At 75.7% G+C, this 57,671-nt stretch carries 27 protein-coding genes (2 of these 27 running past the window's edge); 13 read left to right on the forward strand and 14 right to left on the reverse strand.

Annotated features, from left to right (window positions below):
* The 3 genes from AB0K17_RS15515 to AB0K17_RS15525 all read right to left on the reverse strand — a co-directional run.
* A protein-coding gene (locus AB0K17_RS15515; RefSeq protein WP_365983217.1) for an SDR family NAD(P)-dependent oxidoreductase crosses the window boundary here: on the reverse strand, positions 1-9,525 show its 5' portion. The gene continues 912 nt to the left of window position 1, outside the view; the window shows 9,525 of its 10,437 coding nt (coding positions 1-9,525); the start codon lies at positions 9,523-9,525; its stop codon lies beyond the left edge, outside the window.
* 26 nt (positions 9,526-9,551) lie between these two features.
* Positions 9,552-37,967 carry a type I polyketide synthase gene (locus tag AB0K17_RS15520; RefSeq protein ID WP_365983218.1) on the reverse strand — a complete coding sequence of 9,472 codons (28,416 nt, stop codon included), beginning with the start codon at positions 37,965-37,967 and terminating at the stop codon, positions 9,552-9,554.
* A gap of 240 nt (positions 37,968-38,207) precedes the next feature.
* Positions 38,208-39,245: a GDP-mannose 4,6-dehydratase gene (locus AB0K17_RS15525; RefSeq protein WP_365968416.1), complete on the reverse strand. Its 1,038-nt coding sequence runs from the start codon at positions 39,243-39,245 to the stop codon at positions 38,208-38,210.
* A gap of 158 nt (positions 39,246-39,403) precedes the next feature.
* On the opposite strand from AB0K17_RS15525, the gene AB0K17_RS15530 reads away from it, so the two are divergent.
* The gene (locus AB0K17_RS15530) at positions 39,404-39,853 is read left to right on the forward strand and encodes an RICIN domain-containing protein (protein WP_365968415.1); all 450 of its coding nucleotides are present in this window, start codon (positions 39,404-39,406) and stop codon (positions 39,851-39,853) included.
* 42 nt (positions 39,854-39,895) lie between these two features.
* Here the strand turns inward: AB0K17_RS15530 and AB0K17_RS15535 are convergent, their stop codons facing one another.
* A complete protein-coding gene (locus AB0K17_RS15535) occupies positions 39,896-40,660 on the reverse strand; it encodes a TetR/AcrR family transcriptional regulator (protein WP_365983219.1) in 765 nt (254 codons plus the stop codon).
* Between the two features lie 196 nt (positions 40,661-40,856).
* On the opposite strand from AB0K17_RS15535, the gene AB0K17_RS15540 reads away from it, so the two are divergent.
* Positions 40,857-41,876, forward strand: coding sequence for an alcohol dehydrogenase (locus AB0K17_RS15540; RefSeq protein WP_365968413.1), 1,020 nt, complete (start codon positions 40,857-40,859; stop codon positions 41,874-41,876).
* A gap of 4 nt (positions 41,877-41,880) precedes the next feature.
* Here the strand turns inward: AB0K17_RS15540 and AB0K17_RS15545 are convergent, their stop codons facing one another.
* Positions 41,881-42,159 carry a DUF1540 domain-containing protein gene (locus AB0K17_RS15545; RefSeq protein WP_344436207.1) on the reverse strand — a complete coding sequence of 93 codons (279 nt, stop codon included), beginning with the start codon at positions 42,157-42,159 and terminating at the stop codon, positions 41,881-41,883.
* Between the two features lie 237 nt (positions 42,160-42,396).
* On the opposite strand from AB0K17_RS15545, the gene AB0K17_RS15550 reads away from it, so the two are divergent.
* Entirely contained in the window at positions 42,397-43,095 is a 699-nt protein-coding gene (locus AB0K17_RS15550) for a triacylglycerol lipase (RefSeq protein WP_365983220.1), read from the forward strand.
* A gap of 84 nt (positions 43,096-43,179) precedes the next feature.
* Positions 43,180-43,614, forward strand: coding sequence for an SRPBCC family protein (locus AB0K17_RS15555; RefSeq protein WP_365968411.1), 435 nt, complete (start codon positions 43,180-43,182; stop codon positions 43,612-43,614).
* 32 nt (positions 43,615-43,646) lie between these two features.
* Here the strand turns inward: AB0K17_RS15555 and AB0K17_RS15560 are convergent, their stop codons facing one another.
* Entirely contained in the window at positions 43,647-44,207 is a 561-nt protein-coding gene (locus AB0K17_RS15560) for a hypothetical protein (RefSeq protein WP_365968410.1), read from the reverse strand.
* A gap of 105 nt (positions 44,208-44,312) precedes the next feature.
* Here AB0K17_RS15560 and AB0K17_RS15565 point away from each other — a divergent pair, with 105 nt between their 5' ends.
* The gene (locus AB0K17_RS15565; protein WP_365983221.1) at positions 44,313-45,464 is read left to right on the forward strand and encodes an AAA family ATPase; all 1,152 of its coding nucleotides are present in this window, start codon (positions 44,313-44,315) and stop codon (positions 45,462-45,464) included.
* 99 nt (positions 45,465-45,563) lie between these two features.
* Positions 45,564-46,511, forward strand: a complete 948-nt coding sequence (locus AB0K17_RS15570) for a PrsW family glutamic-type intramembrane protease (RefSeq protein ID WP_365983222.1) — start codon at positions 45,564-45,566, stop codon at positions 46,509-46,511.
* 16 nt (positions 46,512-46,527) lie between these two features.
* Here AB0K17_RS15570 and AB0K17_RS15575 read toward each other — a convergent pair whose 3' ends face one another.
* The gene (locus AB0K17_RS15575) at positions 46,528-48,003 is read right to left on the reverse strand and encodes an MFS transporter (RefSeq protein ID WP_365968406.1); all 1,476 of its coding nucleotides are present in this window, start codon (positions 48,001-48,003) and stop codon (positions 46,528-46,530) included.
* Positions 48,004-48,235: 232 nt separating this feature from the next.
* On the opposite strand from AB0K17_RS15575, the gene AB0K17_RS15580 reads away from it, so the two are divergent.
* The 3 genes from AB0K17_RS15580 (at position 48,236) to AB0K17_RS15590 (ending at position 49,905) form a co-directional block, all read left to right on the forward strand.
* Positions 48,236-49,330, forward strand: coding sequence for a glutamate--cysteine ligase (locus AB0K17_RS15580; RefSeq protein ID WP_365983223.1), 1,095 nt, complete (start codon positions 48,236-48,238; stop codon positions 49,328-49,330).
* A gap of 141 nt (positions 49,331-49,471) precedes the next feature.
* On the forward strand, positions 49,472-49,633 hold the full coding sequence (locus AB0K17_RS15585; RefSeq protein WP_365983224.1) for a hypothetical protein: 162 nt from the start codon (positions 49,472-49,474) through the stop codon (positions 49,631-49,633).
* Positions 49,630-49,905 carry a DUF4190 domain-containing protein gene (locus AB0K17_RS15590; protein WP_365983251.1) on the forward strand — a complete coding sequence of 92 codons (276 nt, stop codon included), beginning with the start codon at positions 49,630-49,632 and terminating at the stop codon, positions 49,903-49,905. The genes AB0K17_RS15585 and AB0K17_RS15590 overlap by 4 nt, the downstream gene beginning before the upstream one ends.
* 11 nt (positions 49,906-49,916) lie before the next feature.
* Here the strand turns inward: AB0K17_RS15590 and AB0K17_RS15595 are convergent, their stop codons facing one another.
* Positions 49,917-50,087 (reverse strand): hypothetical protein, encoded by a 171-nt coding sequence (locus AB0K17_RS15595; protein ID WP_365983225.1) that lies wholly within the window; start codon positions 50,085-50,087, stop codon positions 49,917-49,919.
* A gap of 186 nt (positions 50,088-50,273) precedes the next feature.
* On the opposite strand from AB0K17_RS15595, the gene AB0K17_RS15600 reads away from it, so the two are divergent.
* The 3 genes from AB0K17_RS15600 (at position 50,274) to AB0K17_RS15610 (ending at position 52,891) form a co-directional block, all read left to right on the forward strand.
* The gene (locus AB0K17_RS15600; protein WP_365983226.1) at positions 50,274-51,272 is read left to right on the forward strand and encodes a hypothetical protein; all 999 of its coding nucleotides are present in this window, start codon (positions 50,274-50,276) and stop codon (positions 51,270-51,272) included.
* 22 nt (positions 51,273-51,294) lie between these two features.
* Positions 51,295-52,158 carry a DMT family transporter gene (locus AB0K17_RS15605; RefSeq protein WP_365983227.1) on the forward strand — a complete coding sequence of 288 codons (864 nt, stop codon included), beginning with the start codon at positions 51,295-51,297 and terminating at the stop codon, positions 52,156-52,158.
* A 163-nt stretch (positions 52,159-52,321) separates the two neighbouring features.
* Positions 52,322-52,891: an isoprenylcysteine carboxylmethyltransferase family protein gene (locus AB0K17_RS15610; RefSeq protein ID WP_365968400.1), complete on the forward strand. Its 570-nt coding sequence runs from the start codon at positions 52,322-52,324 to the stop codon at positions 52,889-52,891.
* Between the two features lie 39 nt (positions 52,892-52,930).
* Here AB0K17_RS15610 and AB0K17_RS15615 read toward each other — a convergent pair whose 3' ends face one another.
* Positions 52,931-53,620: a GntR family transcriptional regulator gene (locus AB0K17_RS15615; protein ID WP_365983228.1), complete on the reverse strand. Its 690-nt coding sequence runs from the start codon at positions 53,618-53,620 to the stop codon at positions 52,931-52,933.
* A gap of 174 nt (positions 53,621-53,794) precedes the next feature.
* Here AB0K17_RS15615 and AB0K17_RS15620 point away from each other — a divergent pair, with 174 nt between their 5' ends.
* The gene (locus AB0K17_RS15620; RefSeq protein WP_365983229.1) at positions 53,795-54,529 is read left to right on the forward strand and encodes an AAA family ATPase; all 735 of its coding nucleotides are present in this window, start codon (positions 53,795-53,797) and stop codon (positions 54,527-54,529) included.
* 17 nt (positions 54,530-54,546) lie between these two features.
* Here AB0K17_RS15620 and pqqB read toward each other — a convergent pair whose 3' ends face one another.
* The 5 genes in view from pqqB to pqqA are tightly spaced (at most 35 nt apart) and all read right to left on the reverse strand, a layout consistent with a single transcriptional unit that may run on beyond the window.
* Positions 54,547-55,473 carry a pyrroloquinoline quinone biosynthesis protein PqqB gene (gene pqqB, locus AB0K17_RS15625; protein ID WP_365983230.1) on the reverse strand — a complete coding sequence of 309 codons (927 nt, stop codon included), beginning with the start codon at positions 55,471-55,473 and terminating at the stop codon, positions 54,547-54,549.
* Positions 55,474-55,508: 35 nt separating this feature from the next.
* Positions 55,509-56,579, reverse strand: coding sequence for a pyrroloquinoline quinone biosynthesis protein PqqE (pqqE, locus tag AB0K17_RS15630; protein WP_365983231.1), 1,071 nt, complete (start codon positions 56,577-56,579; stop codon positions 55,509-55,511).
* Positions 56,572-56,868: a pyrroloquinoline quinone biosynthesis peptide chaperone PqqD gene (gene pqqD / locus AB0K17_RS15635; protein ID WP_365968395.1), complete on the reverse strand. Its 297-nt coding sequence runs from the start codon at positions 56,866-56,868 to the stop codon at positions 56,572-56,574. The genes pqqE and pqqD overlap by 8 nt, the downstream gene beginning before the upstream one ends.
* Positions 56,865-57,596, reverse strand: coding sequence for a pyrroloquinoline-quinone synthase PqqC (pqqC, locus tag AB0K17_RS15640; protein WP_365983232.1), 732 nt, complete (start codon positions 57,594-57,596; stop codon positions 56,865-56,867). The genes pqqD and pqqC overlap by 4 nt, the downstream gene beginning before the upstream one ends.
* Positions 57,596-57,671 carry the end of a pyrroloquinoline quinone precursor peptide PqqA gene (pqqA, locus tag AB0K17_RS15645; protein WP_365983233.1) on the reverse strand. It continues 116 nt past the right edge of the window, so 76 of the gene's 192 nt are visible here — the last part of the coding sequence; its start codon lies beyond the right edge, outside the window; the stop codon is at positions 57,596-57,598. The genes pqqC and pqqA overlap by 1 nt, the downstream gene beginning before the upstream one ends.

The following is a 57,671-nucleotide window of genomic DNA, read 5'->3' on the forward strand; positions in this document are numbered from 1 at the left end:
CGCACTCCCCATGACACCGGAGATCGACGAATAGACGACGAATCCCGCCAGGTCCAGGCCCCGGGTCGCCTCATGCAGATGCCAGGCCGCATCCACCTTCGGCCGCAGCACGCTCGCCAACCGCTCAGGCGTCAGAGACGTAATGACACCGTCGTCCAACACACCCGCCGTGTGCACCACGGCCGTCAGCGGGTGCTGCTGCGGAATGGTTGCCAGCAGGCTCTCGACCGCGCGACGGTCGGCCGTGTCACAGGCCTCGACCGTGACGCGGGCGCCCAGGGCGACCAGCTCGTCCCGTAGTTCGGCCGAACCCGGCGCCTGCGGGCCGCGCCGGCTGACCAGCAGCAGATGCCGTACCCCACACTCGGCGACCAGGTGCCGCGCCAGCAGACCGCCCAGGCCACCCGTACCACCAGTGATCAACACCGTCCCGTCCGGGTCCCATGCGGGCGCAGCCGGAGGTCGGGGCGTGCAGCGGGCCAGGCGCGGGAGGTGCAGGGTGCCGTTACGCACGGCGAACTGCGTCTCGCCGGTGGCCAGCAGGCCCGGGAGGTGCGGGAGCACGGCCTCGGGCCGGCCGCTGTCGTCCAGGTCGAGCAGCACGAACCGGTCCGGGTGCTCCGACTGCGCCGAGCGCACCAGGCCCCACACCGCCGCGCCGGCCAGTCCCCCGCCGCCGGAGACGGCGCCACGGGTGACGAAGACCAGGCGCGAGGCGGCGAAGCGGTTGTCGGCGAGCCATTCCTGGACGAGGCCGAGGGCCCGGGCGGCGAGGTCGTGCACGGCGGACGGCACGGAGTCGCCCTCGGCGGTCATCGGCACGACGACGAGCTCCGCGTCGGCGGGGACGTCCGCGAGCGCCGGCGCGTCGTCCGTGCCGAGGGTGACCCAGCGCTGGTCCTCGGCGGCGGCCGGGGTCCCGGAGGCCGGGACCCAGTCCAGGCGCAGCAACGAGCCTTCCTCGGCGTCCGCTTCCGGTGCGGAGGACTGCGGGCGCAGGCGGAGCGACTCCGCCGAGAGCACCGGGGCTCCGGCGGCGTCCACCGCGACGAGCGAGAATGCGTCGCCGGGCTGCCGGGTGAGGCGTGCTCGTACGGTGGCGGCGCCCGCGGCGTGCAGGCGCACGCCGGTCCAGGACCACGGTTCGGTTGCCGTGGTGCCGTCGGCGGGTTCGGCGGCCCGGGCCAGGGTCTCCAGCAGTTCGGGGTGGATGCCGAAGTACGCGGCGTCGGCGGCCGCCTCGTCGGTGAGGGCGGCTTCGACGAAGACCTCGTCGCCGCGGGTCCAGGCCGAGCGCAGGGCGTCGAGGCCGGGGAGGAGGTCGCCGGGGTCGACGGCGGTGGCGTCGCGGGGCGGCCACTCGGACAGGCCCGGGTCGGCGGGCTCCGCGGCCTGCGGCGTCAGGACGGCGGTGGCGTGCTCGGTCCAGGGCAGGTCGGCGGGTGCGTCCTCCGGGCGGGAGAAGAAGCGTACGGTCCGCGTGCCCGCCTCGTCCGGGGCGTCGAGGCGCACCTGCAGAACGCGGGCGGTGTCGCCGGCGAGGACGAGAGGGGTGGTGACGGTGAGCTCGTCGATGCCCTCGCAGCCGGCCTCGTCCCCGGCGCGGACGGCCAGTTCGACGAAGGCGGAGGCCGGGAAGGCGCCGGTCCGCTCCGACAGCCGGCTGGTGAACACCACGCCTTGGGAGTCCGCGAGGCCCATGGCCGCGCCGAGCAGCGGGTGGCGTGCGGGGACCAGCCCCAGCGAGGCGGCGTCCGTGGCGCGGTGGGCGGGGCGGGGCCAGTAGCGCTCGTGCTGGAAGGGGTAGGTGGGCAGGTCGATGCGCCGGGCGCCCGTACCGGCGTACCAGGCGGCCCAGTCGACGTCGACGCCGGCGACGTGCAGGTGGGCGAGGGCGGTGAGCAGGGCGGCGTCCTCCGGCCGGTCCTTGCGCAGGGCGGGGACGACGACCGAGTTCTGCTCGGGGTCGAGGGTGTGCTGGGCGAGGGCGGTGAGGGTCGCGTCGGGGCCGAGCTCCAGGAAGACGGAGGTGCCTTCGGCGGCGAGCGTACGGACCCCGTCGGCGAAGCGGACGGTCTCGCGCACGTGCCGCACCCAGTAGTCCGCGGAACCGATGAGCTCCGCTGCAGCCACCTGACCCGTCACGTTGGACACCACGGGGATCCGCGGCGCCGCATACGCCAGCCCCTCGGCCACCCGCCGGAACTCCTCCAGCATCGGCTCCATCAGCGCCGAGTGGAAAGCGTGGCTGACGGACAGCCGCTGGGACTTCAGCCCCTCCGCGGCACGCAGTACTGCTGCCTCGTCACCGGAGAGCACCACCGACCGCGGCCCGTTGACCGCCGCGAGGGACACGTCCTCGGTGAGCCGTGCCCGGACCTCCTCCTCGGAGGCCTGTACGGCCACCATGGCACCACCGGACGGCAGCGCATCCATCAACCGGGCCCGCGCCGCGACGAGAACGCACGCGTCCTCCAGCGACAGCACCCCGGCCACATGGGCAGCAGCGATCTCGCCAATGGAGTGACCCGCGACGAAGTCGGGCTTGATGCCCCACGACTCCACCAGCCGGAACAGTGCCACCTCGAAGGCGAACAGCGCAGGCTGGGTGAAGCGGGTCTCGTCGATTCCCTCCGCCTCGCCGGACATCACCTCGCGCAGCGACTGCCCGAGTTCGGCGTCCAGCAGGCCGGTGACCTCGTCCAGGGCGCGGGCGAAGGCGGGGTGGCGGGCGTACAGCTCCCGGCCCATGCCCGCGCGCTGCGCGCCCTGACCGGAGAAGAGGGCGGCCACTGCGCCGGGGGCGTCCGCGGCGACGCCGCGCGCGGCCTCCCGTGCCCCCTCCTCGTCCACGAGCAGCACGGCCCGGTGGTCGAGGACCGAGCGGCCGACCGCCAGCGAGAAGCCGGCGTCCTGCCGTGCGAACCGCCCGGCGCCGGCCCATTCCAGCGCGCGGTCGATCTGTTCGGCCAGCGCCGCCTCGGACCGGGCCGACACGGCCCACGGCACCGGACCGCTCATGGTCGCCGCCTCGGCCGGCGCCCCGGCCGGCGTCTCGACCGGCTCGGGCTGCTCCAGGATGACGTGGGCGTTGGTCCCGCTGATGCCGAAGGACGAGACGCCCGCCCGCCAGGGGCGGTCCACCTCGGGCCACGGACGCTCGTCCGTCAGCAGTTCCACCGCTCCGGCCGTCCAGTCGACATGGGTGGACGGGGCGTCGACGTGCAGGGTGCGGGGCAGGACACCCTCCTGCATCGCCAGCACCATCTTGATGATGCCCGCGACGCCTGCCGCAGCCTGCGTGTGGCCGATGTTGGACTTCACCGAGCCCAGCAGCAGCGGCCGGTCGGCCGGCCGGTCCTGGCCGTACGTCGCCAGCAGCGCCTGGGCCTCGATCGGGTCGCCCAGCTTCGTGCCCGTACCGTGTGCCTCGACGGCGTCGACGTCGGCGGTGGACAGGCCGGCGGCGGCCAGGGCCTGGCGGATGACGCGCTGCTGGGACGGGCCGTTGGGGGCGGTCAGGCCGTTGGAGGCACCGTCCTGGTTGACCGCACTCCCCCGCACGACCGCCAGCACGCGGTGGCCGTTGCGGCGGGCGTCCGAGAGGCGTTCGAGCACCAGGATGCCGGCGCCCTCGGACCAGCCCGTGCCGTCGGCGGCGTCCGCGAACGCCTTGCAGTGGCCGTCGGGCGCCAGCCCGCCCTGCCGGCTGAAGCCGGCGAAGGTCATCGGCGTGCTGAGCACGGTGACGCCGCCGGCCAGGGCCAGCGCGCTCTCGCCGCTGCGCAGCGACTGGGCGGCCAGGTGCAGGGCGACCAGCGAGGACGAGCAGGCCGTGTCGACCGTCACCGCCGGGCCCTCCAGCCCGAAGGTGTAGGAGATGCGGCCGGAGAGGACGGAGGTGGCCAGGCCCGTGCTGGCATGGCCCTCGACGTCCTCGCGGGAGTTCATCACCAGCGACGCGTAGTCCTGGCCGGTCGTGCCGACGAAGACGCCGGTCCGCGTGCCCCGCAGCGCGGTCGCGTCGATGCCCGCCCGCTCGAACGCCTCCCACGACGTCTCCAGCAGCAGCCGCTGCTGGGGGTCCATGGCGAGGGCCTCGCGGGGCGAGATGCCGAAGAAGCCGGCGTCGAAGTCGCCGACGCCGTCGAGGAAGCCGCCTCGTCGGGTTGCGCTCACGCCGCGGTTGTCGGGGCCGGCGTCGAAGAGGGCCTTCAGGTCCCAGCCGCGGTCCGTGGGGAAGCCGGTGATGCCGTCGCGGCCGGCGGTGAGCATCTCCCACAGGTCGCCGGGGGTGCGGACGCCGCCGGGCATGCGGCACGCCATGCCGACGACGGCGACCGGGTCGTCGTCGGCCGCGGCGGCTGCGCGTCGGTCGTCGTGCTCCTCGCCCTGTTCGTCGAGGAGCAGCTCCACCAGGTGCGCGGCGAGCGCGGCGGGGGTGGGGTAGTCGTAGACGAGGGTGGCGGTCAGCCGCAGGCCGGTGGCGGCGGTGAGGCGGTTGCGCAGCTCGACGGCAGTCAGCGAGTCGACGCCGAGCTCGCGGAACTCGCGGTCGGTGCCGATGCCCCGCGCCGAGGCGTGGCCGAGCACCGCGGCGGCCTCGGTGCGGACGAGGTCGGTGGCGTGGCGCAGGGCGTCGTCGGGGCCGAGTTCCAGCAGGCGCCGGCTGAGGGCGACGGCGGTGGCCCGGCCGCCGACGGCGGTCGCAGCCGTACGACGGCCGCCGCGCAGGAGGCCGCGCAGCAGCGGCGGGACGATGCCGGGCGCACGGCCGCCGCGGGGCGCGGGGCCGATGGGGACGAGGTACGGCTCGTCGGAACCGATGGCCGCATCGAACAGGGCCAGGCCCTGAGCGGCGGACAGCGGAGGCACACCGGAGGCGGCAATGCGCTGCATGTCGGCAGCAGAGAGCGCGCCCGTCATGCCGTCGGCCTGCGCCCACGCGCCCCACGCCAACGACTGACCCGGCAGACCCAGGCTGCGACGGTGCTGGGCGAGAGCGTCGAGGAAGACATTGCCCGCCGCGTAATTCGCCTGACCCGCACTCCCCATGACACCGGAGATCGACGAATAGACGACGAATCCCGCCAGGTCCAGGCCCCGGGTCGCCTCATGCAGATGCCAGGCCGCATCCACCTTCGGCCGCAGCACGCTCGCCAACCGCTCAGGCGTCAGCGACGTGACCACACCGTCGTCCAACACACCCGCCGTGTGCACCACGGCCGTCAGCGGATGCTCGGCCGGGACAGCGGACAGAACGTCGTCGAGCCGGGCCCGGTCGGCCATGTCACAGGCCGCGATCGTGACGCGGGCGCCCAGTTCTTCGAGAGCGGTCTGCAGCTGCGCCGCACCCGGTGCGTCGGTGCCGCGCCGGCTGACCAGCAGCAGATGCCGTACCCCACGCTCGGCGACCAGGTGCCGCGCCAGCAGACCGCCCAGGCCACCCGTGCCACCGGTGATCAACACCGTGCCGTCCGGGTCCCATGCGGGCGCGGTCGGGCTGTCGGCGGCCGTGGTGTGCTGGAGGCGGGCGACGTGCACGCTGCCGTCGCGGACGACGAACTGCGCGTCGCCGGCGGCCAGCAGGCCCAGCAGCTGCGGCAGTGCGTCCTCGAGCCGGCCGTTGTCTTCGAGGTCGAGCAGGACGAACCGGTCGGGGTGCTCCGACTGGGCGGCTCGGACCAGGCCCCACACGGCCGCGGCCGCCAGCCCCTCGCCGGCGCCGGAGACGGCGCCACGGGTGACGAACACCAGGCGCGCGGTGGCGAACCGCTCCTCGGCCAGCCAACGCTGCACCAGGTGCAGGGTGCGGGCCGTCAGTTCGTGGACGGCCGTGGGGATCGCGTCCGGCGCGGCGGGCGGGAGGAGGACCACGACCGTGTCCGCGTCGGCGACCGCGCCGAGGTCCCAGTCGTCGTCCGGGAGCGTCACGTACCGGGCGTCGTGCTGTGCGCCGGACGCCTCGGGTGCCGGCACCCACTCGAGGGTGAGCAGCGATCCCGCGGCGTCCGGCTGCTGCTGCCCGGCGGCGTCCAGGTCGGCGCGGTCGCGGAGGGCGAGGGCGTCGGCGGAGAGGACGGGGGCGCCCTCGGCGTCGGCCACGGCGAGGGAGACGGTGGCCTCGCCGGTGCGGGTGGCGCGGATGCGGATGACGGAGGCGCCGGTGGCGTGCAGGGACACCCCGCTCCACCGGTGGATCGCGGGGGCGTCGGTGTCCTGGTGGGCGAGGGCGGCGGTGTGCGCCACGGCGTCCAGGAGGGCCGGGTGCAGTCCGTACGCGGTGGCGTCGTCGGTGCCCGCCGGGAGGACGGCCTCGGCGAAGACGGTCCCGCCGCGCGTCCAGGCCGCCTGCAGGGTGCCGGACGGCGGGGGCGTGACGGCGGTGGCGTCCTGGGGCGGCCAAGTGGTGGCGCCGAAGTCGGTGACGCGCTCGCCCGTGGTCAGGACGCCGGTGGCGTGCTGCGTCCAGTTCTGGTCGGGGGCGTCGGCCTGCTGGGTGTGGACGGTGACCGGGCGGGCGCCGGTGGCGTCGGCGGCGCCGACCCACACCTGCAGCAGGACCGAGCCGTCGGCGGGGAGGTGCAGGGGGGCGTCGTGGCGGAGCTCGGTGACGCGGTCGCAGCCGACCTGGTCGCCGGCGCGCAGGACCAGTTCGAGGAACGCGGATTCGGGCAGGATGCCGCCGCCCACGAGCTGGGGGTGGGTGAGAGCGGACAGGCGGCTGGTGCACAGCACGCCGTCGAGGCCGGCGACGGCGACCGCGGCGCCGAGCAGCGGGTGCCCGGCGGGCGTGAGGCCGGCGGCGGAGACGTCGCCCACCTGCGGGGTGGGCCTGGGCCAGTACCGCTCGTGCTGGAAGGGGTAGGTGGGGACGTCCACGCGGCGGGCGCCGGTGCCGTCGAACCACGCGGCCCAGTCGACGGCGACGCCGGTGACGTGCAGCCGGGCGAGCGCGGTGAGCAGGGAGCGTTCCTCGGCGCGGTGCCTGCGCAGGGCGGGGACGCACAGTGCAGTGCGGTCGAGGGCGTCGAGGTTCTGCTGGGCCATGGCGGTCAGAACGCCGTCGGGGCCGAGTTCGAGGAAGACGCCGGCGCCTTCGGCGGCGAGGGTACGGATGCCGTCGGCGAAGCGGACGGTCTCGCGCACGTGCCGTACCCAGTAGTCCGCGGAGCCGATGAGCTCCGCCGGGGCGAGCTCACCCGTCACGTTGGACACCACGGGAATCCGCGGCGCCGCATACGCCAGCCCCTCGGCCACCCGCCGGAACTCCTCCAGCATCGGCTCCATCAACACCGAGTGGAAAGCGTGGCTCACCGCGAGCCGCTGGGTGCGCCGGCCCTGTGCGGCGAAGTGTTCGGCGATGCGCGGTACGGCCGTCTCGTCGCCGGCAACGACGACGGCGTCCGGCCCGTTGACGGCGGCGAGGCAGGCGCCCTCGGTGAGCCGTGCCCGGACCTCCTCCTCGGAGGCCTGCACGGCCACCATCGCACCACCGGACGGCAGCGCATCCATCAACCGGGCCCGCGCCGCGACGAGAACGCACGCGTCCTCCAGCGACAGCACCCCCGCCACATGGGCAGCGGCGATCTCGCCCACCGAATGACCGGCCACGAAATCAGGGGTCACACCCCACGACTCCACCAGCCGGAACAGCGCCACCTCGAAGGCGAACAACGCGGGCTGGGCGTAGCCGGTGCGGTCGAGCAGGGCCGCGTCGCCGTCGGCCGCGAACATCACCTCGCGCAGGGGGCGGTCGAGCCGGGCGTCGAGCAGGCCGGTGATCTCGTCCAGGGCCCGGGCGAAGGCGGGGTGACGGACGTACAGCTCCCGGCCCATGCCTGCGCGCTGCGCGCCCTGACCGGTGAACAGCACGGCCAGCGGGCCGACGGGCGAGGCCGCGCGGGCCCGGGCGGCCTCCGACAGGCCTCCGTCGGGGCCCGCGAGCAGGACGGCACGGTGGTCGAGGAGCGACCGGCCGGAGGCGAGCGAGTGGCCGACGTCGAGGGGCCGGGCCTGGCCGTCCGCGAGCGCGGTGACGCGCTCGACCTGGGCGTCGAGGGCCTGTTCCGTCTTGGCGGAGAGGATCCAGGGCACGATGCCGGGGGCGAGGGCGGGCGGTTCCGGCTCCGGGGCGGGCTCGGCCTGTTCCAGGACGACGTGGGCGTTGGTGCCGCTGATGCCGAAGGACGAGACGCCCGCCCGGCGGGGGCGACCGGCCTCGGGCCACGGCGTGGACTCGGTCAGCAGTTCCACCGCTCCCCCGGTCCAGTCCACGTGCGTGGACGGGCGCTCCGCGTGCAGCGTGCGCGGCAGGACGCCGTGCCGCATCGCCATGACCATCTTGATGACCCCGGCGACGCCGGCGGCGGCCTGCGTGTGGCCGATGTTGGACTTGATCGAGCCGAGCAGCAGCGGCCGGCCGGCCTCGCGGCCCTGCCCGTAGGTGGCCAGCAGGGCCCGGGCCTCGATGGGGTCGCCGAGCGGGGTGCCGGTGCCGTGGCCCTCGACGGCGTCGACGTCGGCGGGCGCCAGGCCGGCGTTGTGCAGGGCGCGCCGGATGACGCGCTGCTGGGCGGGGCCGCTGGGGGCGGTGAAGCCGTTGGAGGCGCCGTCCTGCCCCACGGCCGAGCCGCGGACGACGGCGAGGACGGGGTGGCCGTTGCGGCGGGCGTCGGAGAGGCGTTCGACGAGGAGGACGCCGACGCCCTCGGCCCAGCCGGTGCCGTCGGCGTCGTCGGCGTAGGCCTTGCAGCGGCCGTCGGCCGCGAGCCCGCCCTGGCGGCTGAACTCCATGAGGGAGCCCGGCGAGGACATGACGTTGACGCCGCCGACGAGGGCCAGGGAGCACTCGCCGGCCCGCAGGGCCTGCACGGCCGAGTGCAGGGCCACCAGCGAGGAGGAGCAGGCGGTGTCGACGGTGACGGCCGGGCCCTCCAGGCCCAGGGTGTAGGACAGGCGGCCGGAGGTGGCGCTGGCGGCGATGCCGGTGCCGATGTCGCCGGTGGCGTCGGCCAGGGAGCGCACGAGCAGGTAGGCGTAGTCCTGGCCGTTGGTGCCGACGAAGACGCCGGTCTGGCTGCCGCGCAGGCCCGCCGGGTCGATGCCGGCGCGTTCGATGGCCTCCCAGGAGGTCTCCAGCAGCAGGCGCTGCTGGGGGTCCATGGTGACGGCCTCGCGCGGGGAGATGCCGAAGAACGCGGCGTCGAAGCCGGCGGCGTCGTCCAGGAAGCCGCCTTCCTGGCTGACGCTGTTGCCGCGCTTGTCGACCCCGGCCTCCTTCAGGGCGGCCAGGTCCCAGCCGCGGTCGGTGGGGAAGCCGGAGATGGCGTCGGTGCCGGTGGCGACGAGGTCCCACAGGTCCTCGGGCGAGTCGACGCCGCCGGGGTAGCGGCAGCTCATGCCGATGACGGCGACGGGCTCGGTGGCGGCGGCGACGAGCGTGCGGTTCTGCCGGCGCAGGTGCTCGGCCTCTTTGAGCGAGGCACGGAGAGCTTCGACAACTTTTTCGCTGGGCGTGGTCATGGTCCGCTCTTTCGACTCTCGCTCCGTCAGTCCCGCGTCTCGGTGGTGGTGCCGTCCATGGCCGCGCGCACCAGGGCGTCGACGTCCATGGCGTCGATCGATTCCTCGTAGGCGCCGGTGGTGCTCTGCTCCGTGGTGTCCTCGCCGGAGGCCGCCATGTCGGCGGCGAGCTTCATCAGGGGTTCGAGGACGCCCGCCTCCCTCAGCCGGGCGAGGGGGACGGAGGCGAGCAGGGCGCGCAGGCCGGCCTGGTCGAGGTCGGCGTCGCCGGCCGTCGTCGCCGTGTCCTCGCCGTCGTCGGGGAGGACGAGCCGCAGGACGTGTTCGGCCAGGTCCACCGGGGTGGGGTGGTCGAAGACGAGCGTGGCGGCCAGCTCCAGGCCGGTGGCGGCGCCGAGCTGGTTGCGCAGCTCGACCGCGGCGAGGGAGTCGAAGCCCAGGTCGCGGAAGGCCCGGTCGGCCCCGACGGCGTCGGCGCCGGGGTGGCCGAGGACGGCCGCGGCCCGTTCACGTACCAGCTGCAGGACGGTCTCGCGGCGGCGGGCGGCGGGCAGGTCCGCCAGGTGCCGGCGCAGGTCGTCGCCGCCGGCGGCGCCGGCTGCTGCGTCCGCCGGCTCCGGGGTGGCCGGGGCGAGGTCGGCGAGCAGCGGGCTGGGCCGTACGGAGGTGAAGGCGGCGGCGAACCGGGTGGGTTCGACGTCGGCGACGACCTGGACCGGCCGGGTGTCGGCGACCGCGTGGCGCAGGGCCTGCGCCGCGAGGGCGGGGTCCAGGGGCCGGACGCCGGTGCGGCGGGCCGCGGCGGCGGCCCGGGGGTCGGCGGCCATGCCGCCGCCGTCCCAGGCGCCCCAGGCGATGGCGGTGGCGGCCAGGCCGTGGGCGCGGCGGTGCTCGGCGAGCGCCTCCAGGACGGCGTTGGCGGCGGCGTAGCCGCCCTGGCCGGGGTTGCCGACGGTGGCGGAGGCCGACGAGAACAGGACGAAGGCCTGCAGGTCGTGCTCGCGCGTCAGGTCGTGCAGGGCGAGGGCGGAGGCGGCCTTGGCCCGGTGGACGGCGTCCAGGCGCTCGGGGGTCAGGCCGTCGACGACGCCGTCGTCGACGATGCCGGCGCTGTGCACGACGGCGGTCAGGGGTGCGTCGGCGGGGATGCCGGCCAGGAGGGCGGCGAGCGCCTCGCGGTCGGTGACGTCGCAGGCGGCGACGGTCACCTTGGCGCCGAGCTCCAGGAGTTCGGCGCGCAGGGCCTCGGCGCCGGGCGCGTCGGGGCCGCGGCGGCTGACGAGGAGCAGGTGCGCGGCGCCGGCCCGGGCCAGGTCGCGGGCCACGTGGGCGCCGAGGGCGCCGGTGCCGCCGGTGACCAGGACGGTGCCGGTGGGCTGCCAAGCGGGGGCGTCGTCGCCGGCGGGCAGGGGGGTCAGCCGCCTGCCGTGGGCGCCGGTGGGCCGGACGGCGATCTGGTCCTCGCCCGCGGGGTCGGCCAGGACGCCGCCGAAGCGGGCGGCGGTGCGCTCGTCGAGGACGGCGGGCAGGTCGATCAGACCGCCCCAGCGCCGGGGGTGTTCGAGGGCGGTGACCCGGCCCAGGCCCCAGACGGCGGCCTGGGCGGTGCCGGGGACGTCCTCGGTCGGGGTGACGGCGACCGCGCCGCGGGTGACGCACCACAGCGGCGCGTCGATCGCGGCGTCGCCCAGGGCCTGGACGAGGACGGCGGTCAGGGCCAGGCCCGCGGGGGCGGCGCCGTCGGCCACCGGGCGGTCGGCGAGGGCGAGCAGCGAGACGACGCCGGTGAACGTGCCGTGGGCGGCGGCGTGGTCGCGCAGGGCCGCGGCGAGTTCGGCGCGTCCGGTGCCGGCGGCCACGCCCAGGCGTACGGCCGCGGCGCCCAGGGGGCGCAGGGCGTCGGCGGCCCAGGGGTCCTCGGCGTGGTCGGCCGGGAGGACGGCGAGCCAGGTGCCGGCCGGGCGGGCGGGCCCGGCCGCCGGGAGCGGCTTCCAGGTGATCTGCTGCCGCCAGCCGTCGATCGTGGCCCGGTCGCTGCTGCGGCGGCGCCAGTCGGCGAGGGCGGGCAGGACCTTGGCGAGGGCCTCGCCGTCGACGTCGAGGGTGGATTCGAGGGCGGTGAGGTCCTGGTCGCGTACGGCGGTCCAGAAGCCCTCGTCCCGGCCGCCCGTGGCGGCGGGGGTGGGGGCCGGCCGGTGGTCGGGCCAGAACCGCTGGTGCTGGAAGGGGTAGGTGGGCAGGTCCACGCGGCGGGCGGCGGGGCCGGCCAGGGCCTCCCAGCGCAGCGGGGCGCCGTCGACGTGGAGCCGGGCCAGGGCGGTCATCAGGGACGTCTGCTCGTCGCGGTCCTTGCGCAGGACGGGGATCGCCGGTGCCGTCGAGCCGTCGGCGTCGAGGGTCTCCCGGGCGAGGGCGCACAGCACCCCGTCGGGGCCGAGTTCGGCGAACGCACTCACGCCGCGGCCGGCGAGGGCGGCGATGCCGGCGCCGAAGCGTACGGCCTCGCGCACGTGGCGCACCCAGTACTCGGGGCTGCGCAGCTCGTCCTCGCTCGCCACGTCGCCGGTGACGTTGGACACGACGGGGATCGTGGGGGCGGCGTAGGTCACGCTGCCGGCCACGCGCCGGAAGTCCTCGAGAATGGCGTCCATGTGCAGCGAGTGAAATGCATGGCTGACCCGCAAACGCCTAGTCTTGCGGCCGTCCGCGGCGAACGCCGCGGCGAGGGCGAGGACGGCGTCCTCGTCGCCGGAGACGACCACGGACTGCGGGCCGTTGACGGCCGCGATGTCCACGCCCTCGGTGAGGGCGGCGAGGACCTCGGCCTCGGTGGCCTGCAGGGCGGCCATGGCACCGCCGGCGGGCAGCGCCCGCATCAGCCGGGCCCGGGCGGCGACGAGGCGGCAGGCGTCCTCCAGGGACAGCACGCCGGCGACGTGGGCGGCCGCGATCTCGCCGATCGAGTGGCCGGCGACGAAGTCCGGGCGCAGCCCGGCGGATTCGGCGAGGCGGAAGAGGGCCACTTCGAGGGCGAACAGCGCGGGCTGGGTGTACCCGGTGTCGTCCAGCAGCGTCCCGGCGTCCGCACTGTCGTCGAACATCACCTCGCGCAGCGGTCGTTCCAGCTCCGCGTCGAAGTGCGCGGTCACCGCGTCGAGTGCCTCGGCGAAGACCGGCTGGCGGGCGTACAGCTGCCGTCCCGTGCCGGGGCGTTGCGAGCCCTGACCGGAGAAGAGGAACGCCAGCTTCCCGCCGCGTGCGGCGGCCGTGCCCCGGACGACGTGGGGCGTGCTGCGCCCGTCGGCGAGCGCCTCGAGACCCTGCAGGAGCTCGGCGCGGTCGCAGGTGACGACGGCTGCGCGGTGCTCGAAGGCCGAGCGGGTGGTGGCCAGCGACAGGGCGAGGTCGGCGGTGGTCAGTTCGGGGCGGGCGGCCGCGTGGGCGTACAGGCGGGCGGCCTGGGCGCGCAGGGCCTGCGGCGTGGCGGCCGACAGCGGTACGGGGACGGTCACCGGCTCGGCGGGAGCCTGCGATGCGGGCTGCTCGACGGGGCGTTCGCCGGTGTCGGGCTGTTCGATGATGACGTGGGCGTTGGTGCCGCTGGCGCCGAAGGCGGAGATGCCGGCCCGGCGCGGGCGGTCGGTCGCGGGCCACTCAGTGCGCTCGGTGAGCAGGCGCACGGCGCCGGCCGTCCAGTCGACGTGCTGCGAGGGCCGGTCGGCGTGCAGCGTACGGGGCAGGACGCCGTGCCGCATCGCCTGGACCATCTTGATGACGCCCGCGACGCCGGCGGCGGCCTGCGTGTGGCCGATGTTGGACTTCAGCGAGCCGAGCAGCAGGGGCCGTTCGGCGGGCCGGTCCTGGCCGTAGGTGGCCAGCAGGGCCTGCGCCTCGATCGGGTCGCCCAGTGTCGTACCGGTGCCGTGCGCCTCGACGGCGTCGACGTCCGCGGCACTCAGGCCGGCGGTGGCCAGGGCCCGGCGGATGACGCGGCGCTGGGAGGGGCCGTTGGGGGCGGTCAGGCCGTTGGAGGCACCGTCCTGGTTGACGGCGGAGCCGCGCAGGACGGCGAGGACCTCATGGCCGTTGCGGCGGGCGTCGGAGAGGCGTTCGAGGACGAGCATGCCCACGCCCTCCGACCAGCCGGTGCCGTCGGCGGCGTCGGAGAACGCCTTGCAGCGGCCGTCCGGGGACAGGGCGCCCATCTCGCCGAACTCCACGAAGTTCACCGGCGTGGACATCACCGTCACTCCGCCCGCGAGGGCGAGGGAGCACTCCCCCGCCCGCAGGGCCTGGGCGGCCAGGTGCAGTGCCACCAGCGAGGAGGAGCAGGCGGTGTCGACGCTGACGGAGGGGCCTTCGAGGCCGAAGGTGTAGGACAGGCGGCCGGAGAGGAGGCTGGCCGACTGGGCGGTCTGGGCGTGGCCGAGCTGGCCGGCCTCCGTCCGGTAGTCGCCGGTGCCGCCGCCGACGAAGACGCCGGTGTCGCCGCCGCGCAGGGCGGCCGGGTCGACGCCGGTGCGCTCCAGCGCCTCCCAGGCGGCCTCCAGGACCAGGCGCTGCTGCGGGTCCATCACCATGGCCTCGCGCGGGGAGATCCCGAAGAAGCCGGGGTCGAAGTCGGCGACGTCGTAGAGGAAGCCGCCCTCCCCGGTGACGCTGCGGCCGCGGCCGTCGCGGTCGCCGCTGCGCAGCCGTGCGAGGTCCCAGCCGCGGTCGGCGGGGAAGGCGCCGATGGCGTCGGTCCCGGCCGTCACCAGCTCCCACAGGTCCTCGGGCGAGCGGACGCCGCCCGGGTAGCGGCAGCTCATGCCGACGATGACGACGGGGTCGTCCGAGGCGGCCGCGGCGTACGGGACGGGGGCGGCGTGCTCGGGGCCGGTGTCGCCGAGGAGTTCGGCCCGCAGGTGGGCGGCGAGGCCCTCGGCCGTGGGGTAGTCGAACACCAGGGTGGCCGGCAGGGTCAGGCCGGTGGCGGTGCCGAGCCGGTTGCGCAGGTCGACGGCGGTCAGCGAGTCGAAGCCGAGGTCGCGGAAGGCCAGGTGCGCGGGCACGGCGTGGGCGTCGGGGAAACCGAGGACGCCGGCCGCCTCGGTGCGGACGATCTCCAGCAGGGCCTCAGCCTGCCCGGCGGCCGCCAGCGGCCGCAGGCGCTCGCGCAGGGCCGCGGCCGTGCCGGCCGTGGCCTCGCCGCCCTCCGGGGCGTCGGCGAGGGCCCGGTGGGCCTCGGGCAGTTCGGCGAACAGCCGGCTGGGACGGGTACGGGTGAAGGCCGGTGCGAAGCGGTCCCACACGACGTCGGCCACGGTCACCGCGGCCTCACCGGTGTCCAGGGACCGGGCGAGGGCGGCGAGCGCCCGCTCGGCGTCCAGCGGCGGCAGGCCGTTGGCCCGCAGGTGGGTGGTCAGGCCGTCGGGGGCGGTGTCCGCCCAGGCGGCCCACGCCACGCTCAGGGCGGGCGTGCCCGCGGCGCGGCGCTGCAGTGCGTGGGCGTCCAGCCAGGCGCCCGCGGCGGCCCCGGCGCCCTGGCCGCTGACGCCCCAGACGGCGGCGATGGAGGAGAACAGGACGTACGCCTGCAGGGTGTGCCCCTCGCCCAGGGCCGCGAGCAGCGCGGCGTCCAGGGCCTCGACGTCCTCGCGAACGGCAACCGGGTCGTGTGCGGCGGTGTTCTCACCGGTGTGCAGCACTGCGGTCAGCGGCAGGTCGGCAGGGAGCGCCGCGAGGGCGGCGACAAGGGGCTCGCGGTCGGTGAGGGGGCAGGTGAGCAGGGTGAGTTCGGTGCCGAGTGCGGCGAGGTCCGTCCGCAGGGCGGCCGCCTCCGGCGCGGTGGCGCCGGTCAGCAGGACGTGCCCGGCCCCGTTGCGGGCGAGCCAGCGGGCGACGTGGCCGGCGAAGCCGGTGACGGCGCCGGTGACGAGCACGGTGCCGGTGGGCTGCCAGGGCGCGGCCTGTGCGTCGGCGGTGGCCCGCACGAGGCGGCGGGCGAAGGCGCCGGAGGGGCGCAGCGCCACCTGGTCCTCGCCGGTGGTGCCGGCCAGGACCGCGCGGAGCCGGTCGGCGGTGCGCCGGTCCACGGTGGCGGGTGCGTCGATCAGGCCGCCCCAGCGGTCGGGGTGTTCGAGGGCGGTGACGCGGCCCAGGCCCCAGACGGCGGCCTGGGTGGCGTCGGTGACCGGTTCGCTGCGGCCGGTGGAGACACCGCCGCGGGTCAGGCACCACAGGGGCGCGTCGATGCCGGCGTCGGCCAGGGCGCGGACGGCGACGTCGGGGCGGGCCGGGCCGTCGAGGGTGCCGCCGGTGGCGAGCAGGGACAGCACGCCGGCGAAGCCGCCGTGGTCCGCGGCGAGAGCCGTCAGGCGTCCGGCGAGGGCCGCCGTGTCGGCGGGGTCGGTCTCGACGAGCACGGCGTCGGTGCCGAGGGCCCCGGTGACCGCGGCCGTCCACGGGTCGTCGGCGGTGCCGGCGGGGAGCAGGGCCAGCCAGGTGCCGGCCGGTGCGGCGGCGGGCGCGGCGGTCAGCGGCTTCCAGGTGACGGTGTAGCGCAGGTGGTCGGCCTCGGCCTGGGCGGTGCGCCGGCGGCGCCAGGCGGACAGGGCGGGGACGAGTGCGGACAGGGAGGTGTCGTCGAGGCCGAGGGCGTCGGCCAGGGCGGGGGTGTCCGCGCGCTCGACCGCGGCCCAGAACTCCGCGTCGGCGGGGTCGGTGCCGGCAGGTGCGGCGGGGGCCTTCTCCGGCCAGTACCACTGGCGCTGGAAGGGGTAGGTGGGCAGGTCGACGCGCCGGGCACCCGTACCGGCGTACCAGGCGGCCCAGTCGACGTCGACGCCGGCGACGTGCAGGTGGGCGAGGGCGATGAGCAGGGCGGTGTCCTCGTCGCGGTCCTTGCGCAGTGCGGGGACGGCGACCGGCTGCTGCTCGGGGTCGAGGGTGAGCTGGGCGAGGGCGGTGAGGGTGCCGTCGGGGCCCAGTTCGAGGAAGGCGGTGGCGCCTTCCGCGGCGAGGGTGCGGATGCCGTCGGCGAAGCGGACGGTCTCGCGCACGTGCCGCACCCAGTACTCGGGCGAGCAGACCAGGCCGGCGTCGGCGAGGCCGCCGGTGACGTTGGAGACCAGCGGGATCCGCGGGGCGGCGTACGTCAGCTGCTCGGCCACCTGCCGGAAGCCGTCGAGCATCGGTTCCATCAGCGCCGAGTGGAAGGCGTGACTGACCTTCAGGCGCCGGGACTTCAGCCCCTCGGCGGCCCGCAGGACGGCGGACTCCTCGCCGGAGATCACCACGGAGGCCGGGCCGTTGACGGCTGCGATGCAGACGCCCTCGGCGAGGCGGGCGGTCATCTCCTCCTCGGTCGCCTGGACGGCGACCATGGCACCGCCGGCGGGCAGCGCGTCCATCAGCCGTGCCCGGGCGGCGACCAGCCGGCAGGCGTCCTCCAGGGACAGCACTCCGGCGACGTGGGCCGCGGCGATCTCACCGACCGAGTGGCCGGCCACGAAGCCGGGGGTGACGCCCCAGGACTCGATCAGCCGGAACAGGGCCACTTCGAGGGCGAACAGGGCGGGCTGGGTGAAGCCCGTCTCGTCGAGGCCGTCCGCCTCGCCGTTCATCACCTGCCGCAGGGGCCGGGTCAGTTCGGGGTCGAGGTGGGCCGTGACCTCGTCCAGGGCCGCGGCGAAGACCGGGTGCCGCTCGTACAGCTCCCGGCCCGCGCCGGCGCGCTGTGCGCCCTGGCCGGAGAAGAGCACCGCCGGTCCGCCGGGGATCTCCCGGGCGATGCCGCGGGCGAGTTCGGTGATCCGCTCGCCGTCGGCGAGCAGGACGGCGCGGTGGGCGAAGGCCGCCCGGCCCGTGGCCAGGGAGTGGCCCACGTCCAGCGGGGACACGCCGGTGAGCGCGGTGATCCGCTCGGCCTGGGCGGCCAGCGCGGCCTCGGTCCGGGCGGAGACGACCCACGGCACGGCGGCCGGTGCGGGGCGCGAGGCGCCCGGTGCCTCGGGCGCGTCGGGGGCCTGTTCGACGATGACGTGGGCGTTGGTGCCGCTCACGCCGAACGCGGAGACGCCCGCCCGGCGCGGGCGGTCGGCCGCCGGCCAGGACCGCTCCTCGGTGACGAGCGCGACACTGCCCGCCGACCAGTCGACGTGCGAGGACGGCGTCCCGGCGTGCAGGGTGCGCGGCACGACGCCCCGGCGCATGGCCAGGATCATCTTGATGACGCCGGCGACACCGGCGGCGGCCTGCGTGTGGCCGAGGTTGGACTTCACCGCGCCGAGCAGCAGCGGCCGCCCGGCCTCGCGGCCTTGCCCGTAGGCGGCCATCAGGGCGTGCGCCTCGATGGGGTCGCCCAGGGTGGTGCCGGTGCCGTGCGCCTCGACGGCGTCGACGTCGGCGGGCCGCAGCCGGCCGTCGGCCAGGGCCTGGCGGATGACCCGCTGCTGGGCGCGCCCGTTGGGCGCGGTCAGGCCGTTGGAGGCGCCGTCCTGGTTGACGGCCGAGCCGCGGATCACCGCGAGGACCTCGTGGCCGTTGCGGCGCGCGTCGGACAGGCGCTCCAGGACGAGCACGCCCACGCCCTCCGACCAGCTGGTGCCGTCGGCGGTGTCCGAGAAGGCCTTGCAGCGGCCGTCGGGGGCCAGGCCGCCCTGCGCCGTGAACTCGGCGAAGGCGTCCGGGCTGGACATGACGGACACGCCGCCGGCGAGCGCGAGCGAGCACTCGCCGGAGCGCAGGGAGGCGGCCGCCATGTGCAGGGCCACCAGGGAGGAGGAACAGGCGGTGTCGACGGTCACCGCGGGGCCCTCCAGGCCCAGGGTGTACGACAGGCGGCCCGACATGACGCTGGCGGTGGTGCCGGTGGCGACGTGGCCGCGCACATCGGCGGTGCCGGTGCGCAGCACGGTGGCGTAGTCCTGGCCGTTGGTGCCGACGAAGACGCCGGTGCGGGAGCCGCGCAGCGAGGTCGGGTCGATGCCGGCGCGCTCGAAGACCTCCCACGTGGTCTCCAGCAGCAGGCGCTGCTGCGGGTCCATGGCCAGGGCCTCGCGCGGCGAGATGCCGAAGAACGTGGCGTCGAAAAGGCCGACGCCGTCGAGGAAGCCGCCTTCGAGGGTGGCCGATCCGCCGCGGGCGAGGTGCTCCAGGTCCCAGCCGCGGTCGGCGGGGAAGGCGCCGATGGCGTCCTCGCCGCGGGCGAGCAGCTGCCAGAGGTCCTCGGGGGAGGCGATGCCGCCGGGGAAGCGGCAGCTCATGCCGACCACGACGACGGGGTCGTCGGCGGTGCCGGTCGCGGCGGCCGGGGCGGGGGCGGCCGCCTCGGGCAGCGTGCCCAGCAGTTCGGCGAGCAGGAAGTCGGCGAGGGCGAGCGGGGTGGGGTAGTCGTAGACGAGGGTCGCCGGCAGGCGCAGGCCGGTGGTGGCGGTGAGGCTGTTGCGCAGTTCGACGATGGTCAGCGAGTCGAAGCCGAGGTCGGTGAAGGGCTGGTCGGCGCCGACGGTCTCGCCGCCGGAGTGGCCGAGGACGGCGGCGACGTGGCCGCGCAGCAGGTCCAGGACGAAGCGGGGCCGGGCGGACTCGGCGAGGCCGGCGAGCTGCGCGCGCAGCGCCCCGGCCGCGTCGCCGGACTGCGGGGCGTGCGCGGTGGCGGCCTGCGGTGCGGCGGGCCGGCGCAGTTCGGGCAGGTCGGCGATCAGCGGGTTCGGGCGGGAGCGGGCGAAGACGCCGGCGTACCGCTCCCAGTCGACGTCCGCGACGGTCACGGCGGTGTCGTCGTGCTCGAGGGCGTGCCGCAGTGCGGTCAGGGCGGTGGCGGGGGCCATGGGCGTGAAGCCGCCGCGCCGTACGCGGGTGTCGACCCCGGCCGCCCCGGCCATGCCGGCCTCGGCCCAGGGGCCCCACGCGAGCGCGGTGGCGGGCAGGCCGAGGGCGCGGCGGTGGGCGGCGAAGGCGTCGAGGAAGGCGTTGGCGGCGGCGTAGTTGCCCTGGCCGGGCGCGCCGAGGGTGCCGGCGGTGGAGGAGAACAGGACGAACGCGGCCAGGTCGTGGTCGTGCGTCAGCTCGTGCAGGACGCGCGTGGCGGTGACCTTGGCGCGCAGGACGGCCGTGAACTTCTGCGGCGTCAGGGCGTCGACGACGCCGTCGTCGACGGTGCCGGCGGTGTGGAAGACGGCGGTGAGCGGGCGGTCTTCGGGCACGGCGGCCAGGACGGCGGCGAGCGCGTCGCGGTCGGCGACGTCGCAGGCGGCGAGGGTCGCCTCGGTGCCGAGCGCGGCCAGTTCGGCGCGCAGTTCGCCGGCTCCGGGGGCGTCGGGGCCGCTGCGGCTGACGAGCAGCAGGTGCTCGGCCCCGTGCTCGGCGAGCCAGCGGGCCACGTGGCCGCCCAGGGCGCCGGTGCCGCCGGTGACCAGCACGGTGCCGGTGGGCGTGTACGGGCGGGCCGGGCGCGCCGGTACGGGGTGGTGGGCCAGGCGTCGGGCGTAGACGGCGGTGCCGCGCAGCGCCAGCTGGTTCTCCTCCCCCGCCCCGGCCAGGACGCCGGTGAAGCGGCGCAGGGTGGCGGCGTCGGGGTCGGCGGGCAGGTCGACGAGCCCGCCGAAGCGCTCGGGGTGTTCGAGGCCGACGACGCGGCCCAGCCCCCAGACGGCGGCCTGGAGCGGCGAGGCGCCGGCCTCGGCGCGCCCGACGGACACGGCGGCACGGGTGGCGCACCACAGCGGCGCGTCGATCCCGGCATCGCCGAGGGCCTGGACGGCGGCGAGGGTGAGGAGCAGCCCGGAGGGCAGGTCGGTGTCCCCGTCGGCGGAGGGTTCCGCGGTGTCGGAGGCGGTCCGGGCGGCGGGCACGCCGTCGGGCAGGTCCGTGGCGCGGATCGGGGTCTCGTCCAGTGCCAGCAGGGACAGCACGCCGCTGATGCCGGCCGGCACCTCGCGCAGGCGGGCCGTGAGCTGCTCGCGGTCGTGTGCGGTGACCTCGATGCGTACCGTTTCGGTGCCCAGGGCGCCGGTGACCGTCTCCGCCCAGGCCCGGTCGGATCCGGTGAGGCCGGCGGGGGTGAGCACCAGCCAGGTGCCGGTCGCGGTGGCGGCGGGCAGGCCGGTCAGCGGCTTCCACGTGATGCGGTAGCGCCAGTCGGCCGCGGCGGTCTCCGTGCGGCGCCGGCGGCGCCAGGAGGACAGGGCGGGCACGACGGTGGTGAGCGTGGCGTCGTCGAGGTCCAGGGAGGCGCCCAGGGCGGGCAGGTCCCGGCGTTCGACGGCGGACCAGAACTCGGCGTCGGCGGCGTCGACCGGGGCCGGGGCCGCCGGGGCGCCGGCCGGGGCCTCGGGCCAGTAGCGGCGGCGCTGGAAGGGGTAGGTGGGCAGGTCGACGCGGCGGGTGCCGGTGCCGGCGAAGACGGCCGCCCAGTCGGGGCGTACGCCGCCGTGGACGTACAGCCGGGCCAGGGCCGCCATGGCGGCCTGCGCCTCGGGCTGGTCGCGGCGCTGGACGGGGACGGCGACGACGGTCGCCGTGTCCTCGCCGGCGCTCTCGGGGACGGTGCCGGTCAGCACGGCGTCGGGGCCGAGTTCGAGGAAGGCGGTCACGCCGTGGTCGGCGAGGTGGCGTACGGCGTCGGCGAAGCGCACGGTGGCGCGGACCTGGCGGGTCCAGTAGGCGGGCGTGGTGAGTTCGCCGGTGACGGCGAGGGTGCCGGTGACGGTGGAGACGATGGGGACGACGGGCTCGCGGTAGGTGACGCCGGCGGCGACGCGGGCGAAGTCGTCGAGCATGGCGTCCATGCGGGGCGAGTGGAAGGCATGGCTGACCGTCAGGCGCCGGGTGCGCCGGCCCTGGTCGGCGAAGTGCGCGGCGACGGCGAGGACGGTGTCCTCGTCACCGGCGATCACGACGGAGCCGGGGGCGTTGACGGCGGCGATGCCGGCCTCTGCCTGCCGCCCGTCGAGCAGGGGCAGGACCTCCTCCTCGGTCGCCTGGACGGCGACCATGGCCCCGCCGCGCGGGAGGGCGGCCATGAGGCGGCCGCGGGCGGCGACGAGGGTGCAGGCGTCCTCCAGGGAGAGCACGCCGGCGACATGGGCTGCGGCGTATTCGCCGATGGAGTGCCCGGCGAGGTAGTCGGGCTTCAGGCCCCACGATGCGGCGAGCCGGTAGAGGGCCACCTCGTGGGCGAAGAGGGCGGGCTGGGTGTAGGCGGTGTCGTCCAGCAGCTCCCCGCCGTCGGCCATGACCTCGCGCAGGGGGCGGTCGAGGTCGAGGTCGAAGCGGGCGAGGACGGCGTCGAGGGCCTCGGCGTAGACCGGGTAGCGCTCGTAGAGCTCCCGGCCCATGCCCGGGCGCTGGCTGCCCTGGCCGGTGAAGAGGAAGGCCAGGCGGCCGCCGGCGGGGCGGCCGGTGAGCAGCGCGGCGTCGGGGGTGCCGGTGTGCAGGGCCGTCAGCGCCCGCAGGAGGGTGTCGTGGTCGGCGGTGACGACGGCGGCGCGGTGGTCGAGGGCCGCACGGGTGGTGGCCAGGGAGCGGGCCAGGTCGGCGGCCGGCAGGGCGGGGTGCTGCCGTACGAGGTCCAGCAGCCGGGCCGCCTGCTCGCGCAGGGCGTCCTCGGTGCGGGCGGACAGCACGAGCGGCACGGCGGCGGGCGGCTGCCCGGTGGCCTCGGTGGTCGCGCTCTCCTCGGCGGGGGCCGGGAGTTCGAGGACGGTGTGGACGTTGGTGCCGCTCAGGCCGAAGGAGGACACGCCGGCGCGGCGCGGGCGGCCGGTCTCGGGCCAGGGCTGTTCCTCGGTCAGCAGCCGGATGGCGCCGGAGGCCCAGTCGACGTGGCTGGAGGGCCGGTCGACGTGCAGGGTGCGCGGGACGGTGCCGTGGCGCATGGCCATGACCATCTTGATGACGCTGGCGACGCCGGAGGCCATCTGGGTGTGGCCGATGTTGGACTTCACCGAGCCGAGCAGCAGGGGCCGTTCGGCGTCCCGGTCCTGGCCGTAGGTGGCCAGCAGGGCCTGGGCCTCGATGGGGTCGCCGAGCTTCGTACCGGTGCCGTGGCCGTCGACGACGTCCACGTCGGCGGCGGTGACGCCCGCGTTGGCCAGTGCCTGGCGGATGACGCGCTGCTGGGAGGGGCCGTTGGGGGCGGTGAGCCCGTTGGAGGCGCCGTCCTGGTTGACGGCCGAGCCGCGCACGACGGCGAGGACCTGGTGGCCGTTACGACGCGCGTCGGAGAGGCGCTCCAGCAGGACAAGGCCGACGCCTTCGGCCAGGCTCATGCCGTCGGCGGCCTCGGCGTACGCCTTGCAGCGGCCGTCGGCGGCCATGGCGCGCTGGCGGCTGAAGCCGACGAAGGCGCTGGGGGTGGCCATGACGGACACGCCGCCGGCGAGGGCGAGGGCGGATTCGCCGTTGCGCAGGGACTGGCAGGCCAGGTGCAGGGCGACCAGGGAGGAGGAGCAGGCGGTGTCGAGGGTGACGGCGGGGCCTTCGAAGCCGAAGGTGTAGGACAGGCGGCCGGACAGGACGCTGGAGATGGTGCCGGTGATCAGGTGGCCCTCGTTGCCCTCGGGGGTGGCGGGGCCGGTGGAGTAGTCCTGGTAGCTGGCGCCGATGAAGGTGCCGGTGCGGCTGCCGCGCAGGGCGGCGGGGTCGATGCCGGCGCGTTCCATCGCCTCCCAGGCGGTCTCCAGCAGCAGACGCTGCTGGGGGTCCATGGCGAGGGCCTCGCGCGGGGAGATGCCGAAGAAGGCGGCGTCGAAGTCGGCGACGTCGTGCAGGAATCCGCCGCGGGTGGAGTAGGTGCGGCCGGGGGCATCGGGGTCGGGGTCGTACAGGCCCTCGGTGTCCCAGCCGCGGTCGGCGGGGAATTCGCCGATGGCGTCGCCGCCTGCGGCGACGAGGTCCCACAGCTGCTCGGGGGAGCCGATGCCGCCGGGGTAGCGGCAGCTCATGCCGACGATGGCGATGGGGTCGTCGTCGGATGCGGCACGGGTGTGGGCGGTGGGGGCGTCGGCATCGGTGCCGGCGATCAGTTCGCGCAGGAAGGCGACGAGGGCGAGCGGGTTGGGGTAGTCGAAGACCATGGTGCTCGGCAGGGCGAGCCCGGTGACGTTCGACAGGCGGTTGCGCAGGTCGACGGCGGTCAGGGAGTCGAAGCCGACCTCGCGGAAGGCGCGCTGCCCGGCGAGGACGTCGGGCGAGGCGTGGCCGAGGACGGCGGCGGCCTCGCCGCGGACGAGGTCGAGCAGGACGCGTTCCTGCTCGACGGCGGGCAGGGCGGCGAGGCGGTTGGCGAACTCGCTGTCGGAGCCGGTGGCGGTGGCGCTCTCCTGCTCCAGGCGGGCGACGTCGGGGACGTCCTCGAAGAGGCGGGTGGGGCGCCCGGAGGTGAAGACGGGGTGGTAGCGCTCCCAGTCGACGTCGGCGACCGAGAGCACGGCCTCCTGGTCGTCGAGGGCCTGGCGCAGGCCGGTCAGGGCGGCCTGCGGGTCCATGAAGACCAGGCCGCTGCGGCGGATGGCGCCGGGGTCGACGCGGCCGAGCTTCAGGTCGTCCGCCCAGATGCCCCAGGAGACGGAGGTGGCGCGGGCGCCGCGGGCACGGCGGTGCTCGGCGAGCGCGTTGAGGTAGGCGTTGCCGGCGACGTAGGCGGCGTGGCGGCCGCTGCCCCACATGCCGGCGGTGGAGGAGTAGAGGACGAAGGCGTCGAGCTCGTCCTCGTCCAGGAGTTCGTCGAGCAGTTCGTCCAGGTGGCGGGCGCCGGTGACCTTGGCGTCCACGACCTTGGCGAAGGCCTCCAGGCTCGTCTCCTCCAGGGTGGCGAGCTCGATGACGGCGGCGGTGTGCACGACGGTGCGCAGCATGTGCCCGTCGGCCTTCAGGCCGGTCAGCAGGGCGGCGAGGGCGTCGCGGTCGGTCAGGTCGCAGGCGGCGTGGACGGCGGTGCAGCCGAGCTCGGCGAGTTCGCCGACGAGGTCGCCGGCGCCGGGGGCGTCGGCGCCGCGGCGGCTGACGAGCACGATGTGCTGCGCTCCCTGCCGGGCGAGCCAGCGGGCCAGGTGCGGGGCGAGGGTGCCGGTGCCGCCGGTGATGAGCGTGGTGCCGCGCGGGGTCCAGGTGCCGGCGGAACCGGTGCGGGCGGCCGCGGCACGCACGATACGGCGGGCGAGGACGCCGGAGGGGCGCACGGCGAGCTGGTCCTCGCCGGTGGCGCCGGTCAAGGCGGCGGCCAGGCGTTCGCCGGCCCGGCGGTCGAGATGTTCGGGCAGGTCGACGACGCCGCCGACACGGTGGGGGTGTTCGAGGGCGGCGGTCCAGGTCAGGCCGTGGAGCTGGGCCTGGCCGGGGCGGGTGGGCCGGTCGGCGCGCCCGGTGGAGACGGCGCCGCGGGTCAGCGCCCACAGGGGTGCGTCGGTGCCGGTGTCGCCGAGGGCCTGGATCAGGGCGACGCTCAGGGCGAGGCCGCGGGTCAGGGCCGGGTGGCTCGCGCAGGTGCTCTCGTCGTCGGCGAGCAGGGAGACCACGCCCGCGGGGGCGTCGTCGAGGGCGAGGGCCGTCAGGCGCTCGGCGAGGACGGCGCGGTCCAGGCAGGCGTCGTCGAGGACGAGGGGGTGGACGTGGGCGCCGTGGGCGGTCAGGGCCTCGGTGACGTCGCCGGCGTCGGTGGCCTCGGTGGTGACGAGCAGCCAGGTGCCGGTCAGGGTCGCGGCGGGCAGGCCGGTCAGGGGCTTCCAGGTGGCGCGGTAGCGCCAGGAGTCGACGGCGGACTCCTCGCGGCGGCGCTTGCGCCACTGCGACAGGGCGGGCAGGACGGGGGCCAGGGCGGCGCCGTCGAGGTGCAGCCGGGAGGCGAGGGCGTCGACGTCCTCGTCCTCGACGGCGGCCCAGAAGTCGCCGTCGGCCGCCTCGCCGTCGGCGGTCGCGGTGCGCTGGGCGGGGACGGCCCACAGGTGTTCGCGCTGGAAGGGGTAGGTGGGCAGCGCGACGGGGCGGGCGCCGGTGCCGTCGAGGAGGCGGGCGAGGCCGGTGCGCACGCCGCGGACGAAGGCCTCGGCGAGGGAGGCGAGGAAGCGGTCGGTGCCGTCCTGTTCGCGGCGCAGGGTGCCGAGGGCGACGGCGGGGGTGCCGGCGGCCTCGGCGGTCTCCTGGACGGCCATGGTCAGCACCGGGTGGGAGCTGACCTCGACGAACGCGCGGTGCCCGCTGGCGAGCAGGGTGCGCACGGCCGGCTCGAACTCCACGGTCCGGCGCAGGTTGCGGTACCAGTAGGCGGCATCCAGCGGGGTGTCGTCGTCGAGGAGTTCGCCGGTGACGGTGGACAGGAAGGGCACCTGGGCCGGGCGCGGGTCGAGGGGGGCGAGGTCGGCGAGGAGCTCGTCGTGCAGCAGCTCGACCTGGGCGGAGTGGGAGCCGTAGTCGACGGGGATGCGCTTGGCCCGCACGTCCTGGGCGACGAGTGCGGCCTGGAGGGCGTCCAGCGGCGCCACGGGCCCGGAGACGACGACGGAGCGGGGGCCGTTGACGGCGGCGACGGCCAGGCCCTCGCCGTGGGCGGCCAGGCGCTCGCGCACCTCGGCGACGGGCAGGGGCACGGAGAGCATGCCGCCGGAGCCGGCCAGGACACGGCCGATGGCCCGACTGCGCAGGGCCACGACGCGGGCGCCGTCCTGCAGGGACAGCGCGCCGGCGACGACGGCCGCGGCGATCTCGCCCTGGGAGTGGCCGACGACGGCGTCGGGGGTGACGCCGTGGGCGCGCCACAGGGCGGCGAGGGAGACCATGACGGCCCAGGAGGCGGGCTGGACGACGTCGACGCGCTCCAGGCCGGGCGCCCCCTCGCTCTGCCGCAGGACGTCGGTCAGGGACCAGTCGACGTACGGGGCGAGGGCGGCGGCGCACTCGGCGATGCGCTCGGCGAAGACGGGCGACTCGGCGAGCAGCCGGGCGCCCATGCCGGCCCACTGGGAGCCCTGGCCGGGGAAGACGAAGACGGTCCTGCCGTCGATGTCGGCGGTGCCCTGGACGAGGCCGGGCGCGGAGCGGCCCTCGGCGAGGGCGGCCAGGCCCTCGGGGTGCGGCTCGTCGCCGGTGACGAGGACGACGGCGCGGTGGTCGAAGAGGGTGCGGGCGGTGATCAGGGTGTGGGCGACGTCGAGGGCACGGACCTCGCCGACGGTCTTCAGGTGGTCGGCCAGCCCTGCGGCCCGGGCCCGCAGGGCGCCGGGCGTACGGGCGGAGAGCACCCACGGCACGGTGGCCGGGGGCGCCACGGCGGGGGCCGGGGCCGGCCCGGGGCGGGGGGCCTCCTCCAGGACGGCGTGGGCGTTGGTGCCGCTGATGCCGAAGGAGGAGACGGCGCAGCGGCGGGGCCGCTCGCCGGGGGCCCAGTCGGTGTCCTCGTGCAGCAGGGCGACGGTGCCGGGGCTCCAGTCGACGTGCGAGGAGGGGGTGGCGGCGTGCAGGGTGCGCGGCAGGGTGCCGTGGCGCAGGGCCATGACCATCTTGATGACGCCGGCGACGCCGGCGGCCGACTGGGTGTGGCCGATGTTGGACTTCACGGAGCCGAGCAGCAGGGGTCGCCCGGGGTCGCGGTCCTTGCCGTAGGTGGCGTGCAGGGCCTGGGCCTCGATGGGGTCGCCGAGGGCGGTGCCGGTGCCGTGGGCCTCGACGGCGTCGACGTCGGCCGGCTGGAGGCCGGCGTTGGCGAGGGCCTGGCGGATGACGCGCTGCTGGGCGGGGCCGTTGGGGGCGGTCAGGCCGTTGGAGGCGCCGTCCTGGTTGATGGCGGAGCCGCGGACGACGGCGAGGATCTGGTGGCCGTTGCGGCGGGCGTCGGAGAGGCGTTCGAGGACGAGGATGCCGACGCCCTCGGCGAGGGTCATGCCGTCGGCGCCGTCGGAGAAGGCCTTGCAGCGGCCGTCGCCGGCCAGGGCGCGCTGCTTGCTGAAGGCGATGAAGGGCGCGGGGGTGGTCATGACGGTGGCGCCGCCGGCGAGGGCGAGGGCGGATTCGCCGTTGCGCAGGGACTGGCAGGCCAGGTGCAGGGCGACCAGGGAGGAGGAGCAGGCGGTGTCGACGGTGACGGCCGGGCCCTGCAGGCCGAAGAGGTAGGCCAGGCGGCCGGACAGGACGCTGGGGCTGGTGCCGGTGACGGCGTGGCCGGCGGCGGTGCCGTCGTCGAGGCCGAGTCCGTACTCCTGGTAGGTGGAGCCGATGAAGGTGCCCGTGGCGCTGCCGTGGACGGTCGCCGGGTCGATGCCGGCCTGTTCGAACGCCTCCCAGGTGGTCTCCAGCAGCAGGCGCTGCTGGGGGTCCATGGACAGGGCCTCGCGCGGGGAGATGCCGAAGAAGCCGGCGTCGAACTCGCCCGCGTCGTGCAGGAATCCGCCCTGGGTGGAGTAGCTGGTCCCGGGGTGGTCGGGGTCGGGGTGGTAGAGGCCCTCGGTGTCCCAGCCGCGGCTGGTGGGGAAGTCGCTGATGGCATCCGTGCCGTCGGCGACCATCTGCCAGAACTGCTCGGCGGAGCGCACCCCGCCGGGGAAGCGGCAGCTCATGCCGACGATGGCGATGGGCTCGTCGAAGCCGACCGCCGCGGCCGCGGCGGGGGCGGCGGGGCCGTCGGCGGCGCCGAGGAGTTCGGCGCGCAGGAACCGGGCCAGGGCGACGGGGGTGGGGTAGTCGAAGACCATCGTGGCGGGCAGCGGCAGGCCGGTGAGGTCGGCCAGGCGGCCCCGCAGCTCGACGGCGGTCAGCGAGTCGAAGCCGGCCTCGCGGAAGGCCCGCCGCTCGGCGACGCCCTCGGCGGAGGCGTGGCCGAGGACGACGGCGGCCTCGGCGCGCACGAGGTCGGTCAGCAGGCGCTCCTGCTCGGCGTCGTCCAGGCCGCGCAGCCGGCCGGCGAACTCCGGTGCGGCGCCGCCGGCGGCGTCCCGACCGGCGGCGAGGGCCGCCACGTCGGGGAGTTCGTCGAAGAAGGCGGTGGGCCGTACGGAGGTGAAGACGGGGTGGTAGCGCTCCCAGTCGACGTCGACGACGGTGACGGTCACGTCCTGCTGGACGACGGCGCGGCGCAGTTCGGCCAGGGCGCTGCCGGGGGCGAGGAAGCGCAGGCCGCCGGCCCGGAGCCGGTCGGCGACGGCCTCGTGGGTGGCCATGCCGGCCTCGGCCCAGGGGCCCCAGGCCAGCGAGGTGGCGGCCAGGCCGCGGGCGCGGCGGTGCTCCGCCAGGGCGTCGAGGTAGGCGTTGGCGGCGCCGTAGGCGCTCTGTCCGGCGCTGCCCCACACGCCGGCAATGGAGGAGAACAGGACGAAGAAGTCCAGGTCGCGCTCGCCCAGGAGGGCGTCGAGGTGGGCGGCGCCGAGCAGTTTGGCGCTCATGGTGGCGGCCGCCTCGGCCGGGGTGGTGGCGGCCAGCGGCGCGGCCTGGCCGACGCCGGCGGCGTGGACGACGCCGGTGAGGTCGTCGATGCCGGCCAGCAGGGCGGTGAGGGCCTCGCGGTCGGCGATGTCGCAGGCGGCGAGGGTGACGCGGGCGCCGAGGGCCTCGAGTTCGGTGACGAGGTCGGCGGCGCCGGGGGTGTCGGGGCCGCGGCGGCCGGCGAGGACGAGGTGGGCGGCTCCGCTGCGGGCGAGCCAGCGGGCCACGTCGGCGCCGAGGGCGCCGGTGCCGCCGGTGATCAGGACGGTGCCGGAGGCGGTGAAGGCGCCGGCCGGGGGCAGGTCGGCGAGCGGGTGGCGTACCAGGCGGCGGGCGAGGGCTCCGCCGGGGCGCAGGGCGAGCTGGTCCTCGCCGCCGTCGGCGGCGAGCGCGCTCGCGAGCTGCTGGGTGGCGGGGGCGGTGAGGGCCTGCGGCAGGTCGATCAGGCCGCCGCGGCGGTGCGGGGATTCGAGGGCGGCCACCCGGCCCAGGCCCCAGGCGGCGGCCTGCAGCGGGGCGGTGAGCGGGTCGGCGGGGCCGGTGGTGACGGCGCCGCGGGTCAGCGTCCACAGCGGGGCGGCAAGGCCCGCGTCGTCGAGGGCCTGGTGCAGCAGGATGCTCGCGGTGAGCCCGGTGGGCAGGGCGTCGCCGGGCTCGTGGCCGGGCCGGTCGGCGAGCGGGAGCAGGGAGACGATGCCGGCGGCGTGCGGGAACTGTGCGAGCTGTTCGGCGAGTGCCGCGCGGTCGGTGCCGTCGACGAGGAGCTGTGCGAACCGGGCGCCGTGGCCGCGGAGGGCGTCGAGGATCTCCTCGGTCTCCTGAGCGAGGTCCTCGGTGGTGACGAGGAGCCAGGTGCCCTCCAGGACGGGTGCGGCGGTGGCGCGGGCGGGCTGCCAGCGCACGCGGTAGCGGGTGGAGTCCAGCAGGGCCTTCTCCTGCCGCTGCTGGCGCCAGGAGGACAGGGCCGGCAGCAGGGCGTAGAGGGAGGCGTGCTGTTCGTCGCGCAGGCCGAGGAGGCCGGCGAGCTCGCCGGCGTCGCCGCGTTCGACCGCGCCCCACAGAGCGGCGTCGGCCGGATCGGCGACGGGCGCGGTGGCGTGGTCGGGGGCGGTGTCGGGCCAGTAGCGCTCGTGCTGGAACGCGTACGTCGGAAGGTCTGTGGTACGGGCGCCGGTGGGCGCGAAGTAGGCGGCCCAGTCCACGGGCGTGCCGCGCACGTGCAGGCGGGCGAGGGCGGTAGTCACGGCCCGTTCCTCGTCGCGGTCGGTGCGCAGCAGCGGCACGAGGTCGGTGCCGGGCTCGTCGGCCAGGGTGTCCTGGGCGAGGGCGGTGAGGGTGCCGTCGGGGCCGAGTTCGGCGAAGGCGGCCGCGGTGGCGCGGGCGGTGCGCACGGCGTCGGCGAAGCGGACGGTGCCGCGGGCGTGGGCGACCCAGTAGGCGGCGGTGCGCAGGTCGTCGCCGGTGGCGGTGCGGCCGGTGAGGGTGGAGACGACGGGGACGGTCAAGGGCGCGTAGGTGAGGGTCTCGGCGACGCGGCGGAACTCCTCGAGCATGGGGTCCATGAGCGGGGAGTGGAAGGCGTGGCTGACGCGCAGGCGGCGGGTCTTGCGGCCCTGTGCGGCGAAGGCGGCGGCGATCTCCTCGGTGGCGGCCTCCTCGCCGGCGATGACGACGGCGGTGGGGCCGTTGACGGCGGCGAGGGAGACCTCGTGCTCACGGCCGGCGAGGAGGGGGGCGACCTCGTCCTCGGTGGCCTGCAGGGAGATCATGGCGCCGCCGGAGGGCAGGGCCTGCATCAGGTGGGCGCGGGCGGCGACGAGTCGGGCGGCGTCGGGCAGGGAGAGCACGCCGGCGACGTGGGCGGCGGCGATCTCGCCGACGGAGTGGCCGAGCAGGACGGCCGGGCGCAGGCCCCAGGAGGCCAGCAGCCGGTGGAGGGCGACTTCGAGGGCGAAGAGGGCGGGCTGGGTGAGGCCGGTGTGCTGCAGCAGCTCCGCCTCGGGGCTGTCGCCGTCGGCGAACAGCACGTCCTTCAGCGGCCGGCCGAGCAGCGGGTCGAGGACGGCGGTGACCTCGTCGAGGGCCTCGGCGAAGGCGGGGAAGCGGGCGTACAGGTCGCGGCCGGCGCCGGGGCGCTGGGAGCCCTGGCCGGCGAACATCAGGGCGAGAGCGGTACCGGTGCCGCTCTCGCCCTCCACCAGTGCGGCGTCGGGCCGGTCGGTGGCGAGGGCGGTCAGGGCGCGCAGCAGCTCCTCGCGGTCGCCCACGACGACGGCGCGCTGGTCGAAGGCCGAGCGGGTGGTGGCCAGGGCGAGACCGGCGTCGGCCGCGTCGAGCGCGGGGCGGGCGGTGGCGAAGGCGTGCAGGCGTGCGGCCTGGTCGCGCAGGGCGGAGCGGCTCTTGGCGGAGAGGACCCACGGCACGACGGCGGGCCGCTGCGTGGCCGCGGCGGCCGGCTCGGCGGTGGCCGGGGGTTCTTCCAGGATGAGGTGGGCGTTGGTGCCGGAGATGCCGAAGGAGGACACGCCGGCGCGGCGCGGGCGGCCCGCCCGCGGCCAGGGGGTCTCCTCGGTGAGCAGGCGGACGGCCCCGGCCTCCCAGTCGACGTGCTGGGAGGGCCGACCGGCGTGCAGCGTGGGCGGCAGGGCCTCGTGCTGCATCGCCATGACCATCTTGATGACACCCGCGACACCGGCGGCGGCCTGGGTGTGGCCGATGTTGGACTTCACCGAGCCGAGCAGCAGCGGCCGTTCGGCGTCCCGGTCCTGACCGTAGGTGGCGAGCAGGGCCTGGGCCTCGATCGGGTCGCCCAGGGTGGTGCCCGTGCCGTGGCCCTCGACGGCGTCGACATCGGCCGTGGTCAGGCCGGCACCGGCCAGGGCCTGGCGGATCACCCGCTGCTGGGACGGGCCGTTGGGCGCGGTCAGCCCGTTGGAGGCACCGTCCTGGTTGACCGCCGAGCCACGGACCACGGCGAGGACGCGGTGGCCGTTGCGGCGGGCGTCGGAGAGCCGTTCGAGAACGAGCATGCCCACGCCCTCACCCCAGCCGACGCCGTCGGCGGAGTCTGCGAACGCCTTGCACCGGCCGTCCGGGGACAGGCCGCGCTGGCGGGAGAACTCGATCAGGGAGGTCGGGGTCGACATCACCGTCACGCCGCCGGCGAGGGCCAGCGTGCACTCCCCCGACCGCAGGGCGTGCATCGCCCAGTGCAGGGCGACCAGCGAGGAGGAGCAGGCGGTGTCGACGGTGACGGCCGGACCCTCCAGGCCCAGGGTGTAGGCGACGCGGCCGGAGGCGATGCTGGGCGAGGTGCCGCTGCCCTGGTGGCCCTCGAAGCGGCCGCCGGTGAGAGTGGCCGCGTAGTCGTTGTACATCACGCCGGCGAACACGCCGGTCTGGCTGCCGCGCAGGGACACCGGGTCGATGCCGGCGCGCTCGATCGCCTCCCAGGACGCCTCCAGCAGCAGGCGCTGCTGGGCGTCGGTGGCCAGGGCCTCGCGGGGGCTCATGCCGAAGAAGGCGGGGTCGAACTCGGCGGCGTCGTGCAGGAATCCGCCGAAGCGGGTGTAGGTGGTGCCCAGGTGGTCGGGGTCGGGGTGGTAGAGGTTCTCCAGGTCCCAGCCGCGGTCGGCGGGCAGGCCGGTGATGGCGTCGGTGCCCTCGGCCACCAGGCGCCACAGGTCCTCGGGGGAGGCGACGCCGCCGGGGTAGCGGCAGCTCATGCCGACGATGACGACGGGGTCCCGGTCGTCGGCGGCGGCGCGCGGGGCGGGGGCCGGCCCGTCGGCCCCGTCGCCCGTGAGCTCCGCGAGGAGGTGGGTGGCCAGGGCGGTGACGTTGGGGTGGTCGAAGACGAGGGTGGCCGGGGTGCGCAGGCCGGTGACGGTGCCGATGCGGTTGCGCATCTCGACGGCGGTCAGCGAGTCGAAGCCCAGGTCCTGGAAGGGGCGGGCCGGGTCGATCTCGCCGGGGTCGGTGTGGCCGAGGACGGCGGCGACCTGGGCGCGGACGAGGTCGGTCACGAAGCGCAGGCGCTCGGGCGCCTCCAGGCGGGCCAGGCGCTGGGCGAGGTCCACGGCGGTCTCGGTGCCGGAGACGGCGCTGCGGCGCACCGGGGTACGGATCAGGCCGCGCAGCAGCGGGGGCACCTCGCCCTGCAGGCGCAGGACGGACAGGTCCAGGCGCACGGGCAGCAGGACGGGGGTGCGGGCGGCGAGGGCGGCGTCGAAGAGGGCGAGGCCCTGCTCCTCGGTGAGGGCGGGCGTGCCCCGGCGGGCCAGGCGCTCGAGCGCGTCGTCGCCCATGGCGCCGGTCATGCCGGCGCCGGCGGGCGCCCAGGGGCCCCAGCCGAGGGAGAGGGCGGGCAGGCCGGCGGCGTGCCGGTGGGCGGCGAGGGCGTCGAGGAAGGCGTTGGCGGCGGCGTAGTTGCCCTGGCCGGGGGCGCCGACGGTGCCGGAGAAGGAGGACAGGACGACGAAGGCGGCGAGGCCGGCCTCGCGGGTGGCCTGGTGCAGGTGCCAGACGGCGTCGGCCTTGGGCCGCAGGACGGCGGCGAGCCGGTCGGGAGTCAGGGCCTCCACGACGCCGTCATCGAGGACGCCGGCGGCGTGCACAACGGCGGTGAGCGGGTGGGCTGCGGGCACGGCGGCCAGGAGCCGGTCGACGGCGGTGCGGTCGGCGAGGTCGCAGGCCTCGACGGTGACCTGGGCGCCGAGCTCCAGGAGTTCGGTGCGCAGGGCGTCGGCGCCGGGCGCATCGGCGCCCCGGCGGCCGGCCAGCAGCAGGTGGCGTACGCCGTGCCCGGCGACCAGGTGCCGGGCCAGGGCGCGGCCGAGCTGGCCGGTGCCGCCGGTGAGCAGGACGGTGCCGTCGGGGTTCCAGGCGGGGGCGTCGGCGGCGAGCGGGGTGGTGGCGCGGGCCAGGCGGGCGGCGAGCAGGGTGGTGCCGCGGACGGCACTCTGCGGCTCGTCGGTGGTCAGCGCCGCCGCGGGCGGGGCCGTGGTGGGGTCGGCGGGGTCGAGGTCCAGCAGCCGGAAGCGGCCGGGGTGTTCGCTCTGTGCCGAGCGCACCAGGCCCCACACGGCGGCGGCCGCCGGGTCGGTCGCGCTGCGGCCGCCGGCGGTGACGGCGCCGCGGGTGACGAACACGAGCCGGGCGTCGGCGGGGCGTTCCCGGCCGAGCCAGGCCTGCAGGTGGGCGAGGGCGCCGGTGGTCAGGGCGCGGGCCGAGGCGGCGGCGTCGTCGCCGTCGGCGGCGGCGAGCGGTACGAGGACGAGGTCGGGGGTGTCGCCGTCGAGGGTGGCGAGGGTGGGTGCCCCGAGGGCGGCGGCGAGGTCGAGGGTGTCGGGGCCGAGGACGGCGACGTCGGCGGGCCGGGTGCGGGAGGTGCTCTCGCGCGCGGGGGTCCAGCGCAGTTCGAACAGCGCGTCGCGTACGAGCGGGTCGCCGGCGGTCGCGGTGCCGGGCAGGGCGCGCAGCACGAGGGTGCCGACGGAGGCGACGGGGGCGCCGGTGGTGTCGGCGACGGCCAGGGAGAGCGCGTCGTCGCCGGTGCGGGTGAGTTCGATGCGGACGGTGGTGGCGCCGGTGGCGTGCAGGGAGACGTCCTGCCAGGCGAAGGGCACGCCGGCGATGCCCAGCAGGGCGCAGGGGTGCAGGGCGGCGTCGAGGAGGGCGGGGTGGATGCCGAAGGCACCGGCGTCGGCGCCGGCCTCCTGGGGCAGGGTCACCTCGGCGAGGAGGGTGTCCTCGCCGGTGCGCCAGGCGCCGCGCAGGCCCCGGAAGAGGGGCCCGTAGGCGTATCCGGCGGCGGCGAGGCGCTCGTAGAAGCCGTCGAGGTCCAGGGCTTGCGCGCCGGCGGGCGGCCAGGCGGTGGGGTCGGCGGTGGCGCCGGGGGCGGCGCGGTGCTCGCCGGGGGCGAGGGTGCCGGTGGCGTGCTGGGTCCAGGGCAGTTCCTCGTCGCCCTCGGGGCGGGAGTGCAGGCTCACTTCGCGGCGGCCGGTGCCGTCGGGGCTGCCGACCCACACCTGCACCTGGACGCCGCCCTGCTCGGGCAGGACGAGGGGGGCGGCGAGGGTGAGGTCCTCGATGCGGTCGCAGCCGGCCTCGTCGCCGGCGCGCACGGCCAGTTCGACGAAGGCGGTGCCGGGCAGCAGGACGGTGCCGTCGACGGTGTGCTCGGCGAGCCAGGGGTGGGTGCGGCGGGAGAGGCGGCCGGTGAGCAGCAGGCCGTCGGAGTTGGCGATGGACACGGCCGCGGCCAGCAGGGGGTGGCCGGCCGCGCCGAGCCCGGCGGCGCGCACGTCACCGCCGTGGGTGATGCCCTTGGGCCAGTAGTGGCGCCGCTGGAAGGGGTACGTGGGCAGGGCGGCCGGGTCGCAGGGGCGCACGCCGGTGCCGGCGAAGTACGGCTGCCACTGCACGGGCACGCCGCGCACGTACAGCTGGGCCAGGGCGGCGGTGGCGCTGTCCTCCTCGGGGCGGCCGGGGCGCAGCAGGGGGACGGCGGCGAGGTCGGCGGCGTCCTCCAGGCAGGTGCGGGTCAGGGCGCTGAGGACGGCGTCGGGGCCGAGTTCGAGGAAGGTGGTGGTGCCGTGGCCGGCGAGCCAGGCGAGGGCGTCGGCGAAGCGGACGGCGTGGCGGGCGTGGTCGGCCCAGTAGCCGGCGGAGGTGAGCTGCTCGACGGTGGCGAGGGTGCCGGTGAGGGTGGAGACGAGGGGGATGGCGGGTGCCTGGGCGTCGAGGCCGGCGACGACGGCGCGGAACTCCTCCAGCACGGGGTCCATGAGCGGGGAGTGGAAGGCGTGGGAGACCTGCAGCCGGCTGGTGCGGCGGCCGTCGGCCGCGAAGCGGTCGGCGAGCGCCACGACGGCGTCCTCGGCGCCGGAGAGCACAACCGCCGTGGGGCCGTTGACGGCTGCGAGGGAGACGTCCTCGGTCAGGTGCGGCAGGACCTCGGCCTCGGTCGCCTCGACGGCGACCATCGCGCCGCCGGCGGGCAGCGCCTGCATCAGCCGGGCGCGGGCGAGGACGAGGGTGGCGGCGTCGGCGAGGGAGAACACGCCGGCGGCGTGGGCGGCGGCGATCTCGCCGACGGAGTGGCCGGCGAGGTGGTCGGGCTTGACGCCCCAGGAGGTCACGAGGCGGAACAGCGCCACTTCCAGGGCGAAGAGCGCGGGCTGGGCGTATCCGGTCTGCTGCAGCAGGGCCGCCTCGGGCGCGTCCTCATCGGCGAGGAGCACGTCCTTCAGCGGCGTGTCGAGGCCGGGGTCGAGGTGGGCTGCGGCCTCGTCGAAGGCCTGGGCGAAGACGGGGAAGCGGGCGTACAGCTCGCGGCCGGCGGCGGCGCGCTGGGAGCCCTGGCCGGCGAAGAGCAGGGCCAGCCGGGTGCGGCCGGCGGCGCTGCCGTGGACGTACGCGCCGGGCTCGCCGGCGGCCAGGGCGCGCAGCGCCGCGGCGGCCTCGGCGGTGCCGGCGGCGGTGATCACGGCGCGGTGTTCGAGGCCGGAGCGGGTGGTGGCCAGGCCGTGGGCGATGCCGGCGGCGTCGGCCGGGTGGGCGTCGAGGTGGTCGGCCAGGCGGGCGGCCTGGGCGCGCAGGGCCTCGCGGGTGCGGCCGGACAGCGGCCAGGGCAGGACGCCTGCGGGCACCGCCGCGCCGGACACCTTCTCCTCGAGCACCGTCTCGGCGGCGGGCGCGGGCGGGGCCTCCTCGATGATGGTGTGGGCGTTGGTGCCGCTCAGGCCGAAGGAGGACACGCCGGCCCGGCGGGGCCGCTCGCCCTGTGGCCAGGGCTGCTCCTCGGTGAGCAGGCGCACCGCTCCGGAGGACCAGTCGACGTGGGTGGAGGGGGCGTCGACGTGCAGGGTGCGCGGCAGCACCTGGTGCTGCAGGGCGAGCACCATCTTGATGACGCCGGCCATGCCGGCGGCGGCCTGGGTGTGGCTGATGTTGGACTTCACCGAGCCGAGCAGCAGCGGCCGGTCCTCGGCGCGGGCCCGGCCGTAGGTGGCCAGCAGGGCCTGCGCCTCGACGGGGTCGCCGAGGGTGGTGCCGGTGCCGTGGGCCTCGACGACGTCGATCTCGTCGGCGGACAGGCGGGCGTTGACCAGGGCCTGTTCGATGACGCGCTGCTGGGAGGGGCCGTTGGGGGCGGTCAGGCCGTTGGAGGCGCCGTCCTGGTTGACGGCGGAGCCGCGGACGACGGCGAGGATCTGGTGGCCGTTGCGCCGGGCGTCGGACAGCCGCTCCAGGACGAGCACGCCGACGCCCTCCGACCAGCCGGTGCCGGCGGCGGAGTCGGCGAAGGAGCGGCAGCGCCCGTCGGCGGCGAGCCCGCCCTGGCGGGCGAACTCGATGAAGGTGGTGGGGCTGGACATCACCGTCACGCCCGCCGCCAGCGCCAGCGAGCACTCGCCCTGGCGCAGCGCGTGGGCGGCCAGGTGGAGGGCGACCAGGGAGGAGGAGCAGGCGGTGTCGACGGTGACGGCGGGGCCGACGGCGCCGTAGAAGTAGGACAGGCGGCCGGAGAGGATGCTGGTGGCGTTGCCGGTCAGGGTGAAGCCCTGGACGTCGTCGTCGGGGCCGATGCGGTAGTCCTGCGGCATGGCGCCGACGAAGACGCCGGTCCTGCTGCCGCGTACGCCGGCCGGATCGATGCCGGCCCGCTCGAACGCCTCCCAGGAGGTCTCCAGCAGCACGCGCTGCTGGGGGTCCATGGCCAGGGCCTCGCGCGGGGAGATACCGAAGAAGCCGGCGTCGAACCGTGCGGCGTCGTGCAGGAATCCGCCGGCGAACTCCTCGCCGTCGGTGAGCTGTTCCCAGCCGCGGTCGGCGGGGAAACCCGTGATGCCGTCCCGGCCTTCGGAGAGCAGGGTCCAGAGCTCTTCGGGGCTGTTGGCGCCCCCGGGGAAGCGGCAGCTCATGCCCACGATCGCGATGGGCTCGCGGGCGGCCGCCTCCAGTTCGCTCACCTTCTGCCGCGAGCGCTTGAGGTCGGCACTGGCCCGCTTGAGGTAGTCCCGGAGCTTCTGTTCCTTGTCCATTGTCAACTCAACCCATCTCAAGACCGGCGGACAGCAGAGGATTCGGTGTGGACATCCGGCACTCGGGAGGGCTGATCCACAGCGACTCGACGTCATCCGGGCGCCCCGCCCGGGGCACGGCCCGGCTTCCCGCACGCCACGCGCCCAGTGTCGGCGGGCACGGCTCGAAAAATCCCTAGAGTCGGGCATCGCCGCAGGCGGGGCGCGGGCGGGCGGGCGAGGACGCCCTGATGGCAGGGGCTACCAGATGGCGGCGGCGAGCAACTCGCCGTGGTCGCGCTCGCGGGTGGCCTGGCGCAGGTCGGACTCGACCATCATCTGCATCAGTTCGGGGAAGCCGACCTCCGGCTCCCAGCCCAGCGCCTCGCGGGCGCAGGTGTAGTCGGCGCACAGCGTCTCGACCTCGGCGGGGCGCACGAGGGCGGGGTCGACGACGACGTGCTCCTCCCAGTCCAGGCCGACGCACTCGAAGGCCAGGCGCGCGGCCTCCCGTACGGAGTGCATCTGCCCGGTGCCCACCACATATTCGCCGGGCTCGTCCTGCTGCAGCATCAGGTGCATGGCGCGGACGTAGTCGCCGGCGAAGCCCCAGTCGCGCACGGCGTCGAGGTTGCCGAGGGAGAGCTTGTCCTGCAGGCCCAGCTTGATCTGGGCCACGGCCAGGGAGATCTTGCGGGTGACGAACTCGGCGCCGCGGCGGGGTGATTCGTGGTTGAAGAGGATCCCGGAGACCCCGTACATCCCGAAGGACTCGCGGTAGTTGCGGGTGATGTAGTGCCCGTAGGTCTTGGCGACGCCGTAGGGGCTGCGGGGGTGGAAGGAGGTCTGCTCGTTCTGCGGGGTCTCGACGACCTTGCCGAACATCTCCGAGGAGGAGGCCTGGTAGAAGCGGATCTGCCCGGAGCCGTGCCCGCTGCCGGAGGACCTGCCCAGGCCGCTGACCATGCGGATGGCCTCCAGCATGCGCAGCACACCGGTGCCGTTGACCTCGGTGACGAGCTCGGCCTGTTCCCAGGACATGGGGACGAAGGAGATGGCTCCGAGGTTGTAGACCTCGTCGGGCTGGACGAGGTCGACGGCGGCGACCAGGCTGGCCTGGTCCATCAGGTCGCCGTTGACGAACGACAGCTCCGGTATGAGCCGGCCCACCCGCTCCTTGCGGGGGTTGGCCTGGCCCCGGGTCAGGCCCCATACCTGGTAGCCCTCGGCGAGGAGGTGCTCGGCCAGGTAGGAGCCGTCCTGTCCGGTGATTCCGGTGATCAGCGCGCGCTTGGACATCAGTCCCCTTTCGCAGTGCTCGGCGAGCTCACCGAATCACGCAAGGGGCTAAGGAATTTCCGAGACTTCGTGCCGCGGCGGGCGCCCGGCCCGTGGCACAGAGGTCAGTACAATCAGGTGTTCGCAGAGCGCGTGACGAGCGGGTGAGGAGCGGGAACGTGAGCGGCTGGCACGGGCTGTACCGGGTGCGCAACGTCCACAGCGGGCTGCTGCTGGAGGTGGCGGACGGCCGCAAGGGCAGCGGTGCCAACGTGCGGCAGGGCAAGGAGGACGGCTCGCCGGCCCAGTCGTGGCAGGTGAGCCCGGTGCACGAGGGCAGCGCCGAGTACCACTTCGTCAACGCGGGCAGCGGCAAGCGCCTGGACGTCACCGGTGCCTCCGTGGAGAACGGCGCCAACGTCCAGCAGTGGAAGGCCAACAACTACGGCGCCCAGGAGTGGCTCGTCGAGCGCCACCTGGACGACGCGGGGACGGTCAGCCTGATCAACCACGTCAGCGGCCTGCTGCTGGAGGTGGCCGACGCGGGCACCTCCCCCGGCGACAACGTCCAGCAGTGGGAGGACAGGGACCACCCGGCGCAGTGGTGGCGCCTGGAGCCGGTGGACTGACCCGGCGACTCGATCCGGCGGCTTGTCCGGCCGCCTGATCCTTCAGCCGGCCGGGCCGTCGGTGATACGGCGCAGCCAGTCGCGCAGCAGCAGCGTCTCGTGGGCGGTCAGTCCGGGCGCCCGGTCGCCGGTCAGCGCGGCGGCCAGGGTGGCCGCGGCCGCGTGCGGGTCGGCTCCGGGGTGCTCCGGCCGGCCGACCTCCTCGTCGGCGGCCTCGGTGGCGGCTTCGTCGGTGGCTTCGGCGGCGGCTCCGGCGGCAGCTCCGGTGGTGATCGCGTCGACGACCGCGTCCCGGGTGCGCCGGCAGACCTGCTCGGCCTCCTCCCCGGGGTCGGCGATCAGGGCGAGGGTGACGCCGCTGTTGGCGGCCAGGACCATGCGCGCGGCGAGCTCGGGGGCGGTGCGCAGCCGCCCGGCCAGCGCGATGCGGCGGCACAGTTCCAGCAGCGCGCCGTGGGCCTCACGGGCGGCGGCCGGCGGGGGGCCGGTGCGCGGGGTGCCGTACATCAGGGCGTAGAAGGCCGGGTGCGTACGGCCGAACTCCACGTGGGCGTCCCAGCCGCGGCGCAGGTCCTCCACGGGGTCGCCGGTGGAGCCGGCGGCCTTCTTGCCGGCCAGGTACTGCTCGAAGCCGTGGGCGACGACCGCGTCGAGGAGCCCCTGTTTGTCGCCGAAGTGGTGGTAGAGCGTCGGTGCTCCCACACCGGCGGCCTCGCAGACCGCCCGGGTGGAGACGGGGGCGCCGCCGGATGCGGCGAGCAGGCGGGCGGCGGCCTGGAGGATGCGGTCCCGGGGGCTGGCGGTCATGTAGCAACGATATAGGGCTCGGGGCCGTACCGATAAAGAAACCCGCGTGGCGATATAGCAGCGATACATTCCTGGGTGTATCGTCGATAGCGAGGCGCCTTCGGCCGGCCTGCGGCCCCGGCGCCCGGTGGCGCCCGGCCCGCCCGCGGCGGACCCGCCCCGCACCCCCGCTCCCCCGACGAAAGAGACCCGTGTCATGACGTCCATGCGTGTTGCCCAGGTGGCCTCCCCCGGAGGGGACCTCGAGATCGTCGAGCGCGAGCTCCCCGAGCCCGGCCCCGGCCACGTCCGCATCGCCGTCGAGGCGTGCGGCATCTGCCACACCGACGCCGCCTTCGTGCACAACGCCTTCCCCGACGTCCGCTTCCCGCTGGTCACCGGCCACGAGGTGGCCGGCCGCATCGACGCCCTCGGCGAGGGCGTGACCGGCTGGCAGGCCGGCGACCGGGTGGCGGTGGGCTGGTTCGGCGGGCACTGCGGCCACTGCCGCCCCTGCCGCGAGGGCGACTTCATCCACTGCACCTCCCTGCAGGTGCCCGGCTGGGCCTACCCCGGCGGCTTCGCCGAGGCCATGGTCGCGCCCGTCGGCGCGCTGGCCCGCATCCCCGAGGAGCTCTCCGCCGCCGAGGCGGCGCCGCTCGGCTGCGCCGGCGTGACCACCTTCAACGCCCTGCGGCACAGCGGCGCCGGCCCCGGCGACCTGGTCGCCGTCCTGGGCCTGGGCGGCCTGGGCCACCTCGGCGTGCAGTACGCGGCGGCCCTCGGGTTCGACACCGTCGCCATTGCGCGCGGCGCCGAGAAGAAGGACCTCGCCCACAAGCTCGGCGCCCGCCGCTACATCGACAGCACGGCCACCGACGTGGCCGCGGCGCTGCAGGACCTCGGCGGCGCCAAGGTCGTACTCGCCACGGCGGCGAACTCCGACGCGATGAGCGCCACCGTCGACGGCCTCGCCCACCGCGGCAAGCTGGTGGTGCTCGGCGCCACCCCGGAGCCCCTCACCGTCTCCCCGCTGCAGCTGATCATGGGTGGCCGCACCGTGCACGGCCACCCCTCCGGCACCGCGCAGGACGTCGAGGAGACCATGGCGTTCAGTGCCCGCAACGGCATCCGCCCGATGGTGGAGACCGTGCCGCTGGAGGAGGCGGGCGCCGCGTTCGCACGCATGCTCTCCGGCGAGGCGCGCTTCCGGATGGTCCTGACGACCGGCCGCTAGACGGTCAGCGGGACGTGTAGGTCAGGCAGTCGGCCGCGTCCTGCAGCGCGGCCACCGTGATGCCGGGGGCCTGGCACTCCAGTCCCACGTTGTGCAGGCACCCGGACATCTTGCACGCGCCCACCCGGCCCGTGGCGGCCAGGTCGCCGCCCTTGGTGGAGTGCACGAAGAAGGTGTCGCAGCGGGCGTGCGTCGAGTCGCCCACGGTGATGGCCAGGGCATGGCAGGCGCTGTCCTGGTTGTACGCGCAGTCGGCGACCTGGCACACGGCCACCTGAGGCATCTCCACGGCGCTCTCCTCGCACGGCGGTACCGGGTTCGCACGATGCCTTCCTCGCCCGCCGCGCCACGACACCGGCGGGCGGGCCCGTTCACCCGGAAGCCGGTTCGAGCCGGTGCGAAACCGGTTCGAAGCAGGTTCGAAGCAGGTGCACAGCCGATTCGAAAACGGTTTGAGCAGCACGGCGACAGCCGAGAATCCTTGCGTCCCGAACCACGCGAGTGCCTCGGAGGTCGCTCCATGCGCCGCAGTGTCGCAGCCGTCCTGACAGCCCTGCTCTCCACTGCGGCCCTGGCCGCATCACCCGGCGGCGCCGCGCAGGCGCACGGGCCGGCCGCCGCCCGTCCGGTGGTCTTCCTGCACGGCCGCAACGCCGACTCGAGCGCATGGGACACCATGATCGCCCGTTTCAGAGCGGCGGGCACACCCGGGGACCGGCTGTTCGCCTGGACCTACGACACCACCCGGTCGACGAACGAGGTGACCGCCGGCCTCCTGGCGCAGTACGTCGACGCGGTGCTGCGGCAAACCGGCGCCTCCCAGGTGGACATCGTCTCCCACAGCCTGGGCAGCCTCCCGAGCCGCTGGTACGTGAAGTTCGGCGGGGGGCGGGCCACGGTCCGCCACTGGGTCTCCCTGGCCGGCCCCAACCACGGCACGGGCATCGCCGCGCTGTGCGCCCTGTGGGACCAGGGCTGCAAGGACATGACGCCCGGGTCGTACGTGCTGACGCACCTCAACTCCGGGGACGAGTCCCCCGGTCCGGTCGACTACACGGTCCTGTGGTCGCCCTGCGACGAGACGATGCTGCCGCAGAACAGCCCGCAGCTGCAGGGCGCGCGCAACGTGCGCACCACCTGCCTGAAGCACAACGACCTGCTGACGGACGCCGCGGTGGCCGCGAAGGTGCGCGCGACCCTGGAGGCCGCGCGCATGTGACGCGCCTCACCGGCGGCGGCGTCACACTTTCGCCGCGCGCACGGTCTACCCGGTGAACCCGCTTCCCACAGGAAGGTGATCACCATGGAGACCGTGTCGGTACGCCGCGTCATCGCCGCGCCGATCGCCGAGGTGTTCGACTGGTGCGCCACGACCACCAACTACACCCGCAGCCCCTTCGTCCTGCGGGCGCGACTGGCCCGGCCGGGCACGGACGCGCCCTACGGGGTGGGCGCCGTACGGCTGCACACCTGGCTGATCGGCTGGTTCCGCGAGCGGATCACCGCGTACAACGCGCCGTACGGCTTCGACTACACCGTCGACCGCAGCTTCCCGCCGGCCCGGCACGAGCTGGGCCGTATGACCTTCACCGAGGTCGAGGGCGGCACCCTGGTGGAGTGGACGACGAGCTTCCAGGCCCCGCTCGGCGCCCGGGCGACCCGCCTGCTGGCGCCCGTCGTCGCCCATGTCTTCGGCCGGATCCTCGACGCGGCGGACACGGCCCTCGCCCGGGGGTGAGGGCCGTGCACCGGATGCGCGAGCGCCGGCGGTCAGCGGACCGTCACGTCCCCGTCGGGCAGGTCCTCGACGCTCACCTTGCCCTGCGGCACGCCGAGGCCGCGCGCCACGGCGGCGGCGATGCCCGCGGGGTCGGGCTGCGTGGGGTAGGGCACCTGCTCGTCGGGGCCGTAGGCCTCGACGGCCTTGGTGAAGTAGCCGGGGTGCCAGGCGCCGACGGCGCCCTTGACCTCCACCGACGCAACGCGCCGCGCCCCGGCGGCCCGGCGCAGGGCGGGCAGGATCGCATCCGAGCGGTACTCGCCCGGCACCTGGAACAGGCTGGCGTGGGCGCCCGCCTTGCCCCCGCCCGCCAGACGGACGGTCACCGTCAGGCAGCTGGTCACCGAGGGGTAGAGGATGGCCTGTCCGGGCGCGGCCTCGCGCACCTGACCCTCCGTGATGCGCACCGGCTCGGTCGCCTTCGCGCCCGCGGGGGCGGCGGCCGCGGCGTGGGCGTACGAGGGGGCGGGCGCGGCGGCGGCCGCGGGCGCCGTCAGTCCGGCGAGCAGGGCGACGGCGGCGAGGGTCTGCGGTATGGCGGCTGCGGGCACGGGGGTTCCTTCACGTCTCGGTCGGTGGTCGGGCGCGCGGGCCGGTGATGTCGTACCCCCTTGGCACACTCGGTGGCAGCTCCACCTCCTGCACCGAAGGACGCCATGCTCACCACCCTCGCAGTCGAAAACTACCGTTCCCTGCGGCGCCTGATCGTCCCGCTGGAGCGGCTCACCGTGGTCTCGGGCGCCAACGGCACGGGCAAGTCCAGCCTGTACCGGGCGCTGCGGCTGCTGGCCGACGCCGCCGACGGCGGAGCGGTCGCGGCCCTCGCGCGAGAGGGCGGGCTGCCGTCGGCCCTGTGGGCGGGCGACCGGCGCGGCAGCGGCCGCTCCCCGGTGGTGAGCCTGCGACTGGGCTTCGCGGGCGACGAGTTCGGCTACGCGGTCGACTTCGGTCATCCGATCGGCGCGGGGGCGCCGTCCATGTTCGGCCGCGACCCCGAGATCAAGCGGGAGTGCACCTGGGCCGGTCCCGTGCTGCGCCCCGCAGCCCTGCTGTCGGACCGCTCCGGCCCGTCCGTGCGCACCCGCACCGCCGACGGCACCTGGCACCGGTCGGTGAGCGCCCTGCGCCCCTACGACAGCATGCTCGGCGAGCTCGCCGACCCCCGCCTGGCCCCCGATCTGCTGCGGCTGCGCGAGCACATGCGCTCCTGGCGGTTCTACGACCACGTGCGCACCGACGCCCACGCGCCCGCCCGTGCCGCCCGGGTCGGCACCCGCACCCCGGTGCTCGGCCACGACGGCGCCGACCTCGCGGCGGCGCTGCAGACGATCCGGGAGACCGGCGACCACGAGGCCCTGGCCGCGGCCGTGGACGCCGCGTTCCCGGGCAGCAGCGTGGAGATCACCGACCAGGGCGGGCGCTTCGAGCTGCTGCTGCACCAGCGCGGGATGCTGCGCCCGCTGGGCGCGGCCGAGCTCTCGGACGGCACCCTGCGCTATCTGCTGTGGACGGCGGCGCTGCTCACTCCGCGCCCGCCGGCGCTGCTCGTGCTCAACGAGCCCGAGTCGAGCCTGCACCCCGATCTGCTGCCCCCGCTGGCCGACCTGATCCTCACGGCGGCCCGGGACACCCAGATCGTGGTGGTCACCCACGCCCAGGAGCTGGCCGCGGCCCTCGCCCGCGGCGCCCGCAGCCACTGCATCGACACGGCCTCGATCACCCTGGTCAAGGACGCCTCCGGCCGTACGGAGGTCGCCGGGCGCGAGGGCCCGCTGGACGAGCCGCTGTGGCACTGGCCGAAGCGCTGACACCGCGGCCGGCGCGGGCGCATACCGGCGGCCCTACGGGGTACCCGGTTCCACCGTAGGTGTGCGCTTGAGGACCGACAAAGCGGACCGGGAGCACGCATGACGATGTGGCAGGCGCCTGCGGCGCCGGGCCCCGGCCGCCGGCGGCCCTGGCTGCGGATCTTCTTCTCGGGGCTGGTGCTGTGGCTGCTGACGGTGGCGGTCACCTTTGTGACCGGCAACCCCAACCTCGTCCCGACCCTGGTGCTGCTGGGCAGTTTTCTGGTGCCGGTCACCTTTGTGGCCTGGGCCTTCGAGCGCAGGGACACCGGTGAGCTGACGCCCACTCTGGTGTTCGGCACGTTCCTGACGGGCGGGGTGCTGGGGGTGCTGGCCGCGTCGCTGCTGGAGACGTACCTGCTGCACCCCTCGCCGTGGCTGTTCGCCGGGGTCGGGCTGATCGAGGAAGCGGTCAAGCTGTGCACCCTGGCGTTCCTCACCCGGCGCCTGGCCACCAAGACCGTCCGCGACGGCATGGTGCTGGGCGCGGCGGTCGGCTTCGGCTTCGCCGCACTGGAATCGGCCGGGTACGCCTTCACGGCCCTGTTCACCGTCCGCGGGCTGTCGCTGATGCAGCTGGTGCAGACCGAGATCCTGCGCGGGCTGCTGTCCCCCGTCGGGCACGGGCTGTGGACCGCGATCCTGGGCGGTGTGCTGTTCTCCGCCAGCACCCGGGACCACTTCGTCGTCACCGGGCGCCTGGTCCTGGCCTACCTGGGCGTGTCGGCGCTGCACGCCCTGTGGGACTCGATGCACGACATCGCCCTGATCGTGACCCTGCTGCTGACCGGCACACCCGGCCAGTACGAGCTGCTGCGCAACGGCTGGCTGCCCCGGCCCACCCAGGAGCAGGTCGACGTGTTCACCGTGCTCTCCTGGGGCGGCCTGGCGCTCGTCGGCGCCGTGGGCGTGGCCTGGCTGCTGGCCGAGGCCCGTGCCGCCCGCCGGGCCCCGGCCGGCAGGGCGGGGCCCGGCGGGTGGCGCATCCCCGTCCGGCCGGGGCCGTGAGCCGCGGGGGCCGGTGTCAGCCATTGCCGGGAGCCGTGGCCGAGAGCGGGGCGGCGATGTCCTCCAGGGAGCGGCGTTCGGCGGGCATGGCGAGGAAGGCCGCGACGAGGCCCGCGGCCGTCATCAGGGCGGCACCGATGCAGAAGGCGAGCACCGTGTCGCCGACCGCGCCCGTGCCGGTCAGCCGGGAGAACAGCAGCGGCCCGGTGATCCCACCGGCGGCCGTGCCGACGGCGTAGAAGAAGGCGATGGCCAGGGCGCGGGTCTCCATGGGGAAGACCTCGCTGACCGTCAGGTACGCGCTGCTGGCGCCGGCGGAGGCGAAGAAGAGCACCACGCACCAGCAGGCCGTCAGGCCGGCGGCGTTCAGGGTGCCGCGGCCGAAGAGCCAGGCGGTGGCGAACAGCAGCAGTCCGCTGACGACGTACGTCCCGGTGATCATCGGGCGGCGGCCGAGGGTGTCGAAGAGCCGGCCCAGCAGCAGCGGCCCGAGGAAGTTGCCGAAGGCGATGACGGCGAAGTAGTAGCCGGTGTGCCCGGAGGGCACCGCGAAGAATCGGGTGAGGATCGCCCCGAACCCGAAGGTGATGGAGTTGTACAGGAACGCCTGGCCGATGAACAGGGCGAGGCCCAGCGTGGCCCGGCGCGGGTAGGAGCGGAAGACGGTGCGGGCGACGGTGCCGAAGCCGGTGGCGCCGCGCTGGTGGACGGTGATGCTGCCCTGCGCGGGCGGGAGGGGGCGTCCGGTGTCGTCGGCGACGCGCCGCTCGATGGACGCCACGAGTTCCTCGGCCTCCTCGCCGCGGCCGTGGATGAACAGCCAGCGCGGTGACTCGGGGACGTGCCGGCGTACCAGCAGGATCACCAGCCCCAGGACGAGGCCGAGGCCGAAGGTGAGCCGCCAGCCGAGGTCGGCGGGCAGGACGTCGGTGTCCAGCATGACGATCGACAGCAGCGATCCGCCGACCGCGCCGATCCAGAAGCTGCCGTTGATCAGCAGGTCGACGCGGCCGCGGTGGGCGGCCGGGATCAGCTCGTCCACCGCGGAGTTGATGGCCGCGTACTCGCCGCCGATGCCACAGCCCGTCAGGAACCGGAAGAGGAAGAACCACCAGGACTGGAAGGACAGTCCGGTCAGTGCGGTGGCCGCCAGGTACAGGGCCAGGGTGAGCAGGAAGAGTTTCTTGCGGCCGTGACGGTCGGTCAGCCAGCCGAAGAACAGCGCCCCGGTGCAGGCGCCGGCCACGTACAGGGCCGCGGCGAGGCCGGTGACCTCGGCGCTGGTGATCGGCAGTCCACTGCCGGGTTCCGCCAGGCGGGAGGCGATGTTGCCGACGACGGTGACCTCCAGCCCGTCGAGTATCCACACCGTCCCGAGCCCGATCACCACCGTCCAGTGCCAGCGGGACCAGGGCAGCCGGTCCAGGCGCGCCGGGATCGACGTCGTGAGCGTCCCGTCCCGGCGGCCGGACCGCTGATCGGCCATTGCCATGAGCACCCCCTTCTGCCTGGCTCCTCGCCTTCCCCGGGGTGCGGGGAGCATGCCCTCGCCGGACGGCCGGGGCCGTCACCGGCCCGGCGAGGGACCGGACAGCGGCCGGGAGAGCGACCGGGACAGCGGCCGGGCGAGCGATCGGGAAGCGGCCGGACAGCGGCCGGGAGAGTAAAATGCCCCATGTGCGAGCCATGCGCGGTGCATCCCGCGAAGGGATGCGTGCAGCTTCGTGATCACGCTGGGCGTCGAGGAGGAATACCTCCTGCTGGACCCGGACCGAGCACTGCCGGTGCCCCTGTCCGAGCAGGTCCAGGAGATCGCCGGCTTCGGGACCGTCGCGGAGGAGGGCGAGCTTCGCCCCGAGCTGCTGCAGGCACAGCTGGAGGTCGCCACCCCCGTCTGCCGGGAGCTCTCCGAGCTCGGCGGGCACCTGCTGCGACTGCGGCACGCCGCCGGGGCCGCGGCCGAGCGGGCCGGCTGCCGGGCCATCGCCTCGGGGGCCGCGCCGCTGTGCGACAGCCTCGCCCCCGAGGTCACCCCCAAGCCGCGCTACCTGCGCCTGCGCGACCTCGCCGCGCGCCTGGTCGACGAGCAGCTCGTCAACGGCATGCATGTGCACGTGTCCGTGACGGACCGCGCCCGGGGCGTCTCCGCCCTGAACCGGCTGCGCCCCTGGCTGCCCCTGCTGGTGGCGATGAGTGCCAACTCCCCCTTGTGGCAGGGGCAGGACACCGGGTTCGCGAGCTGGCGCACCGTCGTCTTCGGGCGCTGGCCCGTGTCCGGGCCGCCGCCCCGGTTCGCCGGCCGCACCGACTACAACCGGCGGGTGGCGGCGCTGGTCGCGGCGGGAGCCATCGCCGACACCGGGCAGGTCTACTGGCAGGCGCGCCTGTCCGACCGCTACCCCACGCTGGAGGTCCGCTGCTTCGACGTCCAGCTCACGGCGGACGAGGCCGTGATGTTCGCCGGTCTCGTGCGCGCCCTGGTGGCCACCGGCCTGCGCCTGGAACGCGAGGGCGCGCCCGTACCGCCGTGCGCCCACGAGATGCTGTGCGCCGCGAACTGGCACGCCGCCCGGTACGGCCTGCAGGGCAGGCTCATCGACGCGCAGGGCCGGCAGCGTCCCGCCGGTGACCTCGTGTGCGAGCTCGTCGAGCACGTCACGCCCGCCCTCGACGAGTACGGCGACACGCGTGAGGTCACCTCGCTCCTGCACCGCTTCCTGCAGAGGGGCAACCCCGCCGGCCGGCAGCGGCAGGCCCTGGCGGAGGGCGGCTTCCCGGCCCTGCTCGACCTCATCACCCTCGAAGGCAGCGCCGGTTGAGGCGCATGTGAGCCCGGACACCTCGCGGGTGCATCCCGCGTGGGCGCCGGGGCCCGGGGCACACGTCCGGTCGGACGACCTCGCCGCAAGGCGATGCAAGAGGAAGTAACAAGAGGAAGGAGAAAAGGAGGATGGAACGTCATGCTGTTCCTCGTCGTGGCTCTCTTCCTGCTCGGTCTGCTGTGCGGCACCGCCGCGCACGTACCGCTACCGGTCACGCTCGCGTCCGCGGCGGTGATCTGCGCGTGGATCGCGCTGTTCGTCCTGCGGGAGCGCCGCAGGACGCACCGGCACAAGAGCTGACGGCACAAAAGCCCACAGCTCGAAAGGTGTCGGCGCGCCGGGACGCCGACCTTATGGCCGTGTGGTCGTTCCTCACCGGCCTGGTCGGGCTCCTGGTGTTCAACGTCGTCCTGGGCCCGTGCGCCCTGGTTCTGGGCGGGACCGCGCTGGCGCGCGGCACCGCGCGGCGCTTCCGTGCCGTGCTGGGCATGGCCCTGGGCGCGGCCGGGCTGCTGGTGTTCGTCGTGCTGTCCGTCGTGCAGGGCACGCCCAGCTGGTTCATGGAGGGCTGAGGGCCCCGCGGTCACCGGTTCGGGCTGTTGCCCTCGTTCTCCTCCCGTTCGCCCTCGGCCTGCGACGGCGTGGTGCGCGTGGTCATGGGGTGCGTCTCGTGCAGGGGCTTGCCGTGCGCGTCCTCCATGTCCTCCTCGTCACGCTCGCCCTCGGCCTGCGACGGCGTCGTGTACTCGCTCATCACGTACTCCTTGAGGTCCTGACATGGTGGGGGCTCATGCACACTCGTAGCCGGAAGGGGCCCGCTCCAAAGAGGTCGGCAGGCGCGTTCACCCGTTCGGCTCAACACGGAGGGAAGTCCGCTTGCGGCGCGCGGCGGGCGGGAACCGCACGAGAGTCCCCCGCCGCGCGCAGCGAAAGGTCCCCCATGGCCCTCCCCGAGCCCATCGAGCCCGGCGACGTCGTCCTGACCCGAGCAACCGGATGGGTCTCGCGGGCGATCTGCCTCGTGGACGACAGCGAGGTCAGCCACGCCGCGCTCGCCCTGGACGCCGACACCCTTGCCGAGGCCGTCGGCTCGGGCCTGCGCACGGTCACCTTCGAGCAGGCCCTGGACGAGCACGACCTGGCCGTCGGGCGCACTCTGACCACGCCGGCCGACATGTCCCCGGTCCTTCAGGTGGCCCGCGACTACCTCGCCCGTCCGGTCTCCTACGCCCATCAGCAGATCGTGCTGCTCGCGGTCCTGTGCACGACCCGGCGGGTGCCGCTGCCCCCGGGCGGGCGCCGCATGGTGCGCACGGTTCTCGACCAGGCCGCCTGCGCCGTCAACGCCATGGCCGAGCGCGGCCGGCAGCCCATGATCTGCTCCGAGTTCGTCGCCCGCTGCCACAGCGAGGCCCGGCCCTGCGAGCCGTACGTGCTGAAGATCGGCGACGACGAGGCCGCGGCCGAGGGGCGCACGCTCCTGGAGTGGGCGCACTCCCACCCGGGGCTGCCCCACCTGCCCGTGCCGGAGGCCGCCGCCGGTGCCTTCGACCCGGCCGGGGCGGAGAAGGCGCTCGCTCCCCTGGTCTCCGCCTACGCCACCGCCGTCGGCCGCACCGACTTCCTGCCGCTCGGGCACGCCCTGCCGGTTTCGGCTCCCCCGGCCGAGCCGGGCGAGAGCGAGCTCCTGGCCTCCATGACGGCCTTCGGCAACGCCCTGCACCGCGCCACGCGACCGCAGGAGCACCGCGGGCCCGTCCCGCCCGACGAGGCGCTGGAGCAGATCCGGGCCATGGCGGCCGCGCCGGACTTCGTCACCCCCGGCGACCTGCTGCGCACCGCCTCGCTGACCGAGCACTTCCGGCTGGCCGTGCCCGTGCCCGGCAGGGCCGCGGGCACGCCCGGTACGCCGCTGGGCAGCCTGCTGCGCCGCCGCTGACCTGCGCACCGGGGCCCGGGCCGTGTCCGAGCCGGCGCTGGCCGTGCTCTTCGCCCTCCTGGCGGCGGTGAGCAACGCACTGGCGACAGTGCTGCAGCGCAAGGCCGCGCAGAACGTGCCGCAGGCCCACGCCTTCAGCTTCCGGCTGATGCTCGACCTGCTGCACACCCCGGTGTGGCTGGGCGGCATCGCGGCGGTGATCTGCGCCGCCGCCTGCCAGGCCCTCGCGCTGACCTTCGGCAGCCTCGCGCTCGTGCAGCCCCTCTTCGTCAGTGAACTGCCCTTCGCCCTGGTCATCGCCTCTTTCGTGCTGCACCGCCGGCTGCCCGGGTACGGCTGGGCCGCCGTGGTCATGGTCGCCGCCGGCCTGGCGCTGGCGCTGGCGGCGGCCGCCCCGCACGGCGGCCGGGCGCAGGTCCCCGCGGACGTGTGGGCGTACACCCTGATCGCCGCCACCGGGGTGACCGCCGGGTGTGTGGGGGTGGCCCTGCGCCGTCCCGGCGGCCGGGCGCGGGCCGCGCTCTTCGGTGCGGCGGCGGCCATCGGATACGCGGTCACGGCGGCGTTGATGAAGGCGGCGGCCATCACGTTCGAGCAGGAGGGCACCGCGGCGTTCTTCACCGACTGGCAGACGTACGGTTTCTTCGCGACCGGTGCCTGTGCGCTGTTCCTGCTGTCGAACGCGATGCAGTCGGGCCCGCTCGTCGCCTCCCAGCCCGCGCTCACCCTCGGCGACGCGACCGTCAGTCTGATCCTGGGCATGCTCGTCTTTCACGAGCACATCCGCACCGGCTGGTGGCTGCTGCCCGAGGCCGTGGGCGTGCTGCTGATCGTGATCGGTACGACGATCCTGCCCCGCGTGCCGTACGCGCAGACGCTCCGGTGAGCGGTGGCGCGTCGGGAGGGCGGGTGCGTTGCGGTGGCGCTCGGGAGTGCGCCGGGGGGTGCGGAGGCGGGCATGCCGCCTGGCGCGGCCGGCCGCGGGCGGGGAGCATGCGCAGCAGACGCTGCGGTGAGTCGCCCCGCAGGCCCGGGCGAAAGGACACCCGATGGCGCTTCCCAACCTGCTGGTCGTTCTCGCCGTGCTGCTGTGGGCGGCCTACGAGCTGATCCTGCGCCGCCGGGAGGAGGCCGGTACGGCCAGCTGGCAGGCCGGGGCCGGCGACCGCGGCAGCACCCGGCTGCTGCTCGGCTCCTACCTGGTGTCCGTGCTCGTCGTTGCCGGGCTGTCGGCCGCGTCGGTCGCCCAACTGCCGGTGAGGTGGCGGTGGGCGGGCGTGGTGCTGGCGGTGGCGGGCCTCGCCGTCCGGGCCTGGGGCATGCGGACGCTGGGCCGGTACTACACGCGGACCCTGCGCACGGACGAGGGCCAGCGCCTGGTCCAGGAGGGCCCGTACCGCCTGGTCCGGCATCCCGGCTACTGCGGCAGCCTGCTGGTGTGGGCGGGCTACGCGCTGACGGTCGGCGGCTGGCTCGCCTTCGTCCTGGTCACGGGCCTGCTGCTGGTGGCGTACGGCTGGCGGATCCGCGCGGAGGAGGAGCTGCTGCTGGCCTCGTTCGGCGAGGAGTACGCCGATTACCGGCGCCGCACCAAACGGCTGGTGCCGTACGTGTACTGACCGGCCGTACGGACCGGCCGGTACGACGGGCGGCGGCCCTCAGGCGTGCCGCTGGTCGGGCACCGCCGCCTCGGCCGCCCACAGGGACCTTATTTTGCCCAGGTGCCGGGTCATGCACGCCTCCGAGCCGTCGGCGTCGCCGGCCAGCATCAGGTCGAGCAGCTCCAGGTGCTCCTCGGCCGAGGGCAGCAGCTCGCCGCGCTCGTCCAGGCCCGTCAGCCCGTACAGGCGGGAGCGCTTGCGCAGGTCGCCGACGGTCTCGACGAGGCGCTCGTTGCCGGCCAGGCCCAGCAGGGTGAGGTGGAAGCGGCGGTCGGCCTCCAGGTAGCCGATGAGGTCGTGGGCGCGGGCGGCCTCGACGATCTCCACCGCCACCGGGCGCAGGGCCTCCAGCTCCTCGCGGGCCGCCGTGCCGACGAGGCCGCGGACGGTGGGCACCTCGATGAGGAGGCGGATCTCGGTGTACTGGTCGAGGTCGCGCTCGTTGACCTCGGTGACGCGGAAGCCCTTGTTGCGCACGGGCTCGACGAGCCCCTCGCGGGCCATGTCCAGCATGGCCTCGCGCACGGGTGTGGCGGAGATGCCGAAGTCGGCCGCGAGGCCGGGCGCGGAGTAGACCTCGCCGGGGCGCAGTTCGCCGGAGATGAGGGCGGCGCGCAGGGCGTTGGCCACCTGGTCGCGCAGCCGCTCGCGCGCGGTGACGAGGTTGCGCTGCTTCAGGTGCCCCATGCTGTCCATCCTCCGTACTGCTGCGGGTACCCAGCGTACAATGTCACGTTGCTCCATCTGACGGTAGGTCCGGTCCAATCCGCGAGAACACTGCCGAGAACCGGCCGGCCTGCACGGACGTCTCCTTGGCTGTCCGCTCCTTCGGCGGGCGACCGGTTCGAGCAGGGGACGACAGTGGACGACATACGCAGCCCGGCCGCGACGAGTGCGGCCGGGATGCCGCAGGCCAGCGCCCTGCGACCGCGGGGACTGGTGGACCTGCGGGGGCTGCGCGGCGAGCCGTTCGTCCTGTCCTATCCGGCCGGTGCCGTGGTCGTCGTCTCGGGCCTGCCCGGAAGCGGCAAGAGCACCCTGCTGCACCGCCTGTCCGCGGCGGCTCCGGCCGTCGACCCGAGAACGGTGCACGTGGCCTGCGAGGCGGTGATGCCCGCCTGGCTGCCGTACGCGGTCTACCGTCCCTGGGCGCGCATCGAGCACGTCCGATGGCTGCGGGCCCAGGTGCGCGCCGGCGGCCCGTTCCTGGTGCACGACTGCGGCAGCCGGCCGTGGCTGCGCCGGTGGCTGTCCCGCGCGGCCGGGCGTCAGGGGCGCGCACTGCACCTGGTGCTGCTGGACGTCACGCCGGACGAGGCGCTGGCCGGGCAGCGGGCGCGCGGGCGCCGGGCGTCCCGGCGGGTCTTCCTGAGGCACCGCCAGGGGCTGGAGCGCCTGCTGGGCCGGCTGCCGGCGCCGGGCGCCGTACCCGAGGGGCGGGCGGTGCCCTCGCCGGTGGCGGAGGCGGCCTCGGTGGTGCTGCTGGACGGTGTCTCCCGGGAGCGCGTGGTGACCGCCGCGTTCGGCGACGACGGGGCGCGGGCGGTGGCCCGGCCGCCGGCCGGGCCGGTGCGCCGGTGGCTCAGCGGCCGCTGACGCCCGCACCGCACGGCTCAGGCCCCCGGCAGGACGATCTCCGTCCCGTCCTCGGCGACCTCCACGCCCTCCGCGGCCAGCAGCGCCCGCTCGGGCGAGGCCGGATCCGCCACGGGATTGGTGTTGTTCAGGTGGGTGTACAGGCGCCGGACGGCGGGGTGGCGGCGCAGGTGCGCGAGCGTACCGGCGGGGCCGCCGATGGGCAGGTGGCCCATGCCGCGGGCCGTGGCGGCCCGGCCGGCCGCCGGCGTCCGCTCCCCCATCTCGTCCTCGCCGAAGAAGGTGCCGTCCAGGATCAGGCAGTCCGCGCCGGCCACCGCCTCGTCGAGGGCGTCCGGCCAGTGGGCGAGGGAGGGCGCATAGACGACCGAGGCGCCGGTCGCGGGCTCGTCGAAGCGGTAGGCCACCACCCAGGGGCCCGGCCGGGCCGGACCGGCCGCGTACCGCGGGCGTTTGTCGCCGACGGGCACGGCCGTCACCCGCAGCCGGCCGCCGTCGAGCGTCCACCGGCGCCCGGTGGCGGGGACGTCGAGGGCATGCCAGCGGGCCGCCCCGTAGGGGGCGAGTAGCGTACGCAGCGGGAACTGCTCGTCCAGCGCCGCCGCCACGGCCGCCGGGGCGTACACGTCCAGGGCGGCGCCCTCGCGCAGGGCCAGCAGGCCGGCGGTGTGGTCGAGTTCCCCGTCGGTCAGCAGGACGCCCCGCAGCGGGGTGTCGCGGGTGCCGTCGGGCGGGGTGAGGCCGGGGGCGGCCAGGATCTGGGTGCGCAGGTCGGGCGAGGCGTTGACCAGGTGCCAGACGCGCGGCGAGACGCTGAGTGCCAGGCACTCCTGGGTGCGCCGGGCGCGGTGCCCGGCGGTGCGCGCCCGTGCGCAGCCGGGGCAGGCGCAGTTCCACTGCGGCAGTCCGCCGCCGGCCGCCGTGCCCAGGATGCGCAGCCGCATGCGGAGTCCCTTCCGTCCCGGTGGCGTGGCGGGGATCAGCGGCGGTACGGCAGGCCGCCGGGTGCGGCGCGGGCGTCGTCGACGGCGGCGCGGACGAGGCCGTGGTGCGGGGAGAGCCGGCACGCCGGGTCGGTGGCGGCGGCGTCGCCGGTCAGCTCGAACGCCTGGCAGCGGCAGCCCCCGTGGTCCTTCTCCTTGAGCGGGCAGCTTCGGCAGGGCTCGGGCATCCAGTCGGTGCCGCGGAAGCGGTTGAACGCCTCCGAGCGGTACCAGATGTCGGCGAGGCGGGTGTCGCGCACGGTGCGCACGCCCAGGCCCGGGATCCGGGCGGCGGCCGGGCACGGCAGCACCTCACCGCCGGGGGCGACCGTGAACTGGCGGCTGCCCCAGCCGTGCATGCAGGGCTTGGGCACGCCGTCGTGGTAGTCGGCCCGTACGTAGACGATGTCCGGCCGGCCGCCGTACCGGGCCCGCGCGGCGCGCACCACCGCCTCGGCCGCGTCGAGCTGTTCCCGCGTCGGCAGCAGCGAACGGCGGTTGAGCAGGGCCGAGCCGTAGTACTGGGCGTTGGCGAGCTCGAGCCGGTCGGCGCCGAGATCTGTGGCGAGGTCGACGAGCGCGGCGGTGCGGTCGATGTTGGCGCGGTGGAGGACGACGTTGAGGGTGAGCGGCAGTCCGTACTCCCTGACGAGCGCGGCGGCGGCCAGCTTGCGGCGGTGCGCGGGGCGGCCGGCGATCGCATCGGCGGGTGCCGCCGTGGCGTCCTGCAGGCTGATCTGCACGTGGTCCAAACCCGCGGCGGCGAGGGTGGACAGGCGCACCGGGGTGAGGCCCTGGCCGCCGGTGACGAGGCCGGTGTACAGGCCGAGGGTGTGGGCGTGGGCGACGAGGCGCGGCAGATCGCGGCGCAGCAGGGGTTCGCCGCCGGAGAAGTGCACCTGCAGGACGCCCAGGTCACGGGCTTCGTCGAGGGTGCGGCACCACTGGGCCGAGGTCAGCTCGCCGGCGCGCGGGGCGGGGCCGGCGGGGTTGGAGCAGTAGCCGCAGCGCAGCGGGCAGCGGTGGGTGAGCTCGGCGAGCATGCCGAGGGGGCGGGGCTCAGCCATCGCCGGTCCCCGGCCGGCCGGGAACGGGCTCGATCAGCTGCCGGGCGGCGAGGCGGCCGAGGAAGCAGCGGACGTCCTGGGCGCGCACGCCGGTGTATGTCCGCGACAGCGCGGCCGCCAGGTCGGCCTCGCCGGTGGTGCCGTCGCACAGGGCGAGGACGGCGGTGGCGGTGGCGTTGAGGAGCAGGACGCCGTCGGGGTGGAGGAGGACGCCGGTGTCGCGCACGGGGTCGTGGGCGAGCCGTACGCCGGTGCGCAGCCGCCACCGCGACGGGGGCGCGCCGGTCACGGCCCGTCCGTCCGCTGCGCCCGGTCGAGGGCGTCGAGGATGCTCCAGAGCACATCGCACTTGAAGGCCAGGGCGGCCAGGGCGGCGTCCTGCCGGCTGCGGGTGGTGCAGTGGGCGGTGACGACGGCCAGGGCGTGCTCGGCGTCGGCGGTGGCGGCCTCGGGGCGGGCGAGGTGGTAGCGGTGGCCGGCAGGACCGATCCAGGGGTAGTGGGCGCGCAGGGCGGCCAGTCGTTCGCGCATCAGGGCCGGGGAGAACAGCTCGGTGAGGGAGGCGGCGACGGCCTCCGGCCACGGCCGGGTCCGGGCGAAGGTGACGTAGGCGTCGGTGGCGAAGCGCACGCCGGGCAGGACGTGGCGCTCGTCGAGCACTTCGGCGCGGTCGAGCCCGGCGGCCTCGGCGAGGTCGAGCCAGGCGGCGTTGCCGCCGGGCCGGTCGCCGTCGCCGTCCTGGTCGAGGATGCGGCGCACCCAGCGGCGGCGGACGTCGGCGACGGGGCAGTTGGCGACGATCGCGGCGTCCTTCTGGGGCAGCGACTTCTGGTAGTACCAGCGGTTGGCGATCCACTGCTGCAGCTCGCGGCGGCCGAGGCCGCCTTCGTGCAGGCGCACGTGCAGCGGATGCCGGTCCCAGTAGCGGTCGGCGTGGGCGTGCAGCGCGGCACTGAACTCCGCCGGGCTGCGGGGCTCCGGGCAGCGGCCGGTGACCGCTTCCCGGCCGGGGCTCACTACCACCGGCCTGCGTAGGCGGTGACCTCCTGGCCCAGCTCGACGTCGGTGAAGTCGGGCGGCTCCCAGGCCCGT

It is taken from the genome of Streptomyces sp. NPDC049585 (genome assembly GCF_040675615.1).
In the GTDB taxonomy this organism is placed as follows: domain Bacteria; phylum Actinomycetota; class Actinomycetes; order Streptomycetales; family Streptomycetaceae; genus Streptomyces; species Streptomyces luteosporeus.

Coding starts and splice junctions, on each gene's coding strand:
- AB0K17_RS15520 (WP_365983218.1), bottom strand. CDS start 37,967: ATGGACAAGGAACAGAAGCTCCGGGACTACCTCAAGCGGGCCAGTGCC.
- AB0K17_RS15525 (WP_365968416.1), bottom strand. CDS start 39,245: ATGTCCAAGCGCGCGCTGATCACCGGAATCACCGGACAGGACGGCTCC.
- AB0K17_RS15535 (WP_365983219.1), bottom strand. CDS start 40,660: ATGACCGCCAGCCCCCGGGACCGCATCCTCCAGGCCGCCGCCCGCCTG.
- AB0K17_RS15540 (WP_365968413.1), top strand. CDS start 40,857: ATGACGTCCATGCGTGTTGCCCAGGTGGCCTCCCCCGGAGGGGACCTC.
- AB0K17_RS15545 (WP_344436207.1), bottom strand. CDS start 42,159: ATGCCTCAGGTGGCCGTGTGCCAGGTCGCCGACTGCGCGTACAACCAG.
- AB0K17_RS15550 (WP_365983220.1), top strand. CDS start 42,397: ATGCGCCGCAGTGTCGCAGCCGTCCTGACAGCCCTGCTCTCCACTGCG.
- AB0K17_RS15555 (WP_365968411.1), top strand. CDS start 43,180: ATGGAGACCGTGTCGGTACGCCGCGTCATCGCCGCGCCGATCGCCGAG.
- AB0K17_RS15565 (WP_365983221.1), top strand. CDS start 44,313: ATGCTCACCACCCTCGCAGTCGAAAACTACCGTTCCCTGCGGCGCCTG.
- AB0K17_RS15570 (WP_365983222.1), top strand. CDS start 45,564: ATGACGATGTGGCAGGCGCCTGCGGCGCCGGGCCCCGGCCGCCGGCGG.
- AB0K17_RS15575 (WP_365968406.1), bottom strand. CDS start 48,003: ATGGCAATGGCCGATCAGCGGTCCGGCCGCCGGGACGGGACGCTCACG.
- AB0K17_RS15585 (WP_365983224.1), top strand. CDS start 49,472: ATGCTGTTCCTCGTCGTGGCTCTCTTCCTGCTCGGTCTGCTGTGCGGC.
- AB0K17_RS15595 (WP_365983225.1), bottom strand. CDS start 50,087: ATGAGCGAGTACACGACGCCGTCGCAGGCCGAGGGCGAGCGTGACGAG.
- AB0K17_RS15600 (WP_365983226.1), top strand. CDS start 50,274: ATGGCCCTCCCCGAGCCCATCGAGCCCGGCGACGTCGTCCTGACCCGA.
- AB0K17_RS15610 (WP_365968400.1), top strand. CDS start 52,322: ATGGCGCTTCCCAACCTGCTGGTCGTTCTCGCCGTGCTGCTGTGGGCG.
- AB0K17_RS15615 (WP_365983228.1), bottom strand. CDS start 53,620: ATGGGGCACCTGAAGCAGCGCAACCTCGTCACCGCGCGCGAGCGGCTG.
- pqqB (WP_365983230.1), bottom strand. CDS start 55,473: ATGCGGCTGCGCATCCTGGGCACGGCGGCCGGCGGCGGACTGCCGCAG.
- pqqE (WP_365983231.1), bottom strand. CDS start 56,579: ATGGCTGAGCCCCGCCCCCTCGGCATGCTCGCCGAGCTCACCCACCGC.